This window comes from Streptomyces sp. NPDC054770, from assembly GCF_053611985.1.
In genome coordinates this window covers 58,488-116,158 of the sequence record NZ_JBSHBL010000001.1, presented here as the reverse complement: position 1 = coordinate 116,158, position 57,671 = coordinate 58,488, and the positions used below count along the sequence as shown (strand labels likewise).

At 72.7% G+C, this 57,671-nt stretch carries 49 protein-coding genes; 32 read left to right on the top strand and 17 right to left on the bottom strand.

Going from position 1 to position 57,671, the window contains the following annotated elements:
* Positions 1 to 432: 432 nt before the first annotated feature.
* Positions 433 to 1,203 (bottom strand): SLATT domain-containing protein, encoded by a 771-nt coding sequence (locus tag ACWGKQ_RS00485; protein WP_453289632.1) that lies wholly within the window; start codon positions 1,201 to 1,203, stop codon positions 433 to 435.
* Positions 1,204 to 1,509: 306 nt separating this feature from the next.
* Between ACWGKQ_RS00485 and ACWGKQ_RS00480 the strand changes: the two genes are divergently transcribed.
* From ACWGKQ_RS00480 to ACWGKQ_RS00470, 3 genes are all read left to right on the top strand, one after another.
* Positions 1,510 to 1,854, top strand: coding sequence for a YbaB/EbfC family nucleoid-associated protein (locus ACWGKQ_RS00480; protein WP_453289999.1), 345 nt, complete (start codon positions 1,510 to 1,512; stop codon positions 1,852 to 1,854).
* A gap of 93 nt (positions 1,855 to 1,947) precedes the next feature.
* A complete protein-coding gene (gene recR, locus ACWGKQ_RS00475; protein WP_453289631.1) occupies positions 1,948 to 2,547 on the top strand; it encodes a recombination mediator RecR in 600 nt (199 codons plus the stop codon).
* Positions 2,540 to 3,205 (top strand): DUF5063 domain-containing protein, encoded by a 666-nt coding sequence (locus ACWGKQ_RS00470; protein WP_453289630.1) that lies wholly within the window; start codon positions 2,540 to 2,542, stop codon positions 3,203 to 3,205. Before recR ends, ACWGKQ_RS00470 begins: the two co-directional genes overlap by 8 nt.
* A gap of 4 nt (positions 3,206 to 3,209) precedes the next feature.
* Here the strand turns inward: ACWGKQ_RS00470 and ACWGKQ_RS00465 are convergent, their stop codons facing one another.
* Positions 3,210 to 3,932, bottom strand: coding sequence for a sulfite exporter TauE/SafE family protein (locus tag ACWGKQ_RS00465; RefSeq protein WP_453289629.1), 723 nt, complete (start codon positions 3,930 to 3,932; stop codon positions 3,210 to 3,212).
* Between the two features lie 112 nt (positions 3,933 to 4,044).
* On the opposite strand from ACWGKQ_RS00465, the gene ACWGKQ_RS00460 reads away from it, so the two are divergent.
* The 5 genes from ACWGKQ_RS00460 to ACWGKQ_RS00440 all read left to right on the top strand — a co-directional run bounded on the left by ACWGKQ_RS00460 (position 4,045) and on the right by ACWGKQ_RS00440 (position 9,165).
* Positions 4,045 to 4,212, top strand: coding sequence for a hypothetical protein (locus tag ACWGKQ_RS00460; protein ID WP_351740448.1), 168 nt, complete (start codon positions 4,045 to 4,047; stop codon positions 4,210 to 4,212).
* A 177-nt stretch (positions 4,213 to 4,389) separates the two neighbouring features.
* Positions 4,390 to 5,661 carry an aspartate kinase gene (locus ACWGKQ_RS00455; RefSeq protein ID WP_453289628.1) on the top strand — a complete coding sequence of 424 codons (1,272 nt, stop codon included), beginning with the start codon at positions 4,390 to 4,392 and terminating at the stop codon, positions 5,659 to 5,661.
* Positions 5,658 to 6,737 (top strand): aspartate-semialdehyde dehydrogenase, encoded by a 1,080-nt coding sequence (locus ACWGKQ_RS00450; protein ID WP_453289627.1) that lies wholly within the window; start codon positions 5,658 to 5,660, stop codon positions 6,735 to 6,737. Before ACWGKQ_RS00455 ends, ACWGKQ_RS00450 begins: the two co-directional genes overlap by 4 nt.
* 497 nt (positions 6,738 to 7,234) lie before the next feature.
* Complete coding sequence (locus tag ACWGKQ_RS00445) at positions 7,235 to 7,912, top strand: SigE family RNA polymerase sigma factor (protein WP_453289626.1); 678 nt, start codon at positions 7,235 to 7,237, stop codon at positions 7,910 to 7,912.
* A gap of 116 nt (positions 7,913 to 8,028) precedes the next feature.
* Complete coding sequence (locus ACWGKQ_RS00440) at positions 8,029 to 9,165, top strand: hypothetical protein (RefSeq protein WP_453289625.1); 1,137 nt, start codon at positions 8,029 to 8,031, stop codon at positions 9,163 to 9,165.
* Positions 9,166 to 9,196: 31 nt separating this feature from the next.
* On the opposite strand, the gene ACWGKQ_RS00435 is transcribed toward ACWGKQ_RS00440, so the two are convergent.
* Positions 9,197 to 9,988 carry an SURF1 family protein gene (locus ACWGKQ_RS00435; protein WP_453289624.1) on the bottom strand — a complete coding sequence of 264 codons (792 nt, stop codon included), beginning with the start codon at positions 9,986 to 9,988 and terminating at the stop codon, positions 9,197 to 9,199.
* A gap of 160 nt (positions 9,989 to 10,148) precedes the next feature.
* Between ACWGKQ_RS00435 and ACWGKQ_RS00430 the strand changes: the two genes are divergently transcribed.
* Positions 10,149 to 11,969, top strand: coding sequence for a S9 family peptidase (locus ACWGKQ_RS00430; protein WP_453289623.1), 1,821 nt, complete (start codon positions 10,149 to 10,151; stop codon positions 11,967 to 11,969).
* A 345-nt stretch (positions 11,970 to 12,314) separates the two neighbouring features.
* On the opposite strand, the gene ACWGKQ_RS00425 is transcribed toward ACWGKQ_RS00430, so the two are convergent.
* Positions 12,315 to 14,252 carry an NAD-binding protein gene (locus tag ACWGKQ_RS00425; protein WP_453289998.1) on the bottom strand — a complete coding sequence of 646 codons (1,938 nt, stop codon included), beginning with the start codon at positions 14,250 to 14,252 and terminating at the stop codon, positions 12,315 to 12,317.
* A 172-nt stretch (positions 14,253 to 14,424) separates the two neighbouring features.
* On the opposite strand from ACWGKQ_RS00425, the gene ACWGKQ_RS00420 reads away from it, so the two are divergent.
* Genes ACWGKQ_RS00420 through ACWGKQ_RS00410 form a run of 3 tightly spaced genes read left to right on the top strand, consistent with a single transcriptional unit; the run spans position 14,425 to position 17,732 of the window.
* A complete protein-coding gene (locus tag ACWGKQ_RS00420; RefSeq protein WP_453289622.1) occupies positions 14,425 to 15,468 on the top strand; it encodes a permease in 1,044 nt (347 codons plus the stop codon).
* Complete coding sequence (locus tag ACWGKQ_RS00415) at positions 15,465 to 16,235, top strand: TIGR03943 family putative permease subunit (protein WP_453289621.1); 771 nt, start codon at positions 15,465 to 15,467, stop codon at positions 16,233 to 16,235. The genes ACWGKQ_RS00420 and ACWGKQ_RS00415 overlap by 4 nt, the downstream gene beginning before the upstream one ends.
* Positions 16,236 to 16,295: 60 nt before the next feature.
* Positions 16,296 to 17,732, top strand: coding sequence for a hypothetical protein (locus tag ACWGKQ_RS00410; RefSeq protein WP_453289620.1), 1,437 nt, complete (start codon positions 16,296 to 16,298; stop codon positions 17,730 to 17,732).
* 3 nt (positions 17,733 to 17,735) lie between these two features.
* Here ACWGKQ_RS00410 and ACWGKQ_RS00405 read toward each other — a convergent pair whose 3' ends face one another.
* Positions 17,736 to 18,641 carry an alpha/beta hydrolase gene (locus ACWGKQ_RS00405; protein WP_453289619.1) on the bottom strand — a complete coding sequence of 302 codons (906 nt, stop codon included), beginning with the start codon at positions 18,639 to 18,641 and terminating at the stop codon, positions 17,736 to 17,738.
* A 101-nt stretch (positions 18,642 to 18,742) separates the two neighbouring features.
* On the opposite strand from ACWGKQ_RS00405, the gene ACWGKQ_RS00400 reads away from it, so the two are divergent.
* From ACWGKQ_RS00400 to ACWGKQ_RS00370, 7 genes are all read left to right on the top strand, one after another.
* Entirely contained in the window at positions 18,743 to 19,606 is an 864-nt protein-coding gene (locus ACWGKQ_RS00400; RefSeq protein WP_453289618.1) for a helix-turn-helix transcriptional regulator, read from the top strand.
* 199 nt (positions 19,607 to 19,805) lie between these two features.
* A complete protein-coding gene (locus tag ACWGKQ_RS00395; RefSeq protein WP_453289617.1) occupies positions 19,806 to 20,510 on the top strand; it encodes a Crp/Fnr family transcriptional regulator in 705 nt (234 codons plus the stop codon).
* Positions 20,511 to 20,606: 96 nt separating this feature from the next.
* Positions 20,607 to 21,413 (top strand): hypothetical protein, encoded by an 807-nt coding sequence (locus tag ACWGKQ_RS00390; RefSeq protein WP_453289616.1) that lies wholly within the window; start codon positions 20,607 to 20,609, stop codon positions 21,411 to 21,413.
* Positions 21,406 to 23,697: a hypothetical protein gene (locus ACWGKQ_RS00385; RefSeq protein ID WP_453289615.1), complete on the top strand. Its 2,292-nt coding sequence runs from the start codon at positions 21,406 to 21,408 to the stop codon at positions 23,695 to 23,697. Before ACWGKQ_RS00390 ends, ACWGKQ_RS00385 begins: the two co-directional genes overlap by 8 nt.
* A complete protein-coding gene (locus ACWGKQ_RS00380; protein WP_453289614.1) occupies positions 23,694 to 24,767 on the top strand; it encodes a hypothetical protein in 1,074 nt (357 codons plus the stop codon). Before ACWGKQ_RS00385 ends, ACWGKQ_RS00380 begins: the two co-directional genes overlap by 4 nt.
* A complete protein-coding gene (locus ACWGKQ_RS00375; protein WP_453289613.1) occupies positions 24,760 to 26,055 on the top strand; it encodes a DUF4407 domain-containing protein in 1,296 nt (431 codons plus the stop codon). The genes ACWGKQ_RS00380 and ACWGKQ_RS00375 overlap by 8 nt, the downstream gene beginning before the upstream one ends.
* 100 nt (positions 26,056 to 26,155) lie before the next feature.
* Positions 26,156 to 26,698 (top strand): Pycsar system effector family protein, encoded by a 543-nt coding sequence (locus tag ACWGKQ_RS00370; protein WP_453289612.1) that lies wholly within the window; start codon positions 26,156 to 26,158, stop codon positions 26,696 to 26,698.
* Between the two features lie 123 nt (positions 26,699 to 26,821).
* On the opposite strand, the gene ACWGKQ_RS00365 is transcribed toward ACWGKQ_RS00370, so the two are convergent.
* The 4 genes from ACWGKQ_RS00365 to ACWGKQ_RS00350 all read right to left on the bottom strand — a co-directional run bounded on the left by ACWGKQ_RS00365 (position 26,822) and on the right by ACWGKQ_RS00350 (position 30,048).
* Positions 26,822 to 28,054, bottom strand: coding sequence for a cation:proton antiporter (locus ACWGKQ_RS00365; RefSeq protein WP_453289611.1), 1,233 nt, complete (start codon positions 28,052 to 28,054; stop codon positions 26,822 to 26,824).
* Positions 28,055 to 28,061: 7 nt separating this feature from the next.
* Complete coding sequence (locus tag ACWGKQ_RS00360; RefSeq protein WP_453289610.1) at positions 28,062 to 28,547, bottom strand: cation:proton antiporter regulatory subunit; 486 nt, start codon at positions 28,545 to 28,547, stop codon at positions 28,062 to 28,064.
* A gap of 112 nt (positions 28,548 to 28,659) precedes the next feature.
* Positions 28,660 to 29,028 (bottom strand): peptidoglycan-binding domain-containing protein, encoded by a 369-nt coding sequence (locus ACWGKQ_RS00355; protein WP_453289609.1) that lies wholly within the window; start codon positions 29,026 to 29,028, stop codon positions 28,660 to 28,662.
* Between the two features lie 96 nt (positions 29,029 to 29,124).
* The gene (locus ACWGKQ_RS00350; RefSeq protein ID WP_453289608.1) at positions 29,125 to 30,048 is read right to left on the bottom strand and encodes a sulfite exporter TauE/SafE family protein; all 924 of its coding nucleotides are present in this window, start codon (positions 30,046 to 30,048) and stop codon (positions 29,125 to 29,127) included.
* A gap of 133 nt (positions 30,049 to 30,181) precedes the next feature.
* Between ACWGKQ_RS00350 and ACWGKQ_RS00345 the strand changes: the two genes are divergently transcribed.
* Positions 30,182 to 31,180, top strand: a complete 999-nt coding sequence (locus tag ACWGKQ_RS00345) for an ATP-binding cassette domain-containing protein (RefSeq protein WP_453289607.1) — start codon at positions 30,182 to 30,184, stop codon at positions 31,178 to 31,180.
* Positions 31,177 to 31,971 carry an ABC transporter permease gene (locus ACWGKQ_RS00340; protein ID WP_453289606.1) on the top strand — a complete coding sequence of 265 codons (795 nt, stop codon included), beginning with the start codon at positions 31,177 to 31,179 and terminating at the stop codon, positions 31,969 to 31,971. The genes ACWGKQ_RS00345 and ACWGKQ_RS00340 overlap by 4 nt, the downstream gene beginning before the upstream one ends.
* Here ACWGKQ_RS00340 and ACWGKQ_RS00335 read toward each other — a convergent pair.
* The 6 genes from ACWGKQ_RS00335 to ACWGKQ_RS00310 all read right to left on the bottom strand — a co-directional run bounded on the left by ACWGKQ_RS00335 (position 31,949) and on the right by ACWGKQ_RS00310 (position 41,428).
* Entirely contained in the window at positions 31,949 to 35,140 is a 3,192-nt protein-coding gene (locus ACWGKQ_RS00335; protein ID WP_453289605.1) for an ATP-binding protein, read from the bottom strand. The genes ACWGKQ_RS00340 and ACWGKQ_RS00335 overlap by 23 nt on opposite strands.
* 130 nt (positions 35,141 to 35,270) lie before the next feature.
* On the bottom strand, positions 35,271 to 36,926 hold the full coding sequence (locus ACWGKQ_RS00330) for an adenosine deaminase family protein (protein WP_453289604.1): 1,656 nt from the start codon (positions 36,924 to 36,926) through the stop codon (positions 35,271 to 35,273).
* 137 nt (positions 36,927 to 37,063) lie between these two features.
* Entirely contained in the window at positions 37,064 to 37,897 is an 834-nt protein-coding gene (locus ACWGKQ_RS00325) for a class I SAM-dependent methyltransferase (protein ID WP_453289603.1), read from the bottom strand.
* A gap of 61 nt (positions 37,898 to 37,958) precedes the next feature.
* The gene (locus ACWGKQ_RS00320) at positions 37,959 to 39,158 is read right to left on the bottom strand and encodes a permease (protein ID WP_453289602.1); all 1,200 of its coding nucleotides are present in this window, start codon (positions 39,156 to 39,158) and stop codon (positions 37,959 to 37,961) included.
* A 95-nt stretch (positions 39,159 to 39,253) separates the two neighbouring features.
* Entirely contained in the window at positions 39,254 to 39,913 is a 660-nt protein-coding gene (locus ACWGKQ_RS00315) for a zinc ribbon domain-containing protein (RefSeq protein ID WP_453289601.1), read from the bottom strand.
* Between the two features lie 159 nt (positions 39,914 to 40,072).
* Positions 40,073 to 41,428 carry a beta-1,3-glucanase family protein gene (locus tag ACWGKQ_RS00310; protein WP_453289600.1) on the bottom strand — a complete coding sequence of 452 codons (1,356 nt, stop codon included), beginning with the start codon at positions 41,426 to 41,428 and terminating at the stop codon, positions 40,073 to 40,075.
* A gap of 335 nt (positions 41,429 to 41,763) precedes the next feature.
* Between ACWGKQ_RS00310 and ACWGKQ_RS00305 the strand changes: the two genes are divergently transcribed.
* Together ACWGKQ_RS00305 and ACWGKQ_RS00300 are read left to right on the top strand one after the other, a co-directional pair.
* A complete protein-coding gene (locus ACWGKQ_RS00305) occupies positions 41,764 to 43,014 on the top strand; it encodes an acyltransferase family protein (protein ID WP_453289599.1) in 1,251 nt (416 codons plus the stop codon).
* A gap of 113 nt (positions 43,015 to 43,127) precedes the next feature.
* Entirely contained in the window at positions 43,128 to 43,808 is a 681-nt protein-coding gene (locus ACWGKQ_RS00300; RefSeq protein ID WP_453289598.1) for a hypothetical protein, read from the top strand.
* 330 nt (positions 43,809 to 44,138) lie between these two features.
* Here the strand turns inward: ACWGKQ_RS00300 and ACWGKQ_RS00295 are convergent, their stop codons facing one another.
* Positions 44,139 to 44,405 carry a GlsB/YeaQ/YmgE family stress response membrane protein gene (locus ACWGKQ_RS00295; protein ID WP_453289597.1) on the bottom strand — a complete coding sequence of 89 codons (267 nt, stop codon included), beginning with the start codon at positions 44,403 to 44,405 and terminating at the stop codon, positions 44,139 to 44,141.
* Positions 44,406 to 44,648: 243 nt separating this feature from the next.
* On the opposite strand from ACWGKQ_RS00295, the gene ACWGKQ_RS00290 reads away from it, so the two are divergent.
* From ACWGKQ_RS00290 to tatA, 5 genes are all read left to right on the top strand, one after another.
* Complete coding sequence (locus ACWGKQ_RS00290) at positions 44,649 to 45,011, top strand: ArsR/SmtB family transcription factor (protein ID WP_453289596.1); 363 nt, start codon at positions 44,649 to 44,651, stop codon at positions 45,009 to 45,011.
* Positions 45,004 to 47,649: a magnesium-translocating P-type ATPase gene (gene mgtA / locus ACWGKQ_RS00285; protein WP_453289595.1), complete on the top strand. Its 2,646-nt coding sequence runs from the start codon at positions 45,004 to 45,006 to the stop codon at positions 47,647 to 47,649. The genes ACWGKQ_RS00290 and mgtA overlap by 8 nt, the downstream gene beginning before the upstream one ends.
* Positions 47,650 to 47,712: 63 nt before the next feature.
* Positions 47,713 to 48,015: a hypothetical protein gene (locus ACWGKQ_RS00280; RefSeq protein WP_453289594.1), complete on the top strand. Its 303-nt coding sequence runs from the start codon at positions 47,713 to 47,715 to the stop codon at positions 48,013 to 48,015.
* A gap of 204 nt (positions 48,016 to 48,219) precedes the next feature.
* Entirely contained in the window at positions 48,220 to 49,923 is a 1,704-nt protein-coding gene (locus ACWGKQ_RS00275; RefSeq protein ID WP_453289593.1) for an LCP family protein, read from the top strand.
* A gap of 151 nt (positions 49,924 to 50,074) precedes the next feature.
* Positions 50,075 to 50,353, top strand: coding sequence for a Sec-independent protein translocase subunit TatA (gene tatA, locus ACWGKQ_RS00270; protein WP_453289592.1), 279 nt, complete (start codon positions 50,075 to 50,077; stop codon positions 50,351 to 50,353).
* A 98-nt stretch (positions 50,354 to 50,451) separates the two neighbouring features.
* On the opposite strand, the gene ACWGKQ_RS00265 is transcribed toward tatA, so the two are convergent.
* Entirely contained in the window at positions 50,452 to 51,744 is a 1,293-nt protein-coding gene (locus ACWGKQ_RS00265; protein ID WP_453289997.1) for a serine/threonine-protein kinase, read from the bottom strand.
* Positions 51,745 to 52,057: 313 nt separating this feature from the next.
* On the opposite strand from ACWGKQ_RS00265, the gene ACWGKQ_RS00260 reads away from it, so the two are divergent.
* The 4 genes from ACWGKQ_RS00260 to ACWGKQ_RS00245 all read left to right on the top strand — a co-directional run.
* Positions 52,058 to 52,642, top strand: coding sequence for a TerD family protein (locus ACWGKQ_RS00260; protein ID WP_453289591.1), 585 nt, complete (start codon positions 52,058 to 52,060; stop codon positions 52,640 to 52,642).
* Between the two features lie 221 nt (positions 52,643 to 52,863).
* Positions 52,864 to 53,514, top strand: a complete 651-nt coding sequence (locus ACWGKQ_RS00255; protein ID WP_453289590.1) for a hypothetical protein — start codon at positions 52,864 to 52,866, stop codon at positions 53,512 to 53,514.
* A gap of 90 nt (positions 53,515 to 53,604) precedes the next feature.
* Positions 53,605 to 55,617, top strand: coding sequence for a flotillin family protein (locus ACWGKQ_RS00250; RefSeq protein WP_453289589.1), 2,013 nt, complete (start codon positions 53,605 to 53,607; stop codon positions 55,615 to 55,617).
* 95 nt (positions 55,618 to 55,712) lie between these two features.
* The coding region (locus tag ACWGKQ_RS00245; RefSeq protein ID WP_453289588.1) for a DNA repair ATPase at positions 55,713 to 57,671 on the top strand (1,959 nt) is incomplete at its 3' end.

Genomic DNA, 57,671 nt, shown 5'->3' with positions numbered 1-57,671 from the left:
TCTCCACACCGTTCCAGCGACTGCGCTGCTCACGATGGGGGCCCGCCCTATTGATGTCAAGACATTCGGGCGTCTGGACAATGCCGCGCGCACCGCCATCGTGGTCGCCCGCGCAGTTCCCCGCGCCCCTGGGTGGAGGGGGGTTCGCGCCGTGGGTCGGTGCGGCTGCGTGGGGGTTGCTCGCGCAGTTCCCCGCGCCCCTTACGGGGCTCATCGCGCGGTGGGGGTTGCTCGCGCCCTTTGGGGCGCCTCTGTGGCGCCGCCCGCTACAGCGCCCCGTCAGGGGCGCGGGGAACTGCGCGGGCGACCACGACGGTGCGGCACTGAACCACGGCGCGAACCCCCCTCCACCCAGGGGCGCGGGGAACTGCGCAAAAAGCCCCCACGGCGCCGCATCGACCCCACAGCGCGCACCCCCTCCCCCCGGCCCCCTCACCGAGGTTCCGGTGGGCGCTGCCTGGGCATGTTCGGCCGAGCCCCGTTAGGTCCCGGCGGCAGCGGAAACCTCCCGTTCAGATGCCCCGCATCCGCCCGCGGCCCCGCCGCCACCGTCGCCTGCATACCCAGCGGCGTAGGCCCCGTCCGGAACTCCACCATCCAGTCGGCCGTCTCCGTACGGACCAGCTCCGTCACGTCCTCCGAAAACCTCCGCAGCACCGCCAGACACCGCTCGGCCGCCTCGCTCGCCGTACCCTCCGCCGGCCCCAGCACCTCCCGCACGCTCTCCGACGCCCAGTCGAACTGGAGCACCTGCAACCGCCGCTGCACGGCCTGCGCCGTGGCCATGTCCCTTATCCACCCGGACGTCACCCCGAAGAACCGGTCGAGGCCGACGCAGGACACCCCCGTCAGCAGCGCGAGATACCCCCAGGGCGCCACCCCGCCGATCACCCCGGTGAGGTCGAGGAGCGGCAGCGCGGCCCCCAGTACCGCCCCCACCGCCGCCCCGCACCGCAGGGCCCGCGCGCCCCGCCGCTTCCACACCCGGTCCGCCAGATACCACGCGGCCGTCTCCAGCGCCCCGCGCTCCACCCACCGGTACAGCTCGTCGAGCCGCTCGGCCGGCTCACCCCAGTCCCCGAGCGGGAACGCCCGCCCGGTCAGATCACCCGGCCGCAGTCCGGCCGCGCCCTCGCCGCCCCGCCCGTCCTGACGCGGTCCGTCCTGACGCGGTCCCTCGGGCTGCATCTCCGGCTGACCCACCCGGCACTCCTTAACTGATCCCGAACCGACCCCGACCGGTCACATTCCGTGACATTGGACCTGATGTCGGACCTCGCGTCGGACCTGGCACTGGACCTGACAATGGATGCTGACGACGGGAACCCTTCCTACCGCCCAATGGGTGGCGAAGGCCCGGCTTTCGCCTATTTTCCGCCCGGAAGTGGGCCTTGATCAGGTATAGGACTCCCGGGAATCTCACTCGAAAGAGTGGCGGGGCGATGGCTGCGTCAACCACGTAGGCTCATGCACAACAGAGAAAATCCGGACCCGACCCAGGAGCTGATCGTGATCCCCGGTGGTGGCCAGCCCAACATGCAGCAGCTGCTCCAGCAGGCCCAGAAGATGCAGCAGGACCTGGCACGGGCCCAGGAGGAACTGGCGAACACGGAGGTCGACGGACAGGCGGGCGGCGGCCTGGTGCGGGCCACCGTGACCGGTTCCGGCGAGCTGCGCGCGCTGACGATCGACCCGAAGGCGGTGGACCCGGACGACACCGAGACCCTCGCCGACCTGGTCGTCGCGGCGGTCCAGGCGGCCAACGCGAACGCCCAGGCGCTCCAGCAGCAGAAGCTGGGCCCGCTGGCGCAGGGTCTGGGCGGCGGCAGCGGCATCCCCGGCCTGCCGTTCTGATGTTCGTCGCCCGCGCGACACCCGTACCGCCTTCCTAGGACAGGCGGCAGCCAACTACCGTACGTACCGAAAGACTCCAGGAAGGGCAGTCCGTTGTACGAAGGCGTGGTCCAGGACCTCATCGACGAGCTGGGGCGGCTTCCCGGCGTCGGTCCCAAGAGCGCGCAGCGGATCGCCTTCCACATCCTGCAAGCCGAGCCGACGGACGTACGTCGTCTCGCGCAGGCTCTCCTGGAGGTGAAGGCGAAGGTCCGCTTCTGCGCGACCTGCGGCAACGTGGCACAGGAGGAGCTGTGCAACATCTGCCGCGACACCCGCCGCGATACGACGGTCATCTGCGTGGTGGAGGAGCCGAAGGACGTGGTGGCCATCGAGCGCACCCGCGAGTTCCGCGGCCGTTACCACGTGCTCGGCGGCGCGATCAGCCCGATCGAGGGCGTCGGCCCCGACGACCTCCGGATAAGGGAACTGCTCGCCCGCCTCGCGGACGGCACGGTCACCGAGCTGATCCTCGCCACGGACCCGAACCTGGAGGGCGAGGCGACTGCCACCTACCTCGCCCGCATGATCAAACCCATGGGCCTGAAGGTCACCCGCCTGGCCAGCGGCCTCCCGGTGGGTGGCGACCTGGAATACGCGGACGAGGTCACCCTCGGCCGCGCCTTCGAGGGGAGACGACTCCTAGATGTCTGACGCCACGCTGCACGCGACCGCGCAGAACCCGGACGACTTCGCGGTCCAGATCGCGGACCAGGTGGAGAGCTTCCTGGTGGCCGTGACGGAGGTGTCGAAGGGCGACGAGCCGGACTCGGCGGTCCCCTTCCTCCTCCTGGAGGTCTCCCAGCTCCTGCTGGCCGGCGGCCGCCTCGGCGCGCACGAGGACATGGTTCCCGACGAGCGCTACGAGCCGGACCTGGGCCCGGAGCCGGACGTCGACCAGCTCCGCGAGAACTTCGCGCGCCTGCTGGACCCCATCGACGTGTACTCCGAGGTCTTCGACCCCTACGCGCCCCGCAAGGCCCCCGTCCCGGCCCGTATCTCGGACGACCTGGCCGACATCATCACCGACCTCCGCCACGGCATGGCCCACTACCGCGCGGGCCGCGTCACGGAGGCCATGTGGTGGTGGCAGTTCTCCTACTTCTCCAACTGGGGCCCCACGGCGTCCGCGGTCCTGCGCGCCCTCCAGTCCGTCCTGATCCACGTCCGCCTGAACCAGCCCCTGGAGGAACTGGACGGCCTGGACACGGACCAGGACACGATCGGCGACGAGACCCTGGAGTTCGAGGCGGGCCAGGTCATGGAACAGGAGATCGGCGGATCCCTGGGCCTGCGCTCCACGGCCAAGTAGGGCGCTACAGAGTCCACACCCCCTTCGCCACCGCCGTCACCCCGCCCGTCAACGCCAGGGCGAGGACCAGGCGGCGGGCCTGGTGTTCGGGGAGGCGGTCGTCTATCGCTCTGCCGAGCAGCCCGCCCGTCAGCATCGCGGCGCCCGCCGCCGCCCATTCCGGGCCGGTCAGGGCCGGTATCCCGTTCGCCGTCACCGAGAACGCGTTGACGACCACGCCGTAGAACTGGGCGTTCGGGACGAACTCCCGTACGGTCCAGCCCGCGTTGAGGGCGTAGAGGGAGATCGGTGGGCCGCCCACGCCCGCCGCCGAGTTCATGAAGCCGCCCACCGCGCCGGCCGTGAGCGCGCCGCCCCGGCCGCGGAGGGCGGGCAGGCGGGCGCCGCGCATCACCAGGAGGACGGCCGCCGTCACCAGGGCACCCATGGTCAGGAGGAGGTACGGCGGCGGGAGTCGGTGGGTCAGCCAGGTGCCCGCGGGCACGGTGCAGGCCGCCGCCGCGCACAGCGGGATCATCGCCGCCGGACGGACCCAGCGCCAGCCGCCCGCCAGGCCCACGACGCTGATCGCGCCCGCCGCGCAGTTGGCGAGCGCGACACCCTCGGCGGGCCCGAGGAGCAGGATCAGGGCCGGTACGGCGACCAGCGCGAAGCCCATGCCGGTCAGCCACTGCACGCTCGCGCCCAGCAGCACGATGCCGGAGAGCGGGAGCAACGTCGTCGTCATGGTGTAACTGGCTACACCAATGGTTCGGGAGTGCGCGTCCTCGTTTCGGTGTCCGGCGGACGGAATCGTTGATCTCGCCAGGTCAGCCAACCCGAGACACAAGGATCCCGCCGTGAAGCCGCTGCTCTCCTCCCGTCCCGTCCTGTGGTTCCTCTTCCTCTTCAACCTCGTCGTCGCCGCCGTCGCGCCCTTCGCCGTCGACGGCACGCAGGGCGTGCTGACCGCCGTCGGGATGGGGGTCGTCTCGCTCGGCGCCGGGGTGAGTCTGCTCAGGGGCTGAGATGTGCGCGGGCCGCATTGTGAGGCAGGGCACTTTCCCGCGTGGCGTCGCGTTGTCTGGGCAGGTTCCGGTCGCGAGCGCGGAGGTCCGGCCGGTCTCACCATGCGGGAGCAGGCCGGTGGATTTCGGACGCTCGTTAAAATGAGCCGACACAGACGAACCGAGCGAGGAGCGCACGTGGGCCTTGTCGTGCAGAAGTACGGAGGCTCCTCCGTAGCCGATGCCGAGGGCATCAAGCGCGTCGCCAAGCGGATCGTGGAAGCGAAGAAGAACGGCAACCAGGTGGTTGTCGTCGTTTCCGCGATGGGCGACACGACGGACGAGCTGATCGATCTCGCCGAGCAGGTATCCCCGATGCCTGCCGGGCGTGAGTTCGACATGCTGCTGACCGCCGGAGAGCGGATCTCCATGGCCCTGCTGGCGATGGCGATCAAAAACCTGGGCCACGAGGCCCAGTCGTTCACCGGCAGCCAGGCAGGCGTCATCACCGACTCGGTCCACAACAAAGCCCGGATCATCGACGTCACGCCGGGGCGGATCCGGACGGCCCTGGACGAGGGCAACATCGCGATCGTCGCCGGGTTCCAGGGCGTCAGCGCGGACAAGAAGGACATCACCACGCTGGGGCGCGGCGGGTCCGACACCACGGCCGTGGCGCTCGCCGCCGCGCTCGACGCCGAGGTCTGCGAGATCTACACCGACGTCGACGGTGTGTTCACCGCCGACCCGCGCGTGGTGAAGAAGGCGCGGAAGATCGACTGGATCTCCTTCGAGGACATGCTGGAGCTCGCCGCCTCCGGTTCCAAGGTGCTGCTCCACCGCTGTGTGGAGTACGCCCGCCGCTACAACATCCCGATCCACGTCCGGTCCAGCTTCAGCGGACTTCAGGGCACGTGGGTCAGCAGCAAGCCGATTGGGGACAAGAAGGTGGAGCAGGCCATCATCTCCGGTGTCGCACACGACACCTCCGAGGCCAAGATCACGGTCGTCGGTGTACCGGACAAGCCGGGCGAGGCCGCCGCCATCTTCCGGACCATCGCCGACGCCCAGATCAACATCGACATGGTCGTGCAGAACGTGTCCGCCGCCGCCACCGGCCTGACGGACATCTCCTTCACGCTCCCGAAGACCGAGGGCCGCAAGGCCATCGACGCGCTGGAGCGCAACCGGTCGGGCATCGGCTTCGACTCGCTGCGCTACGACGACCAGATCGGCAAGATCTCCCTGGTCGGCGCGGGCATGAAGACCAACCCCGGAGTCACGGCCTCGTTCTTCGAGGCGCTCAGCGACGCCGGGGTGAACATCGAGCTGATCTCGACCTCCGAGATCCGCATCTCGGTCGTCACCCGGGCCGACGACGTGCCGGAGGCCGTGCGCGCCGTGCACACCGCGTTCGGGCTCGACTCCGACTCCGACGAGGCCGTGGTCTACGGAGGCACCGGCCGATGACGGGCAAGCCGACGCTCGCGGTCGTGGGGGCGACCGGGGCCGTCGGCACGGTCATGCTCCAGATCCTGTCCCAGCGGGCGGACGTCTGGGGCGAGATCCGCCTGATCGCGTCCCCGCGCTCGGCCGGCCGCAAGCTGACCGTGCGCGGCGAGGAGGTCGAGGTGGCGGCCCTCGCGGAGGAGGCCTTCGACGGGGTCGACGTCGCGATGTTCGACGTACCCGACGAGGTGTCCGCGCGCTGGGCGCCCGTCGCCGCGGCCAAGGGCGTCGTCGTGGTGGACAACTCCGGGGCCTTCCGGATGGACCCCGAGGTGCCGCTGGTCGTCCCCGAGGTCAATCCGCACTGCGCCCGCAACCGGCCGCGCGGGATCATCGCCAACCCCAACTGCACCACCCTGTCGATGATCGTCGCCCTGGGCGCGCTGCACGCCGAGTTCGGGCTGCGCGAGCTGGTGGTGTCGTCGTACCAGGCGGTGAGCGGGGCCGGGCGGGCCGGCGTGGAGACGCTGCGGGCCCAGCTGTCGATGGTCGCCGGTACGGAGCTGGGCACCAAGCCGGGTGACGTACGGCGGGCGGTCGGGGAGCGCACCGGGCCGTTCCCGGAGCCGGTCGCGCTCAACGTCGTACCGTGGGCGGGGTCGCTGCGGGAGGACGGCTGGTCGTCGGAGGAGATGAAGGTACGGGACGAGTCCCGCAAGATCCTCGGACTGCCGAAGCTGCCGGTCGCGGTGACATGCGTACGAGTCCCGGTGGTCACCACCCACTCGCTGACGGTGCACGCCCGCTTCCAGGGCCCGGTCACGGTCGACGGGGCCCGGGAGATCCTGGACACGGCCCCGGGCGTCGTCCTCTTCGACAACCCGGCCGCCGGCGAGTTCCCGACCCCCGCCGACGTGGTGGGCACCGATCCGACCTGGGTCGGGCGGGTACGGCGGGCGCTCGACGACCCGACCGCGCTGGAACTCTTCGTGTGCGGGGACAATCTTCGTAAAGGGGCCGCGTTGAACACCGCGCAGATCGCCGAGCTGGTGGCGGCGGAGCTGACCGGCCGTTCAGGAGCGGCGGAGTTCGTATGAACAGCCGGTGACCACGGCAAATGGCATGGTGACGCTCCGCATGGGAGCGCGCCCACAGGTAGGATCCGCGTAAGAAATGTGTCCGGGAGCATGGTCCAAACCTCTTGAACCCCGACCCCCCGGCGTTCGAAGATTTTCCTCCCCGTCCTCCGCAACCATGCGGGCGGCGGGGAGCGTCTTTGCGGTCGCCCACTTACCGGGCGCTTACGCAACCGGGCCTCCGGGTCGTGGGGGCGCATGATCCTGGCGTGGGGACGCCGTGATCAGGGCGTGGGGACGCCCGTTCATATGGGACATAAAGGAAGAGCGGGACGCATGACGGCAATTGAGGCACCGTCGGGTGTGCTGCCGGACGCGCACGGAACGGTACCGGCGGTACTGGCGGTGCCGACCGAGCGGCCGTCCGGCGGGCTCGGCGTGCGCCCGTCCGGCATGCCCGGCGTAAAAGTGATGCCCGGCACGTACAACCCCATCGGGGGTAGACGTGTCCAACTGGCGTGGCAGAGGTTCTCGAACTCAGTGCGCCCCTCGGCGCGACGGCCCTGCGGCCGCCCCGCGCCGGCCAGCGCCCCCGCATGCCCGGCGCGGCCGGCGGCATGCCGGTGATCGCCCCCATGCCCGCAGCGCGGCCCACCCGCATACCCAGCCAGCGCGACGGCTCGGAGGAGACGGCGACGGCGGCCGGTACCACCGTCGACCACCTCACCGAGACCTACCGGGCGCACTACCGCTCGCTCCTCGGCCTCGCCGCGCTCCTCCTCGACGACACCGCCTCCTGCGAGGACGTCGTCCAGGAGGCCTTCATCCGCGTCCACTCCGCCCGCAAACGCGTCCGGGACCCGGAGAAGACCCTGGCCTACCTGCGCCAGACGGTCGTCAACCTCTCCCGCTCCGCGCTGCGCCGCCGCATCCTCGGACTCAAGCTCCTCTCCAAGCCGATGCCGGACGCGGCCAGCGCCGAGGAAGGCGCCTACGACCAGCTGGAGCGCCGCGACCTGATCAAGGCGATGAAGGGCCTCCAGCGCCGCCAGCGCGAGGTCCTCGTCCTGCGCTACTTCGCCGACATGACCGAGGCCCAGGTCGCCGAGACGCTCGGCATCTCGCTGGGCTCGGTGAAGGCGTACGGTTCACGCGGGATCGCGGCCCTGCGGGTGGCGATGGAGGCTGCGGCATGACCGACAGCCCCGAGGGAGGCGACTCACATGATCGCCACGAGCCCTACGCCTGGCACGAGCCGACGCCAGAACAGCACGAGCAAGAGCACACGCAATCGCACGCTGGGAACGGAACTGTGAACCACGGCCCCGACGAAAAGGGCCCCGAGGGCCTGGGACAGGGCCCTGAAGGGCTCCGGAGCGGACTCGGCGCCGGCTTCGGTCCCGGTGCCGACGTCCCCGCAACCCTGGACGGGCTCGACGCGGACGAGCTGGCCCTGCGCCGGCTGCTGCACTCCGCGGTCGACGACGTCGCGCCGCGCGACGGCGCCCTCGACCACCTGCGCCGCGCGGTGCCCGCCCGCCGGGCCCGCAAGCGCCAGGCCGCCGTCGGCATGGCGGCCGCGGCCCTGTTCATCGGCACCGCGGTCCCCGCCCTCGTGCACGTGTCCAACTCCGGCGGCACCGACCCCAACACCTCCATGGCCGGCCAGGCCTCCCAGGCGCAGGGCGGCGCCACCGGCGGCAAGAACCCGGACGGCGGCGCCAGCACCGAGGGCGGCACCAGCGGCCAGGCCACCGGCCAGAGCCCCGGCGGCGCCAAGGACGGCGGCAAGAGCGAGAGCACCGGGGCCGTCACCGGCACCAAGGTCGTCCCCACCGCCAGTGCCGCCAGCAGCGCCCCCGTCTGCACCTCCGAGCAGCTCGGCACCCCCACGGCCGGCGTCGACGCCGCCGACTCCACGGGCGTCGTCTACGGCACCTTCCGCATCGTCAACGTCTCGGCGACGAGCTGTACCGTCGGCGGCCCCGGCAGCGTGGCCCTGCTCGCACAGGGCGCGGCCGACAGCACCAAGATCAACGCCGCCCGGCACGCCTCCGGCGACCCGGCGGCCGGGCTGCCCGACCCCACCACCGAACTCACCGGCCTGATCCTGGCGCCCCGCGCGGCCTACGAGGAGAAGTTCGCCTTCGTGCCCTCGGAGACCTGCCCGACCAGCGGCTCCAGCACCGGCGGCTCCACCGACACCGGCGGCACCGACGGCGGTACGCCCTCCCCGAGCCCCTCCGAGGGCGCCAGCAGCAGCGCGGGGACGACCACGTCCGGGTCGGACGGCACCACCACCCAGCTGCTCACCGAGGACGGCGTCCCGGCCGACGGGAGCATCGCGGTCTCGTACACCCCGCAGGCCGGATCGCCGACCGGCTCGGCGACGGTGACGAACGCGTGCGCCGGGACGGTCTACTGGACCGGGGTCCTGCCGGCGGTGTGACGGCCGGGCGCCGGGCCCGGCCTCCGGCCGGTCAGACGACGGCGGTCGGCTGCTGGGCTTCCTCGTCCGGGACCAGGCCGAGCGCCGCGTCCCGGGCGAACTCCACCTCGCGGCGCAGCAGCCGGAACCACATGAACACCACGAACCCCGCGAACACGAACCACTCACCGGTGTAACCGAGGTTCTGGAACGCCTTCAGGTCGAGCCCTGAGTTGTCCGGCGCGGTCGCCGGTACGGCCGTCATCCCCGAGTCGGCCTTGTCCAGGGTGATCCACGCGTCGTACACCGAGTAGGGCACCAGGTTCACCAGGGAGGCCGCGCTGATCGCCGCCGTCTGCCCCGACGGCAGCCCGCCCTGGTTGCTGATGCCGTCGTCCCCCGGCGTCTCGGAGGCCTGCAGCGCACCGGTGACGGTGACCTCGCCGGCGGGCGGGGCGGGCGCCTCGGCGGCGTCGGCCTTGCCGGGCAGCCAGCCGCGTACGACGGGCAGGGCCTTGCCGGAGTCGGTGCGCAGCAGGGTCAGGACGTAGAAGCCGTTCTTCCCGTCGATCTGGCGGTCGGGCACGAGCAGCTGCTTGGCGTACCGGCCGGTGACGGTGGCCCGCTGGCCGGAGGTCGACTGGTCGACGGGGAGCAGGTCGGCCAGCGGCCGGGCGGCCTCCGTCTTCGCCGTCTCGACCTGCTTGTCGGCGCTGCGATGCGCCTCGACCCGCGCCTCGAAGCGGCTCAGCTGCCACGACCCCATGAAGATGCAGAACGGGATGGCGAGCAGCACGAAGACGTTGATGCCCCACCAGCGGGGTGTAAGCAGGAAGCGGTACACGCCGTCCACGGTACGGGGCGGTTCATGACGGTTTACGGGCGGGGTGGGCGCGTCCCGGGGGGCTTGGCGTCCCGGACGTCTACCTGGAGGTTCGCAAAGTTATCCACAGGCCGCGGACGCTCCTCGACGCATTGTGGGCGGGGACGGGCACTATGGGGCCATGACTGCGGCCATGAGTGAGAGCGACATGCCGGACTGGGAGAAGCGCTTCCGCGCCCCTCGGGTCTCCCTGCCGGACTGGGCGGAGGACGCCCCCGACCGTTCCCTGTTCGTGTCGAACGCGACGGGGACGTACGAGCTGTACGCCTGGGACCGCGCGAGCGGCGAGCAGCGCCAGGTGACGAACCGGCCGAACGGCACGACGGACGGGCTGCTCTCCCCGGACGGCGCGTGGATCTGGTGGTTCGACGACAAGGACGGCGACGAGTTCGGCGTCTGGCGCCGCCAGCCCTTCGGCGGCGGCGCGGACGAGGAGGCGACACCGGGCCTGGACCCGTCCTACCCCTCCGGCCTGGCGCTCGGCCGGGACGGCCGTACGGCGGTCGTGGGCCGCTCCACGGACGACGAGGGTACGACGATCTACCTGACCAGAACGAGTGAGGAGCCGCTGGAGATCTACCGGCACGCCGAGTCGGCGGGCGTCGGCGACCTCTCCCACGACGGCGCGCTGATCGCGATCGAGCACACCGAGCACGGCGACGCGATGCACTCGGCGCTGCGCGTGGTCCGTCCGGACGGCACGACGGTCGCCGAGCTCGACGACACCGACGGCGGCACCGAGGAACTGGGCCTGGAGGTACTGGGCTTCGCCCCGGTCGACGGCGACCCGCGGCTGCTGATCGGCCACCAGCGGCGCGGCCGCTGGGAACCCCTGGTCTGGAACGTCGCCTCCGGCGAGCAGACGGACCTGACCCTCGACCTGCCGGGCGACGTGAGCGCGGAGTGGTACCCGGACGGCAGCGCGCTGCTCGTCGCGCACAGCCACAAGGCCCGCAGCGACCTGTTCCGCTACGACCTGGCCACGCACCAGCTGGAGCGCATCCCGACCCCGCCGGGCTCCGTCTCGGGGGCCACGGCCCGCCCCGACGGCACCGTCGAGTACCTCTGGTCGTCGGCCGCCGAGCCGCCGGCGGTCCGCTCGACGACCGGCGGGGTGGTCCTGGACCCGCCTGGCATGAAGTGCCCCCCGTCGGTCCCGGTCTCGGACGCGTGGGTCGAGGGCCCCGGCGGCCTGATCCACGCCCTGATCCAGAAGCCGGCCGGAGCGACGGGCCCCCTGCCCACCGTCTTCGACCTGCACGGCGGCCCGACCTGGCACGACAGCGACAGCTTCGCGGCGGGCCCGGCGGCCTGGGTGGACCACGGGTACGCGGTGGTCCGCATCAACTATCGCGGCTCCACGGGCTACGGCCGGGCCTGGACGGACGCGCTGAAGCACCGGGTGGGCCTGATCGAGCTGGAGGACGTGGCGGCGGTCCGGGACTGGGCGATCGAGTCCGGCCTCGCCGACCCCGACCGCCTCATCCTGACCGGCGGCTCCTGGGGCGGCTACCTCACGCTGCTGGGCCTGGGCACCCAGCCCGGGGCCTGGACGGTGGGCATCGCCGTCGTCCCCGTCGCCGACTACGTCACCGCGTACCACGACGAGATGGAGTCCCTCAAGGCGATGGACCGCACGCTGCTGGGCGGCACCCCGGAAGAGGTCCCCGACCGCTTCGCCGCGTCCTCGCCGTTGACTTACGTCGACGACGTCAAGGCCCCCGTCTACATCTCGGCCGGTCTCAACGACCCCCGCTGCCCGATCCGCCAGATCGACAACTACGTCAACCGCCTGGCGGCCCGCTCGGCCCCGCACGAGGTCTACCGCTACGACGCGGGCCACGGCTCCCTCGTTGTCGACGAACGCATCAAGCAACTCCGCCTGGAAATGGACTTCGCAGAACGCCACCTCACGCCTACGGCGACAGCACCGACAGACTGACCCCCTTTCCCACCCACCCACCCGACTCGGTCAGCGAAGAGGCGAGGCCCTCACCCATGCTGGGCCAAGACTGGAGAAGCACCGCTCACTGCTGAGAAGCCGCGACTCAGGCGCCCCGTCAGGGAGCACCGCTCATGTTGAGAAGCCGCGGCTCAGGCGCCCCGTCAGGGGCGCGGGGCTGTATCTGATATGCGGCTCCGCCGCGTGGGCGCGAGCAGCCACCACGGCGCGGCACCGAGCCACGGCGCGGGGCTGCATTCGATATGCGGCTTCGTCGCGTGGGCGTGCTCAGCCCCCACTCGGCCGCATGCCCGCCCGCCACCGCAACCCACCCACCCCCACCCCTCAACCGAGCGAGTCGGGTGGGTGGGTGGGCGAGGCTCGGCGGCCGGACAACTCCGCCAGCCCCCTCCGCGTGGCGACCACCACCACCCGATCCCCACCCCGCAACACATACCCCCCGTCCGCAACCCCCGGCCTCCCCTCAAGCCCCAGCACCCGCCACGCCCCCGCCCGAAACGCCCCCGCCACGGTCCGCCCTTCCAACTGCGGATGCCCGCCCACCTCCACCACCGCCACCAGCAACACCTTCCGCTCCACCGGAATCGCCCCGAGGATCTGCCGCCCCAGCATCGCCCCCGCGAAGGACGGCGCCGCCAGGTACGACACACTCCGGCTCCGGGTGACCGCGTGCGGATGCGCCGCCCGCAGCGTCCGGTACACCGCCGTCGCGAAGTCGTCGTCGTACAGCCGCAGCACCGCCGTCAGATCGGGCCGCACGGACCGCGCGTACAGCACGGCCTCCAGATTCGTCGTGTCCGCACTGGTCACCGCGAGCAGCGCCTGCGCCCGATGGATCTTCGCGGCCTCCAGGACCCCTTCCTGGGTCACGTCCCCGAGCACCACCGGCACCCGCAGCCGCCGCGCCACCGCCAGCCCGCGCGCCTCGGGATCCGACTCGACGCACACCACGGGAACGTGCAGCTCCCGCAACCGCGTCAGCACGCGCGTACCGATCTTCCCCAGCCCGAGGAGCACCACATGCCCACTCAGCCCCCGAGGCGGCTTGCGCAGCGCGGAAGCGGTCCGGAAGGTGCCGAGCGCCTCCAGGACCGCCGCCAGCAGCACCGGCAGCAGCAGCAACCCGACCAGCCCGGTCAGCAACTGCAGGATCTGCCGGCCGAGCGACGCCCCGATCGCGGGATCGTCGATGGCGAACAGGTCGAGGAGCGTGTAGTAGAAGGCCCGTACCGGATGCATGCCCGTCACCACCGACAACGCGATCGCGAGCGCGACCACGCACGCCACGCTCCCGGCCAGCGACCACCTCAGCCGCCGCGAGAACAGCGAGGCGAGCGGCGGTACGACCCCGACCCCGCGCCCGGCCGGCTCCGCCGCCCCCGCGGACGACGACACATGCTCCAGCGCCATCACGCCGCGCTCGTCCGCGGCCCGTACCTGCTCCCCGTCCGGCAGCAGCAGCGGCCACCGCTCCCGGCCGCCGCCCTCGGCCGGCTCGGGCCCGGTGCCGTTCGGCGAGAGCAGCGCCAGCGGGAACAGCCCCTGCCCGTCGGCGCCCTGCCGGCCACCGGCACCCGGCGGCAGTTCCACCGCCCGCAGCACCAGGCCCTTCGTGTGGATGACCCGGCCCCGCCCGGCGAGCGCGGTGGCGGCGAGCGCGGGCGCGGCGGTGTCGGCGTCGGACAGCACGATCGTGGAGGCGTCCCCCACCGCACCGGCCCCGCCGCCGTCCGCGTCCTCGATCGCCAACGCGGCCGCCTGGTCGAGGAGTTCCTCGATGTGCTGGCCCAACCGCCGGTTGTAAAGCCGCAGTACGAGCCGCAGCCGTGGATTCAGCCGGCGGGCGGTGAGGGCGGCCCGGATGTTGGTCTCGTCGTCGTCGTACACGAGCGCCAGCGCGGCGGCCCGCTCCACACCCGCCTCGGCGAGCACCGCCTCGCTCGCCTCGACGGCCTCCAGCACCCGCTCCCCACGCGGCCCTTCACCGCCACCGCCACCGCCACCGCCACCGGATCCGGCACCGGCGTCCGAACCGGAACCACCGTTCCCGCCGCCGTTGCCACCGTTGCCGCCCGTCCGCCCCACGGCCGCACTGACCACCCGGTCGAACAGCGCGGCCGACGCGGCCCGGGCGCGCCCGACGACCGGCGGCCGGGCGATGCGCACGTTCGGCGGTACGACAAGGGTGACCTGCTCGCCGTAGACCGTGCGCAACTCGGCGGCCAGCCGGTGCGCGAGCCCGTCGTCCCCGCAGACCACCATCTGCGCCGGACCGCCACCACCTTGATACGGAACGCTAGCCACAAGGGAAAAGACTGCCTCAACGGGACGCATGGTTCCAGCAACGAAGTGAACAGCCGCCCCTGACCGCCCGTAGGGAAAGGGAAGGGAGCATAATCCCCGATCTGACCGAAGTGCCGGAGGTATCCGACCCGTGGCCATCACCGAGAAAGCCGCCCCGCCCGGCGCCGCGCCCGAGGACGGGACGCCTGGCGGCGACGGCACCCGTACCCCGCCCGGCCAGGAGGGCTGGCACCTCAACTCGCCCATGGCCCTGACCCTGCTCCTCCTCGTGGTCGTGGTGTTCCAGGGCCCGGTGCGCGGCGCGCTGTCGAAGCCGGTGATGCAGAGCTGGATGACGGTGTTCGTGGCGGTGGTCGTCCAGGCGCTCCCGTTCCTCGTCCTCGGCGTGCTCCTGTCCGCGGCGATCGCGGTCTTCGTCCCGCCCTCCTTCTTCGCCCGCGCCCTGCCGGGCCACCCCGCCCTGGCGGTACCGGTCGCGGGTCTGGCCGGGGTGGTCCTCCCGGGCTGCGAGTGCGCGTCGGTCCCGGTGGCCGGCGCCCTGGTCCGCCGGGGCGTCACCCCGGCCGCGGCGATCGCCTTCCTCCTCTCCGCCCCCGCGATCAACCCGATCGTGCTGACGGCGACGGCGGTGGCGTTCCCGCGCAACCCCGAGATGGTGGTGGGCCGGTTCGCCGGCAGTCTGCTGGTGGCCTGCGTGATGGGCTGGCTGTGGCAGCGGCTCGGCCGTACCGACTGGCTGCGGCTGCCGGCGCACGCGCACCACGAGGGCGAGACCAAGGGGGAGGCGTTCTGGTCCTCGGTCCGCCACGACACCATGCACGCGGGCGGCTTCCTGGTCCTCGGCGCGATGGCGGCGGCGACCCTGAAGGCGGTGGCCCCGGCGGAGTGGCTGCGTACGGCGGCCGCCAACCCGGTGGTCGCGATCCTCGCCCTGGCGATCCTGGCCGTACTCCTGTCCATCTGCTCGGAGGCGGACGCGTTCGTGGCGGCTTCCCTGACCCAGTTCTCGCTCACCGCGAAGCTGGCCTTCCTGATCGTGGGCCCGATGATCGACCTGAAACTCTTCGCGATGCAGGCGGGCACCTTCGGCCGCGGCTTCGCCCTGCGCTTCGCCCCGGCCACCTTCGTGGCGGCGATCGCGGGCGCGGTCCTGACCGGGGCGGTGCTGCTGTGAACCGGCAGGCACAGGCTGCGGTGATGTTCCTGGTGGGCGCGGCCCTGCTGCACGCGGGCGGGACCAACCTCTACCTGCGCTACGTCAAGGCGGGCCTGCAGCCGCTGGTGCTGGCCGCGGGCGCCGTCCTGATCGTCTCGGCGCTGGCCACGGCGTGGTACGAGTGGAAGCGCGCCCGCGCCCGGAAGACGGCCGTGCCCGAGGCACACCCCGAGACCCAGACACACGGGACCGAGGCACACCCCGAGGCGCATGCCCACCCCGAACCCCGCATCTCCTGGCTGCTGGTCCTCCCCCTCCTCGCCCTGATCCTCGTCGCCCCGCCCGCGCTCGGCTCCTACAGCGCGCTGCGCACCGGCACGGCCCTGCAACAGCCGTACGGCTACCTGAAGTTGCCCAAGTCCGACCCGATACCGCTCAACCTGGTCGACTACGCGGGTCGCGCGGTGTACGACCACGGCCGTTCGCTGGCCGGCCACCAGGTCCGGATCGCCGGCTTCGTGGCCGTGGACGGCAACGGCACCCCGTATCTCGTCCGCATGGCCCTCAACTGCTGCGCGGCGGACGCCCAGCCGGTGAAGGTGGGCCTGACCGGCAAGATCCCCCCGGTCCTGCAACCGGACGCCTGGCTCCAGGTGACGGGCACCTACACCAGCAAGCAGACCCGTGACCCGGTGAACAACGGCCCGATCCCGTTCCTCCAGGTCACCGCGGCCAAGCCGATCCCGACCCCGGCCGACCCGTACGACGAGACCTGGAACACCTGACCCCGTGTTACGCTCCGCCTGCTCTGCGGCCGGGGACCGCAGTCAGGGGGAGGAACACACGTGAACAGGCGTAGGAACGGGTTTGTCCTGCTGCTCGCGGGCGCGTTGGTGACGGCGTTGCCGGCAGTCGCGGCCGCCGACGGGACTCCGGTCGACCCGGCCCTGCCGACGCCCACCGTGCCGGCCGGCCAGAGCTGCGGCAGCGCGGACAGCCCGGTCTGGAGCACCGTCTCCACCCCGCCGCCCGCGGGGTTCTCCGCGCAGATCGGGATTCCGCGGCCGACGGTGAACGGGGTGAAGTACCAGGGCGTGGTGCACGCCTGGGACGCGGACGGCACCCAGGCGGCGGACGGCTCCGCCGACGGCCTGCCGGTGACCTCCCAGTCCGTTTACGTTCCGCTGCCCCTGACGGACGGTCACACCTACGGCTGGCACGCGTCGACGTACGACGGCACGTCCTATTCCGCCCCGACCGACCCCTGCTACTTCCGCGTGGACGGCAGCGGGCCGGTCACCCCGGCCGTGACCAACCCGGACTTCCCGCCGGCGGGGACCCCGAAGAAGGCGGCCGGCCAGCCCACCACGTTCAGCCTCTCCTCCGCCGAGTCCCTGCCCGCGGGCTGCGCGGCGGCGGGCGGCCCGGACTGCGCGGCCAGCGGCCTGGACCACTTCGTCTACGGCCTGGACCAGCAGCCCGGCAGCGGCGCCGCAGCACTGCCGGCCGACGCGGCGGGCACGGCCGACCTGACGGTCGCGCTGCCCTGGGGCGTCCACACCCTGTACGTCGAAGCGGTGGACGCGGCGGGCAACCGTTCCTCCGCGGCCGCGTACCAGCTGACCGTCCCGTCCCAGCTCCCGCCCGCGGCCACCGACCTGACCCTCGCCACCAACGCGTCGTCGTACGACTACGGCGCGACGGCGAAGCTCACCGCCCACCTCGGCCAGACCGACGGCAGCCGTACCGTCGCCCTCTACGCCCAGCCGTACGACGGGAAGAAGGTACTGGTCACGACGGGGCAGGCGGATGCCGACGGCGATCTGACGGCGACGTACAAGGTCACCCGCAGGACCGCGTTCACCGCGGAGTTCGCGGGCGACGACCGCCACGCCCCCGCCACGGCGGCCCGGACGGTGACCGCGCGGGCCCGGGTGGCGGAGTCCCTGACGGGCTCCTACACCACGACCCACTACGGCAGCACCCTGTACCGGGTCTACCACCACACCGCCGAGGCGAAGCAGACCGCCACGGTCGCCCCGGCCAAGCCGGGCCAGTGCGTCCGCTTCCAGATCCAGCGCTACGCCTCCGGCACCTGGCACACCGAGAGCACCTCCGCGTGCCGTGCGCTGACGTCCCGGAGCACCGCCGCCACGAGCGTGACGCTGACCAGGTCGGCGGGGCAGCGGTTCCGAATCCGCGCCGAGTACGTCCCGACCAGCAAGGACACCGGAAACCTCAGCACCTGGGGCGCCTGGCAGTACTACGCCGTACGCCGCTGATCCCTACCGCTCCCCGAAGAACGCGGCCAGTTTCGCGACCGCCGGGGTGACGTACTCGTCCCGGTCGTAGAGGCCGACGTGGGTCGCGCCGTCGATCCAGTGCAGTTCCTTGGGGCCGGTGGCCCGCTGGAACGCGGCCACGCTCATCCAGGAGGTCACCGCCTCCCGGCCGGCGATCAGCAACAGGGGCCGCGGGGCGAGCAGTCCGAGGGCGTGGAAGGCGTCGAAGGCGGCGATGCGGTCGACGCTGTGCCAGGTGAACTCCTCCGCGGCGCGGGGGTGCCGGGCCCGGGGGGTGCGGTAGTACTCCCAGCCCTCGTGGGCGTGCGGGCCGCCGGCGCGTGCCTCGTCCTCGGTCGCGGGGAAGAGCGGGAAGGCCGGGACGCCTTCGCCGTGCGCCTCCGCGGTGCGCGCCGCCGCGGCCGCGGCCAGCATGCCCTGGAGGACGGCGGGGTCCTGACCGCCGTCGGCGCCGTGCCGGAACTGGCGGCCGATGTCGACGGCGCTGACGGTGGCGACGGCTCTGATCCGCCGGTCGGTCGCGGCGGCGGCGAGGGCGTACCCGCCGGAGGCGCAGATCCCGAGCGCCGAGATCCGGTCGGGGTCCGCCTCCGCCCGGGTGGTGAGGAAGGAGACGGCGGCCCTGAGGTCCTCGACCCGCTGGGCCGGGTCCTCGAGCCCCCGGGGCTCGCCCTCGCTCTCCCCCTGGTGGGCGGCGTCGAAGGCGAGGGTGACGAACCCGTGCTCGGCGAGGCGCCGCGCGTACAGCCCGGCGGCCTGCTCCTTCACCCCGGAGCCGGGGTGCCCGACGACGACGGCGGGACGCGGTCCGGCGGAGTCGCCGTCGGGTGTGTACAGATGGCCGGCGATCTTCAGTCCGGCGCTGGGGAAGGTGACGTGGGTCTTCATGCCCCTCACCGTCGCGCCGCCCGCACCCGGGTGCCAGGGAGGGTCCTGCCTGTGCAGACCAGTACCAGGCACCGGGAGCCGCGGGGACGGACACTGGACCCATGACCCCCGACGCTCCGGCACCCGGCAACGAACTGGGCGAGTTCCTGCGCGCCCGTCGCGCCGCCCTGTCCCCGCGGCAGGCAGGTCTGCCGGACGACGGCCGCCTGCGCCGGGTACCGGGTCTGCGCCGCGAGGAACTGGCCCAGCTGGCGCACATGAGCATCGACTACGTGGTCCGCCTGGAGCAGGGTCGCACCCGCAGGGTCTCCCGCCCGGTCCTGGACGCCCTGGCCGACGCCCTCCAACTCGCCCCGGACGAACGGGACCACCTCCTCACCCTGGCCGACGTCGCCCCCGCCGCCGCACCGCGCCGCCCGGGCCGTCCCGAGCCGGCCCCCGGCCTGCGCCAGCTGCTGGCGACGATGCCCGACGTCCCGGCGATGATCCTGAACCGCCGGATGGACGTACTGGCCTGGAACGCCGGGGCGGCCGCCCTTCTCACCGACTTCGCGGCGCTGCCGCCGTCCGCACGCAACCTCATCCGGCTCACGTTCCTGGACGAGAACGTCCGCGCCCTGTACGCGGACTGGCCGCGGGCGGCCCGCGAATGCGTGGCGGTCCTGCGCATGGAGGCGGGCCGCGCCCCCGACGACCCCGCCCTGACCGCCCTCGTCGCCGAACTGACCGACCGCGACCGGGACTTCCGTACCTGGTGGGCCACCCACCAGGTGCGCGGTCCCCGACAGCTCGCCAAGACCTACCACCATCCCCTGGCCGGCCCCCTCACCCTCGACGTCCACCAGTTCTCGGTCGACACCCACCCCGACCAGCAGCTCATCGCCTACACCCCACCCCCCGGCTCCCCGTCCCAGGAGGCCCTGCGCTTCCTGCTCCAGTGGTCGGGCACGGCGCGTACGCGATGACCAGGACGGGTTGTCGTGAAAGATCGAAATGGCATTGATTCTTTCTTTAAAGAACTCCCATTAGGTCAATTCCGGCTGCGAAGCGAGAAAAACAGGCCACATGCTGTCATGCCTGTCAGCCGCAACACCCCTCGGCGGCAGCATGGTCGGGCGCTGGAACGGCGCGTCGCGTCACGGAACGGGATCGTCGGGGGTACTGGTGAATCAGGCGTGGGCGCCGTCCACTTTTCTGGGCCGGTTACGGAACACGACACGTGAGGAACTGCTCGGTCAGGGGACCCTGATCAGCTATCCGACGCATCGCACCCTGCTGCAGCAGGGGGACGAGAGCAGGCACGTCCTGTTGATCACGAGCGGTGTCGTGAAGATCGTCGCCAGCGCGGAGAGCGGCTACGACATGCTGCTCGCCGTCCGCATAGCGGGTGACCTGGTCGGTGAGATGGCGGCCTTCGAGGAGCGCCCCCGGTCCGGCACGGTGGTCGCGTGCAGCGACGGGACCGCCCTGATCGTCCAGGTGCGCACGCTGGAGGCCTTCCTCACCCGGCATCCGGACGCCATGCGGGCCATCCTCCACATGCTCTGCGCCCGGCTGCGCTGGGCCAACCGGCGCCGGATCGACTTCCAGGCCTACGACTCGCTGACCCGGCTGGCCCGGGTCCTCGCCGAGTTGAGCCGGTCCTACGCCCAGCCCGTGCCGGACGGCGACGGAAAGCGCTGCGTCCTCGGGGTGACGCTCACCCAGAAGGAGCTCGCGTCGCTGGCGGGCCTCGCTCTCAACACGGCCGAAAAGAATCTGGCAACTCTGACGGCCATGGGACTGGTGGAGCGCAGTTACCGCAACATAACCATCTGTGACGTTCCGAAACTGCTTGAATTCGCCAAAGTCGTTACCGACAACCCGTAGTGGTACGGGATCACTCCAGCCACTCTCTCCTAGCCTCTCGGGCAGTACTTCGTGGGCGGTGTCCGCCCATGTCCTGCCCAGAGAGGAAATGATCGGGTGGCCGAGTGGTCCGGGTTCCGTACCTGCACCTGTATAGCCGTGGACGCACAGGCCTACGGCAGCAAGAACGATCGCAATCAGTCCGAATTCCAGCATGACCTGCCACGGCTCCTCGACCGCGCCGCGAAGCGCGCGGGCCTGGACCGCTCCGAGTGGCAGATCCAGCGCACCGGCGACGAGCAGCTCGCAGTGCGCCCGCTGGACGGCAGCGAGCCGCGGCTGGTCGACGACTACGTCCGCCATCTCGTCGCCGAGCTGCGCCACCACAACGCCCAGCGGGTGCCCGAGGCCCGGATCCGGCTGCGGGCCGCGATCCACCAGGGGCTGGTGGAGCTGGCCGAAAACGGCTTCGCGGGTTCGGCCGTGGTGGCCACGGCGCGTCTGCTGACCGCGCGCCCGCTCTACGACGCCCTGGCCGCGCACCCGGACGCCGACCTGGCGCTGCTGCTGTCCGACGACGTCTACCGGTCCGTGGTGGCGGGCGGTCACACCACCCTGAGCACGGAGGACTTCACCCACGTCACCGTCCAGGTGAAGGAGTACGAGGCCTCGGCCTGGCTGCGCGTGCCCACGCTCGGCGCTGCGGCCACCGCCTCGCACGAGCCCGGAAGCGCGGGAACGGGGAGGCCCGCGTCTCCGGTGTCGGGGGAGCCCGCGGCGGACCGGTACGGACCGGCCGCCGCGGGCGGGACCGCCGGCGCGATCACCAACGAGTACCGGGCCCACCAGGTCAACGTCACCAACGTGGCCGGCTCCGTGGACGCCCGAGGCGCCGTCTTCGGCTTCGGGAGTGCCGGTGGCTGAGGCTTCGGACCCGGACGACGGTCCGGCCGTACCGGCTGTGGACGAGGACGTCGTGCCGCCCGTGCCGCCCATGCCGGACGGCTCGGACGGCTCGGGCGGCGACCGGCCGGAGGACGTCCTCGGCCCGGACCCCGTGAGGGACGCGGCCGCCGAGCAGCGCAAGGAGGACGAGCGGCGCAGGGAGAACGAGCGGGAGGAGGACGACCGGGGCTACGACGATCTGCGCCGGGTCCAGCAGCTCGTCAACAACAACTTCTACGGTGTCGTCGACGCTTCAGGAGCCGCGTTCGGTTTCGGCACCGCCTCGTCCCCCGGCCTGGCGCCGGGCATCGTCGAACCCGAGGAGGCGGACGAGGCCCTGCGGTTCTACGTCCCGCCGCAACCGTGTTTCGACGAGGCGCTCGGCAGGCTCCGCGAGGCCGCCCTCGTGGTCCTGACCGGCCAGGACAACTGCGGCCGGGGCGCGGGCTCCCTCGCCCTGCTCCGGCGGATCCTCGGCGAGGGGGCCGGGCTGCGCAGCCTGTCACCCGCGGGCGCCCTCGCCGAACTGGCCGCTTCGCAGGACCTCAAGGAGGGACAGGGGTACGTCATCCTCGACTACGTCGGCGAACTGCGCCCCGACTCCGTGCAGGCGTACGAGATCGGGCGGCTGAGCGCGGAACTCGCCCGCAAGGGGTCGTACCTGGTGATCACGGCGCCCGACACGGCCCGTCGGCGGCTCGCGCTGCGGGATCACTGCGTGCCGTGGCAGGCCCCGGACCCCGAGGCGCTGTTCGAGTACTGCAGGGACAGGCTGCCGCACGCCGGTCTGGAGCCGGACACCGAGAAGGAACTGCTGGAACGGGTCGCCGAGCAGCGGCGGCCGGCGGACGTCGTCGAAGCGGCCGTGGCCCTGTCCCAGCGGGGTGCCGAGGCGGCGCTGGAAACCCTGCGGGACCGGCACCGGGAGCTGGTCGAGGGGTGGTTCCGCAAGCAGCCGGCCGCCGACGACCTGCTGCCGCTCGCCGCCCTGGCCTTCCTGGAGGGCATCCCGGAGCGGACGTTCGAGAAGGAGTGCGCCGCGCTCGCCGCCCATGTGCGCAACTGGGAGCAGAGCGGGGAGACCCCGGTCGGAGAGCCCGACGGCTCGACCGGGGTGCCGCTGAGCGGTGCGGTGGCCGGGCAGTCCCGGGCCCGTTGGCGGGAACGGGCGGTGGGGCTCGTGACCACCGAGCACCGGCTCGGCCCGGGCCGGCACGCCGGGCGCACCGAACGGTGCCTGGTCTTCACCTCGCCGCGCATCCGCGAGCTCGTCATCGCGGAGCTCTACGACCTGTACGGCTACGAACTCTGGTATCCGCTGCGCCAGTGGCTGGGCGAACTGGCCCTGCGGGGCGACCTGGACACCCGGACCGAGGTGGCCCGGGGCGTCGCGCTCCTGGCCCGGTACGCGCTGGTCGACATCGACGAGAACCTCCTGACGGTGTGGTCCGACGGCATCACCAGCCAGCGGGTGACCGCCGCACTGACGCTCCAGTTCATGTGCGACGTCGAACATCTCGCCCCGCAGGCCCTGAACACCGTCCAGCGCTGGGCCGACAACAGCGGTGCCGGGCGCGCGGTGACGGCGGCCATGGCACTGACGGGCCGGCTGGGCTCGCTCTACCGCCTGGACGCGCTCAACTGGCTGTGGTTCCTGGCGAACCGCGGCGAGCGGGTCGCGTTCTCGGCCCGCCGGTCCCTGGTCCTGCTGTTGCAGACCGCCGAACACGACCCCGAACGCGCCCTGTTGATCCTCCGCTACGTGCGGACCGTCATCGCGAAGGCGGCGCCCGGATCCCGGGAGCGGTCGATCGCACTGCGCACCGCCGTCCAACTCCTGGAGGCCACCCGGCTGGAGGCCGCCGAGCCGGTCACCGCGGCGCTGCTGCGCACCGTCCCGGACAGCGTCCGCCATCTCGGCTCGCTGTGGGCGGACGTCCTGCACAGCTCCCACCGGAGCCGCGCCGTGAGCGCGCTGTGCCGGACGCTCGTGCAACTGCGCGACGACCCGTCCGTCACCGGCGCCGTACGCGAACTCGGCGAGGCCATGCGGACCGCCATGACCCCGCGGCAGTGGACCGCGCTGCACCACCACCTGTCCATCGCTCTCAGGCATCCCGACCACGCGATCCCGGGCGCCGGCCAACTGGCCCAGGTGCTCCTCGGATCACTGCGCGGCCGGGCTCCGGGAGCCTCCCGGCGCACCGCCGCCATCGTGCCCACCGCTCATTTCCCTTCCGCACAAGGAGGCAGAAGCAAGTGAACTACCCGGTCATAGCCGAACACATCCTGGCCACGGTCCAGGGCACCTGGTTGTCTCGGCGCCGCCGCCGCGAGGACGTGCCGCCGCTGCCGCCCGGCGCGGTCTACGTCTTCAGGGTCGGCGGGAACTACCGCACCTTCCCCGAGGGCATGGTGTTCGACCCGTCCCACCCCGACGTGCTCGACGCCTCCTCCGTCAGCCTGGTCGACACCCGGGCCCGCCTGGTCGACGTGGAGCGCCCGCTGCCGTCGGTGAGCGAGGCGGACAACTTCACCATGCGGGCGTCCTTCACCTGCCAGGTGACCGACCCGGTCGTCGTCGCCCGGCAGGGCATCATCGACGTCACCGTTCCCCTGCGCGCCTATCTGATGGGAGACAGCGACCTGCCGAGGGTGAGCGCCGGGCACCGGGTGGAGGAGATCAACGCGGTACGCACCGAGGCCGGCCACCGGATGACCGCCTACAGCGCGATCGTGCCGCCGCGGGTCGCGGGCATGAACGTCGAGTTCGTCAGCGCCGAGGTGTACGCCTCGGACGACCTGCGGAACTGGGAGCAGAAGCTCCGCGACGAGCGGCGTTCCTGGGAACTCCGCAAGGGACAGCGCGACTTCGAGACCCAGGACGCACGCCGGATCGCGGAACTGCTCTCCCAGGGATCCGACCACGTGGACGCCTTCGGCATCGCCCGTCAGGAGATCGACGTCACCGACGTGGCGGCGCGTGTCCACCGGATCACCGAGGAGCAGTCGGCCCGTCGGCACCAGGCGGAGACGGAGGAGCGGACGCACGCGCGGCTGCTGGAGACGGCGGACGCGCAACTCCGCCGCGAGACGCTGCTGACCCTGCTGCGGCAGGCCGCCGGCAGCGAGTACGTCGACTACCACCAGATGCTGGACCAGGTACTGCGGGAGATGGGCGGCCAGGCCGCCCCCGGCGTAGGAGCCGCAGCCGACACCGCCCGCATGGTCGAGTCGGGCCGGCCGAGCCCCGGCCGCACGGCGGCGGGCAGGGACGGCTCGCGCGACCCGCAGGGGGGCTTCGTCAAGGACGAGGACGATCTCGTTGACTGACTTCCCGACGAACCGCATCGGTCTCCAGGCCGCCCGGGGGCTGCGGACCCTGACCGGCGTGGACGAGGACCTGCTGTCCAGGGTCCGGTACGAGCGGAGCAAGTACACGGCGCTGGGCGGGGTGGTGCTCGGCACCTCCGTCATCGCGGCGTTCTCCATGTGGAACTTCGCGACCGAGGCGCTCGGCAGGGTCTCCCTGGCGGCCTTGGTCCCGACGGTCATCTGGATGCTGTTCGTGCTCAACCTGGACCGCTGGCTGGTCACACCGCAGCCGAACGCACGGCACAGGCTCGGCCCGCTCCTCACCCGTCTGCTGGTCGCCCTGATGCTCGGCGTGGTGATCGCCGAGCCGCTGGTGCTGCGCATCTTCCAGACGGCCGTCGTGGAGCGCGTCCAGGACGAACGCACCGACACCGTCGACCGGTTGCGCACGAACCTGGTTCGCTGCAACCCCGTGCCGTCCAGCACCCGGACGGTCGCGCCCAAGGACTGCGACACGACGTACGTCCTCTCCTTCCGTGCGACGCCCGGCGACCGGGTCGACGAACTGACCGCCCTGCGCTCGGACGCCGCCACCCTGCAGAAGCGGGTGGACCAGGACACCGGCAGGCTGGAGGCCATCGACTCCGAAGTGCGGGACGAGTGCCGCCGGCTGATCCGTATCGCCGCGACCGGCCTGTACCAGCGGACGTCCGAATGCCTGCGGCTGCGCGCCAAGGCACAGGACTACCGGACCACCCACCGCACCGCCCAGAACGAGCAGCGGCTCGCCGGCATGAACACCCGCATCTCGAAGATCGAGGGCGAACTGACCTCGTCACGCGGCGCGTTCCTCAAGGCACGGGCCGACGGCATCGCGCAGCGGCTGGACGAGGAACGCGCCAAGCAGCAGGAGATCGGTGTCCTCGAACGCATCCGTGCGCTGGACGAACTCGCGAGCGGGAACCCGGTGCTGTTCGTGGGCATCTGGCTGGTCCGCCTGCTGTTCGTGCTCCTCGACATGCTTCCCGTGCTGGTGAAGTACCTGACCGGGGAGACCGCGTACGACCGGATGCTCACCGGCGAGAGCAACAGCGCGGTCAAGATCCACGGTGAACAGGTGCGGCTCGCCGAACGCCGGGCGCTCGCGGACCTGGAGATCGCCCAGGACGCCATCGAGCAGGAGGTCCGGCGCCACCGTGCCGAGTCGGAGGCGGCCTTCCGGGAGCACACCGCGGCGATGAACATCCGGGTCCGCCAGGCGGTGAACGCGCTGGAGGACGAGATCCGCCGCTCGTCGACGGTCTGACGCACGCGCATCGGGTACCCGGCACCACGGCCGCCGCCTACGACGGGGCGGCCGTGGTGCCGGCGCAACGGAACGGCACCGACGTGACAGGAGGGGGAGCATGACCACATCCCGAGACGGCACCGGCCCGGCCCCGGACACCGGCACCGCGACCGCCGACCGCGGGGCCCAACTCGCCCGGGTCCTGCTGTCCGAGGCACGTGAGGAACTCGTACGGGCCGACAACAAGGCAGGCCTGCTCCTGGCCTCACTCGGCGCGGCCCTGACCGCCCTGCTGGGCGCGATCGGCAGCGGCGTCATCGCCCCACGCCACTACCCGGTCGTCCCCCAGCTCCTCATCTGGGCGGGCTCCGCCGCCTGCGTACCGGCACTCGTGCTGCTGGGCATGGCGGTGGCGCCACGGCTGGGAACCCCCCGCCGCTCCCGCACCCACTACTTCGGTGACGTGCGGCTGGCGAGGTCGGCGGCACACCTGAAGCGCACCGTCCGCCGCACCGACCCCCTCTCCCGGGACCTGACCCAACTGGCGGCCCTGTCCCGGATCACCTGGACCAAATACCGCTGCATACGCCAGGCGCTGGCCTGGGGCACGGCCTTCTTCACGCTCACGCTGCTGGGGATAGTGACCGGGGCGTCGACCTGAGCGCTCCGCTGGAAGTGCCGCGATCTGCCGTCTGCCGACTGCGGCGCCGTCGTGGCTGGTCGCGCGGTTCCCCGCGCCCCTTCGGGGGCGCTGCCGCAGGGGCGGGCAACCGCATGCCCCCGGTCACGTCCGGCCCACCGTGTCCTGGTCGTCGACCGGGGCGGCCGGGGCCGGCACGGGGAGGGGGCGTGCGGTGCTCGTGCGGCCGGTGAGGCGGCGGGCCACCGGCTCGGTGTAGCGGGCGGTGAGGGGGCCGACGATGACGAGGATCAGGACGTAGGCCGTGGCCAGGGGGCCCAGGGAGGGTTCGATGCCGGCGGTGACGGCGAGGCCGGCGATGACGATGGAGAACTCGCCGCGGGCGACCAGCGTGCCGCCGGCCCGCCAGCGGCCCTTGGCCGAGATCCCGGCGCGCTTCGCGGCCCAGTAGCCGGTGGCGACCTTCGTCACCGTGGTGACGGCCGCCAGGGCGAGCGCGGGCAGCAGTACCGGAGGGATGCTCGACGGGTCGGTGTGCAGGCCGAAGAAGACGAAGAAGACCGCGGCGAACAGGTCGCGGAGCGGAGCGAGGAGGTGGTGGGCGCCCTCGGCCACCTCGCCGGAGAGCGCTATGCCGACGAGGAACGCGCCCACCGCGGCGGAGACCTGGAGTTTCTGCGCGATGCCCGCGACCAGCAGGGTCAGGCCCAGCACCACAAGGAGCAGCTTCTCCGAGTCGTCGCTGGAGACGAACCGCGAGATGTGCCTGCCGTAGCGGACCGCGATCAGCAGGACCAGTCCGGCGACCCCGAGGGCCACGGCCAGCGTGAGACTGCCCGCCGCCAGGCCCACGCCGGCCAGCAGCGCGGTGATGATCGGCAGGTAGACGGCCATGGAGAGGTCCTCCAGGACCAGGATGCTCAGTATCACCGGGGTCTCCCGGTTGCCGAGCCGCCCCAGGTCCCCGAGGACCTTGGCTATGACACCGGACGACGAGATCCAGGTGACGCCGGCCAGCACCACGGCCGCCACCGGGCCCCAGCCCAGCAGCAGGGCCATCGCGGCACCGGGCAGCGCGTTCAGCGCGGCGTCGACCAGGCCCGCCGGATACTGCGTCTTGAGGTTGGAGACGAGATCACTGGCCGTGTACTCCAGGCCGAGCATGAGCAGCAGGAGTACGACGCCGATCTCGGCGCCGATCGCGACGAACTCCTCGCTGGTGCCGAGCGGGTAGAGGCCGCCCTCGCCGAAGGCGAGCCCGGCCAGCAGGTAGAGGGGGATGGGCGAGAAGCGGAGGCGTCCGGCGAGCCGGCCGAGCAGGCCGAGGCCGAGGATGATCGCACCGAACTCGATCAGGAACACGGAGGAGTCGTGCACGGCGGACTCACTCCCGCCCGAGTATCGCGGCGGCCGCGTCGACGCCCTCGCGGGTGCCGATCACGATGAGCGTGTCCCCGCCGGCGAGCCGGAAGCCGGGCGTGGGGGAGGGGACCGCCTCGGCGCGGCGCAGCACGGCGACGATGGACACCCCCGTCTCGGTCCGCATCCGCGTCTCGCCGAGGAGCCGGCCGTTCCAGTACGAGGTGGCGGAGAGCTCGGTCCGCTCGGCCACCAGCCCCAGGCCGGTGGTGGACAGCAGGTTCGGGCTGTGGTGCGTCGGCATCAGCGCGTCGATGAGCGCCGCCGTCTCGCCCGCCGACAGCCGCAGGGACAGGGCGCAGGCGTCGGGGTCGTCCTGGTGGTAGGCGCTCAGGATCCGTGAACCGTCCCGGTGCGCGACCACGGACACCCGGCCCTGCTCCCGCGTGGCGAGGTCGTAGCGGACCCCGATTCCCGGCAACGGCGTCCTGCTCAGGCGTGGAGCCCCCAAGGCTGTCTCCCCTGTCTCGTCGTGTCGTCGCGCAGGTTCTTTGCGCTTTCTTTAACAACACCCTAACGGCGAGCCGGGGAGAGCCGGGGAGGGACGGGCCGACGGGGGCGGCCTAGGACGGGTACGGGACGTAGCAGTCCAGCGCCGGGTGGTACAGCACGTGCCAGGTGCGGCCCTCGACGACACCGCTGGCCGGCAGGCCGTGGCAGGTCTGGATCCACTCGATCTTCTTCTGCATGACCGTGCCGTACACCCCGTCGGGTGCGACCTTGGGCGGCTGCCCGCCCCACGCGTTGCTGAGGCACTGCGCCTGTCTGACCGCAGCTCCGGTGGCGCCGTACGTCAGCGTCGGCTGGTAGCCCGATGCCACGTAGGAGCAGCTCTGACCGGAGGCGGCCGCAGCGGTGTGCGGCACCGCCGGGCCCAGGGCGACGGCCGCGCCCAGTACCGCGGCCGAGGTGAGCAGTCGGTTCCGTCTCATGCCCACTCCTTCTGGGGCGACTCGACTTCTGCCCATGGTCGCGCGGGAGCGGTGACGCCCGCGAGTCGGGAGCCCGCGGTCACCCGGAGGCCGCGGTCACCCGGAGCCGGGGACGCCCGCCGGCTCCGGTGCCTCCGCCGCTTCGGGGACCGCGGCACGGCGCCGGTCGCGTACGGCGGTGAGCGCGCCGAGCAGCGCCATGCCCAGGCAGCCGAGCAGGATCACGGTGGACGACGCCTTCAGCATCGCCAGCCCGGACCCGGTGAGCAGCACGACCAGGGCCCAGCGCACCGCGGACCCGGCGACCCGGCTGGAGACGAGGGAGCCGAGCAGCACCCCTGGGATCGCCCCGATCAGGAGCGTCCCCGCGAGGCCCAGGTCGGCGTCGCCGACGAGCAGGTGGCCCAGGGCGGCCGCGGCCACCATGGGGATGGCCTGCACCAGGTCGGTACCGACGAGGTGGTTGGCCTTGAGGCGCGGGTGGGCCAGCATCAGCATCACGATGATCAGGGAGCCCGAGCCGACCGAGGTCATCCCGACGATCACCCCGCCCACCAGCCCGATGAGCAGCGTGGCCACCGGCCGTACCGGAACCCGGGCGTCCTCGTCGCCGGTACCGTCCGCGGCGGCGCGGCGGCGGTCCAGCCACATGCGGGCGAGCATGCCCACGACCGCGAGCATCAGCGCCGTACCGACGACGTACTTGACGCGCTGCTGCAGGTCGTCGCCGTCGCCGAGGGCGCGGAGCAGGAACACCCCGCCGAAGGCGGCCGGGACGGCGGTCGGCAGCAGCCACCGCACGATGTCCCAGCGCACGGTGCCCGCCCGCTGGTGGACCAGCGCGCCGAACGGCTTCATGAACACGGACGCGGCCAGGTCGCTGCCGATGGCCGCCGTCGGATCCACCCCGAACACCATCACCATGATCGGCGTCATGAGCGCTCCGCCGCCCATACCGGTGAGCCCTACGGCGAAGCCGACCAGGGCTCCCGCGACGATGATCGGAACGGTGGCATGCATGGTGGGGGACCTTAGCCACCATTCCTATGGGAAATGTATGGAACGCCGCCGGTTTCAGTGCTCCGAGGCCGTCCCGCCCGGCTGAAACCGGGCTGAAGCCCGGCTGAACCGCTTCGGCCGCACGCTCTGCGGCATGACGACGAACGAACACGAGACGACGGACAAACACGAACCCGAACTCGCGATCGCGGCCACCGGGCTGCGCAAGGCCTACGGGGACAAGACCGTCCTCGACGGCATCGACATCCGGGTGCCCGCCGGCACGGTCTTCTCGCTCCTCGGGCCGAACGGCGCCGGCAAGACCACCGCGGTCAACATCCTGTCCACCCTGATCTCCGCCGACGGCGGCACGGCCCGGATCGCCGGGCACGACCTCACCGCCGAGGCCCAGGCGGTACGGGCCGCCATCGGGGTCACCGGCCAGTTCTCCGCGGTGGACGGACTGATCACCGGCGAGGAGAACATGCTCCTCATGGCCGACCTGCACCACCTCTCGAAGCAGCGGGGACGGCAGGTCACCGCGGAGCTGCTGGAGCGGTTCGACCTCACGGAGGCCGCGAAGAAGCCCGCCTCCACCTACTCCGGCGGCATGAAGCGCCGGCTCGACATCGCCATGACCCTGGTCGGCAGCCCGCGGATCATCTTCCTCGACGAGCCGACCACCGGCCTCGACCCGCGCTCCCGCCACACCATGTGGCAGATCATCCGCGAGCTGGTCTCCGGCGGCACCACCGTCTTCCTCACCACCCAGTACCTGGACGAGGCCGACCAGCTCGCCGACCGCATCGCGGTCCTCAACGGCGGCCGGCTCGTCGCCGAGGGCAGCGCCGAGGAACTCAAGCGGCTGGTGCCCGGCGGTCACGTACGGCTGCGGTTCTCCGACCCGGCGGTGTACGAGCAGGCGGCGACCGCGCTGCGCGAGACCACCCGCGACGACGAGGCACTCGCCCTGCAGATCCCCAGCGGCGGCAGCCAGCGGGAGCTGCGCGCCATCCTCGACTGGCTGGACGCCGCCGGCATCGAGGCCGAGGAGATGTCCGTGCACACCCCCGACCTGGACGACGTGTTCTTCGCCCTGACGGGCAGCACCGACGACACCACCAGCACTGCCGACAAGGAGACCGTCCGATGAGCACCGCTTCCTACGCCCTCCGCGACAACCTGACCATGCTGCGGCGCAACCTCCTGCACGCCCGCCGCTACCCCTCCCTCACCCTGAACCTCCTGCTCACCCCGGTCATCCTGCTGCTCCTGTTCGTCTACGTCTTCGGCAACGTGATGAGCGCCGGCCTCACCGGCGGCCACGCCGACCGGTCCGCGTACGTCGCCTACCTGGTCCCCGGCATCCTCTTCCTGACCGCGGCGATGACCTCGCTCGGCACCGCGGTGGCCGTGGCCACCGACATGACCGAGGGCATCATGGCCCGGTTCCGCACCATGGCGATCTCCCGCGCCTCCGTGCTGATCGGCCATGTCATCGGCAGCGTGATCCAGACGATGATGGCCCTGGTCCTCGTCCTGGGCATCGGACTGGCCATCGGGTTCCGGCCCGACGCCTCGCCGGTCGAGTGGCTCGCGGCGGCCGGGCTGATGGCCCTGGTCAGCCTCGCGCTCACCTGGCTCGCCGTCGGCATCGGTCTGATCAGCCCCAACGCCGAGGGCGCCAGCAACATCGGGACGCCGCTGGTGATGCTGCCGTTCCTGTCCAGCGCGTTCGTGCCGGTGGACGCCATGCCGGGCTGGTTCCGCTGGTTCGCCGAGTACCAGCCGTTCTCGCCCTTCATCGAGACCCTGCGCGGGCTGCTGCTGGGCAGCGAGATCGGCACGAAGAACGCGGTGCTGGCCCTCGGCTGGGGCCTGGGGCTGACCGTGCTCGGCTACTTCTGGTCCAAGGCGCGGTTCAGCCGTGAGCCCCGGCAGTGAGCCCGTGCAGGGCCTGCCGGGCCGCTGTCCGCAACTGATCCGGCCCCAGGGCCGCGTACCCCGACCTCGCGTCGGCGTACGCGGCCCCGCCCGCGTTCTCGGCCGCCTGCCGGGACCGGGCCGAGGAGAGGGTGGGGAGGTCCCGCATCACCGGCAGCCGCTCCGCCAGCGCCAGCAGCCGTACCGCCGCCGGGTCGCCACCGGCCAGCCCGGCGTAGCCGAGGGCCAGCAACACCGAGCCGTAGACCGGGAGTTCCAGCAGGTCCCCGGCACCGGGAGCGCCGGACAGCATGCCGAGCAGCCGTTCTTGCAGGTGCCCGGCCAGTTCGGCGACCGGCTCCAGCCGGCCGTGCTGCGCGTGCGCGGCCAGCGCGGCCGCCTGCACCTGGAGGGACCACGAGTCCAGGAAGGGGTCGTCCGCGGCCTGCGCACCGGCCTCCCGGATCCCGGCCGCCGCCTGCCGCCAGAGGCCGAGGCCGACCTCGGTCAGCCCCCGGGCCAGGGCGATCTCGGCCCGGGCCTGGAGCAGTTCGGGGGTGAAGGCCCGGTCGGCCTCCGGCTGCCGGTCCGGGGCGGCCCGGCCCAGCCAGTACTCCGCCTCCTCGATCTCCCCGCGCTGGAGGCAGGCGGACACCAGCCCGTAGCGGACACCGATCGCGTCCGACCAGGTACCGGCCTCGCCGAGCGCGTCCGCGGCCCGCAGATGGTCGTACGCCTCCGCGCCGCGCTCCGTCTTCAGGCACAGCTCGCCGATCCGCCCGTGGCTGAGCAGCATCAGGATCGGGTTGCCGAGCGGCGCCACCGAGGCCAGCATCCGGCGCGCGTACCGCAGCGCGCGCTCCGTCTCGTACGCGGACTCCCACAGGTAGCTGGCGACGCCCGACGCGATGCCGGCCAGCACGGGTTCGCGGGCGTCGCACAGCTCCTGCAACCGCGCGAACCGCGGCGGACGTATCTCCGGGATCGCGCACAGCACGGCGGCCAGGGCCCGCGGCACGGTGTCGGCAGGGGCGGGCGGCAGGCGGCGCAGCGTGACGAGCTGGCGTACGGCGTGCGGGCCGTAGCCCATGAAGAGGCCGGCCGCGCACACCGCCGCCGCGCTCCGGGCCGTCTCCACGTCCTCGGGGTGCTCCGGTCCCGGGCGGAAGTGGGACAGCGGCCCGCCGGTCTCGGCGGCGAGGGTGACAAACCGGGTGTAGCTGTTGCCGACGGACCACAGCGAGGCCAGTACGGCGGTGACGGCGGCGGTGGCCGGCCCGTCGGCGCGGGCCAGGGCGTGCCGCAGCGCGAGGACGAGGTTGTCCTGCTCGGCACGGACGCGGTCGAAGGCGGCCAGTGCGCCGGTGCTGTAGACACCGGCGTGGTGGGCCCGCCCGAAGTCCCGGGCCCAGGCGAGGAACCGGCCCGTCACGGCCTCGTCCTCACCCGCCTCCGCCCGCCGGGCGGCACCGAACTCCCGCAGCGTCTCCAGCATGTGGAAACGCACCCCGGCAGCGCTCTCACCCACCTTGACCAGCGACTGACCGGCCAGCTGCTCCAGCAGGTCCATCGCGTCCCCGCCGCCTGCGCCTGCGCCTTCGGCCTCGCCCTCGCCGAGCACGTACTCCGCCGCGGCCGCGTCGAAGCCCCCGGGGAACACCGACAGCGCGCGGAGCGCCGCCCGCCCCTCGGGCTCCAGCAGGTTCCAGCTCCACTCGACCACGGCCCGCAGCGTGCGGTGCCGTTCGGGTGCGTCCCGGGCGCCGCCGCGCAGCAGCGCGAAACGGTCCCGCAGCCGGAGGGCGATGTCGGCCACGGAGAGCACCCGCACCCGGGCCGCGGCCAGCTCCACGGCCAGCGGCAGTCCGTCCAGATGACGGCAGATCTCGGTGACCCGGTCGGCCGGCAGGTCCACGCCGGGCCGGGCGGCCCGCGCCCGCTGTTCGAAGAGTTCCACGGAGGTCGCCAGGGACAGCTCCGGCAGGGCGTACACGGACTCCGAGGTCAGGCCGAGCGGGGCCCGGCTGGTGGCCAGCACGCGCAGCTCCTTCGACCGCGACACCAGCGCCTGTACGAGCGCGGACGCGCCGGCGATCACGTGCTCGCAGTTGTCGAGGACCAGCAGCGCCGGCCGGGGACCCAGCGCGGCGACGATCCCGCTCACCGTGTCCTTGCCGCCGCCCGGGAGCTGGCGGCCCTCCCCGCCGCCGACGGCCGAGGCGACCTCGTCCGCCACGTCGTCGTCGGTGACACCGGCCAGGGTGACGAAGTGCACGACGGGCTGTTCGGCCGCCCGGCTCACCGCGTGCGAGAGCCGGGTCTTGCCGAGCCCGCCGGGACCCACCAGCGTGACCACGCGGGCGGCCCGCAGCAGCCCGGCCACGGCGGCGATGTCGGCGTCCCGGCCCAGCAGCGGGTTCGGGTCGTGCGGCACCCCGTGCCGCACGGGTGCCGCGTCCGTGCTCAGCAACTCCTGGTGCACGGCCCGGAGTTGCGGTCCCGGATCGCTGCCCAGCTCGTCCCGGAGCCGGCGCCGGTAGCCGTCGTACCGGGTCAGCGCCGCGGCCCGGCCCGCGCCGGCGGCCTCGCAGCGCAGCAGCTCCGCCAGCACCTCCTCGTCCCGCGGCAGCTCCCGGTTCAGCGCGGCCAGCGGCGCGGTGGCCTCCGCCCGCCGCCCCAGCCGGGCGAGCGCGAGGGCGTGCGAGCGCACCAGCGCCCGGTGCGCCCGCACCCGCTCGGCCCGCAGTGCCGCCACCGGGTCGTGCAGCTCCTCGTCCGCGCCGGCGGCCGTGCTTCCGTCCCAGAGCGCCAGCCCGGCCTCGGCCCGCGCCAGGGACCCTTCGTGATCCCCGGCCCGCGCCCGCTCGGCGCTCGCCGCCTCGTGCACAAGGAGCGCGGAACTGTCGACGCCCATCTCGTCCAGCCCCAGCCGGTACCCCGTCGGCGTGCTCACGATCAGCTCGGCGCCCAGCTGCGACCTGAGCCGGGACACCAGGATCTGCACCGCCTTGCCCGGCCGCTCCGGCAGCTCGTCCGGCCACAGCCCCTCCACCAGCCGCCCGGTGCTGCACCCGGTGCGCAGGTCCGCCGCGAGCAGCGCCAGCAGCCCGCGCAGCCGGGGCGCGGTGACCTCCCGCCCCCGGCAGGCGACTCGGGGCAGCAGGGTCAACTCGGTACGATCGGTGGTCACCCGTGAAGACTAGGCGGGTCCGGCAACGCCCTGAAGGGGCGCGGGGCTGTATCAATATGCGGCTCCGCCGCGTGGGCGCGACCAGCCACGACGGCGCCGCACCCGACACACGGCCTGACGTACCCGGAGCTCAAGGCCGTGGCGCGGACCGGGCAAAGGTCCGCTCGAAGGCCGCCGAGGCCGCTTCCTCGCGCCACTGGACCGCGGCCTTCGGGCTCGCGCCGAGCAGTCGCCGGCACTCCGGACCCGGCGGACGGCCGCTGCCGGGCAGCTGCCCGGCGCAGGCGGCGACCGGACGGTAGCCGTCGCGGGTGGGGTTGCCCCGCCAGAGGCCGCGGCCGGGCAGGAAGGCGTACTCCAGGGAGGCCCGGGCCAAATCCTTGAGCTCCGGGTACGTCAGGTCGTAGGTCTCGGCGGCGTACTGGTACTCGTGGCTGATGTCGGTGCGGGAGACGCCGGGGTCGTCGGTGGCCAGGACGACCGGGACGCCGTACGAGCGGTAGGTGTCGAAGGGGTGGGCGGCGCCGCGCACGCCGAGGATCTGGGCGTTGCTGGTGAAGGGCACCTCGACGGCGATCCGCCGGGCGGCCATCGTGCGGGCCGTGCGCTGCCAGTCGTCCTCGTGGCGGAGGTCGACGCCGTGGCCGACGCGCTCGGCGCCGGCGATGTCCACGGCTTCCCGGATGTGGAACCGCAGGTCCCCGGGCGGCACCAGGCCGGGCCGCAACTCGCCCGCGTGCAGGGTGACATGGGCCCTCGGGTAGACCGTGCGCAGGTACCGCACCATGCGCATCTGAAGGGTGTAGTCGGCGAGCGCGACGGGCCCGTCCTCGGGCTGGACGAGGTTGACCGCGAGGAAGCGGGGGTCGGCCTCGGCGAGCCGCATGCCGAGGGCCAGTTCGGTGAAGACGCGTTCGCGGGACTCGCCGCGGAAGGCCTGGTAGACGTAGCGCACGGTGAGCCGGCAGCCGGGGCGGGGGCGGTCGGTGCCGCAGCGGGCGGCGGCCCGGAACCCGGCGTCGGAGTCGTCCGTCGCCCGGCGCGCCTCGGCGACCACCTCGTCCAGCCGGCCGCCCTCGACGAGCCTGGCGTGCAGGGCGGCCAGGTCGGGATCCCAGCCGACCTCGTCGGCGAGCTGCTCGGCGCGGTCGGAGGCCGGGTTGACCATGGTCTCCAGATAGAACTGGTGCTGTGCCGCGACCGAGTCGGCGACCTCGGCGAGCACCTTGCCCGGGTGGCGCGCGGGCACCAGCCCGAACTTGTCGAACGTGGCGAAGAAGTGGTCGTGGCCGCTCTGGTCCGGCGGGAAGCCGTACATGGACCAGGCCCGGAGGATCGCCTCGCGGAAGCCGGGGTCGGTACGGGCGTCGGCGGCCGGCCGGGTGCCGGTGCCGGGGCCGCAGGGCGGTACGACGGCGGTCAGCGTCGCCGTGTCGACGCACAGCCCGTCCTCGGCGGCGAGCTCGATCAGGTACTCGGTCCTGACCGCACCGAAGAGGTGGTTGTGCAGGTCGCCGCCCTTGGGCAGCTTCAGGAAGAACCTGCGCAGCGCCCGGGAGCCCGGGGCCGCCGTCCGCAACGACGTCAGCTGGGCGTCCGTGCGGGCCTCGGCGTCCGTCAGCGGGCGTGGTGCCGTCCGTCGGGCCTCGGCCGGTGCGGCTGCGGGCGCCGCGGGCCCTGCGGCCGCAGTCGAGGTCGGCAGGCACCAGCAGAGCAGGGTCAGGGCGGCGGCGAGGACGCGCGCGAGGGGGCGGCCGGGGGTGCGGGTGCCGTCGTAGGTCGTCACGGACCGATGATCATCAAGTCGGCCCGGCCGTGACCGGACAGCCACGCGGCACGCACCGGGGAGCCACCCGAGCGGGCGCAGCGGCGCTCGCCGAAGGGCCGGCCGGCGGGCGGGCCGGGCGCCGGCCGCCGCGCGGGTCAGGCGGCGGCCGGCGGGCGGGCCGCCGTGACGACGTAGTAGTCCAGCAGGCCGTCGCGGTAGGCCGGCAGGAAGTTGCGCGGCCACTGCACGGGCATCTCGATGCCGGCCAGGAAGTGGTCCAGGCCCGGCCAGACCTGGTCGCCGATCGACTCGGCCCGTACGTCGGTCAGCCCGCCGGCGTCGAGGGCGTCGAGCAGGGACACCAGCGGGTGGGCCACGTCCAGGCCGGACGCGAAGCTCTCCAGCCGCGCGGCCAGTTCCCCGCCCGCGTCCTCGGCGCCGGCCGGCAGGAAGAAACTGGTGACGGCCAGCCGGCCGCCGGGCCGCAGCACGCGGGCGGCCTCGCGGGCGAACGCGGTCAGGTCGCGGAAGTGCTGGGCGGCCTCCACCGAGTACAGCCGGTCGAACCTGCCGTCCTCGAACGGCAGCCGCTCCGCCGCCCCGTGCGCGAAGCCGAGCCGCTCCGGGGCCCGGGCGAGCAGGCCCGCGTTGGCCCGGCGGGCGCGCTCCAGCTGCTCGGGGTGGATGTCCACACCGGTCACGGCGGCGAACCCGAACTCCTCCAGCGCCAGCGCGGCACCGATCCCCAGGCCGCAGCCGACCTCGACCGCGCGGGCGTCCGCCCCGTCGAGGGTGCCGAGCACATGGCGGTAGAGGTTGCGCTGGCTGTGCACCCGGTCCTCGGCGGTCAGCCGGCGGTCGAGCGGGATCCCGGCCCAGTGGCCGAAGTTGATGAACCCGCCCGCGAACGCCGGTGCGGAGCTGAGGTCCTGGGGCCCGTAGACGGCACGCACGGCGGGCGCGACGGCGAGGTCGCGGATGCGGTCCACCTGATCTCCTTCTGCACGGCGAATGTGCCCGACCCGGACGTTCTCCCCCGGTCCGCGTCGGCTAAGTCCCGGACTGGTGCTCGCCATGCATGTGTTCGTGTCCGTGCCCCGCCTGCTGCTCATGGCCGTCGTCCGGCGCGCCTCCCATCATCCGCAGCATCGCCGGGCCGCCGGTCCGCAGGAACCGTACGACCAGAGAGGCGGCCAGCAGCAGGAAGACGATGTTGAGGTACGTCGTGTAGTTCCAGCTGATCCCCTCGTCGGGGATCTTCGCGTCGGCCTGGTCGGGGACCAGCCCCAGGCCGCCGAAGACGAACTCCACGACGTAGCCGGCCACCACCATCGAGACGTAGAAGGTGCCCAGCAGGAACGCGGCCGTCCGGGCGCCGTAGTACTTCCGGTAGATGTTGAGGATCGGCAGGATCAGCAGGTCGGCGTAGATGAAGGCGATGACGCCGCCGAAGCTGATGCCGCCCTTCCAGAGCACCACGGCCAGCGGCACGTTGCCGATGGAGCAGACGAACGAGGCGATCGCCACCAGCGGCCCGATCAGCGGCCCGGTCAGCTTGGCCGCGAGCGGATGGCCGGCCAGGAAGAAGCTCCGCCAGAAGTCGTCCGGCACCCAGGCGGCGATCGCCCCGGCGATCAGCAGCCCCGCCACCAGGTCGCGCAGGATCGCCGCCCACTCCATGACGAAGATGTGGGAGACGGACGTGAACCCGTCCCGGGAGAGCAGCCGGCGCACGAAGCCGCCCTCGCCGCCCACGGACATGTCCATCGCCGCGTGCCCCTCCATGGAGCCCGCGAGCCCCCGGTCCGCCTGCTCCCGGGCCTGCCGCAGCAGCCGCTCCCGCAGCAGGACGCGGAAGAGCACGGCGAGGACGACGATCATGACCGGGCCGCCCACGAACTCCGCGGCGGTGAACTGCCACCCCATCAACAGGGCAAGGATCACGCCCAGTTCGATCACCAGGTTGGTGGAGGCGATCTCGAAGGCCATGGCCGCGGTGAAGTCGGCGCCCTTGCGGAACAGCGACCGGGCGAGGGCGACGGCGGCGTACGAACAGGACGAGGAAGCCGCGCCGAACCCCGCGGACAGCGCGAGCGTACGCGGCCGGTCGTCCCCGAGCAGCCGTACGACCGTCTCCCGGCGCACCACCGCCTGCACGACCGCGGAGAGCGTGAAGCCGAGGATCAGCGCCCAGGTGATCTCCCAGGTCATCGACCCGGCGATGGAGAGCGCGTGCCCGACCGCGTGCATGGTGTCCGCCCTTCGCAGCCGACCGCGACCACCCGTTTATATACCCCTGGAGGGTATGAAACCAGTGGCGCGGCCCGCTGTCCCGGCGCCGCCCGTCACCTGCGTGATCCGCACCCCGGGCAGAAGGCCGACCCTTCCGGTACGACCGCGGAGCAGGAGGAGCACTGTTGGGACTGGGCCAGTTGATGGCCGCAGCCCGGGCAGAAGGCGGCCCCGTGGGTCTCGGTACGGCAGTGCGGGCAGACCAACTGGCGGGGCGTGCTGGGGTCGTAGCCCTGCCCGGCCTGCTGGCCCGCGGCGTAGGCGCGTTGCGAGGCCATGTCGTTGAGGCCGCGCTGCTGGGCCGCCATGGCCTCGGCCGCCGTGTCCGGGGCGCAGCGCAGACACAGGCCCTGGGCCGCGTTCCAGCAGCGGCCGCACACGTAGTCGGTGCAGCGCGCGCAGCGGTTGAAGTGCCCCTGCGCGTTGCCGATCGCCCGCTGGAACGCGTCGTCGCGGGCGCGTCCGTAGCCGGCGCCCGCGAGCCCGTCGGCCGCGGACGTCAGCCCGGTACCGGTGCGGCCGAGCAGCCCCCAGGCCACGTCGACCCCCTTCCGCAGCCAGGTGGCGGCCCGCTCGCCGGCGTACGGCTCGAACGGTGAGCGCCAGGTGTCGTAACAGCGCGAGCAGGAGAACTCGAACTGGAAGCCGGCACCGGTCCCGTTTCGCTCGCACAGATCCCGGTAGTTGTTGCTGAAGTAGATCTCGGCGCTCATGTGGTCCCCCCACAGGTCAGGCCATCGGCACACATGCCGTACGACGCTGGGGGAAACGGTACTGGTTCTGGCCAAAGGTGCCGAGTTCAGGCCATGGCCTGAGACCGTGACCGTGATCTCAGGCCATGGCCCTTGCGCGGTCCTTGTGCGGCCCTTCGGCTACCAGCCGACCGCGACCAGGAGCCACTGCGGGTCGGCGTGGGAGATGAAGGAGGACTGGCCCGCCACGTCGTCGTAGGGGAAGCCGTAGGCGAGGTGGTTGATGGCGTTGTCGTGCCAGAACTTGGCGTAGTAATTGCCCGGCGCCGCCGTGTAGAACTGGGCCGGGTCGGACTGCTGGGAGGCCGGCAGGGTGGCGACGTGGCGGTTGAGGGCGGCGCACATGTTCGGGTCGGCCGCCAGGGAGGCCGCGCAGCCGAAGATGTCCGAGGTGGCCGCGGTGACACCCACCGACTGGGCGTACGACGTGAAGTAGTTCGCGTTGGCGCCGCCCGCGCGGAAGCTCGGGTCGCTGCCGGGCGCGATGATCCGGTACGGGGCCTGGGTCTGGGCCAGCACCTTGAACTGGCTGGGAACGGCGTCGGTGAAGCGCTGGAAGGTGGTGGCGCGGTCCTCGGCGAAGGTCTGCCGGTTCTCGCCCACCTCGGTGTCGTAACCGTCCTTGGCGTGCAGGCGCATGGCCAGCTTCAGGCCGAAGGCGTCGACCCGGGTGGTGTTGCCGTTGAAGACGTTGTTGCCGACCGTGAACTCGATGAAGTCGTAGTACGAGCTGGTGGGCGAGCCCAGGTAGAAGTACATGCGGCCCGCGGAGTTGGCCGGCATGTCGAGGTAGGGCTGCTCGGCGATGGAGTGCGTCTGGCCGTTGAAGCTCCAGTACACCTGGCTGTCGGGGTACTTGCCGTTGGTGCGGTTGAGGATCTTCACCTCGACGGCGTTGTTCGCCGCGGGTATGTCGCTGGTGCTGCCCCAGAAGTCGTCCGGCGGGGTGGTGGATCCGGGGCCGTAGACCTGGAACTCCCAGAGGGAGTAGCCGTACGGGGTGCCCCGCGCGGTGCCGTAGAGACGGACGTAGCGGCCGCTGCCGGTGATGGTCAGGTTCTGGGTTCCGCCGGTGGCGGTCGTGGTGGAGTAGACGGTGGTCCAGGTGGCGGCGTCGGTGGAGGTCTGGATCTGGAAGGCCTTCGCGTAGGCGGCCTCCCAGTTCAGGGTGACGCTGCTGAGCTGTTGCACGGACCCGAGGTCGACCTGGAGCCACTGCGGGTCGGCGAAGGCCGAGGACCAGCGGGTGCCGGTGTTGCCGTCGACCGCCGCGCTCGCGGGGAAGGACGCGTTCTCGGTCGAGGAGGCGGTGGCCGGCCGTCCCTGGGACAGCAGTTGGTCGGCGGCGTGCGCGGGCGACGGAGCGAGGGCCGCGAAGAAGGCGGCGATCAGGACGACGACCAGGCCGAGGGCCAGGCGTGGGCGCGCGCCGTCGGCCGGTGGTCTGCGGGTGGGTGCGCCGGCGGAACTCTGCATGCGAAGTCTCCTCAAGCCGGTTCGGCGTGCGTGGGGATGGAGCAACGGCAGGTGCGAGAGCGCTCCCTCGGGTTGTAGTCCCGCCGATGTCCGCCGTCAACAACTGAAGCCGAAATCAATCGGGTTGAGGGCCTGTCGGCGACACGGTGCTGATCCGGGCGTCGGCGCCGCGCTCGCCGCGCCCGCCGCATTCGGGTTCCGACCGTTCGGACGGTCCGGGCCGCCCTGTTTTTACAACCCTTGATGCAACCGGTACGGACCTTTCCGCGCCGCCGGTCCGCAGCGGAACCCGCGGAGGTGCGTGATTCCGCCGGGCCGGGGCAGACGCCCCCGTCATGAGCACCCTCTATCGGAGCGCGGTGGGCGAGGCCACCGAACGGAGATCGCCGGCGGAACCGGCGGAACGGGGCAGCGGCGGTGGGCGCGGCTTCTCGTCGGCGCTGCGCGGTGGTGGCGGGCGGGTGGCGGGGCTGGACGGGCTGCGCACGGTCGCCGTGGTGCTGGTGATCGTGTACCACGTGCAGTCGGACCTGGTGCCCGGCGGCTCGGTGGGCGTGGACGTGTTCTTCACGATCAGCGGCTTCGTCATCACCCGGCTGCTGGTCGCCGAGTACGCCCGCACCGGCCGGATCGGGCTGTGGTCGTTCTACCGGCGGCGGTGGCTGCGGCTGGTACCCGCCCTGCTGGTGATGTGCGCGGTCACCGTCCTGCTGTCCGTGGCGCTCCCGCTGCCGCTGTTCCGCGGGGCGGGGCCGGCGGCGCTGCTGGCCGCGGGTTCGGTGGTCAACCTCGTACGGGCCGCGGACCCCGGGACGTACGCGGATCTCACCGCGCCGCTCGGCCACACCTGGTCGCTGGGGGTGGAGGAGCAGTTCTACCTGGCCTGGCCGCTGCTCCTGCTGGTGCTGCTGCGGCGCGCGTCGGCGCGGGCGGTACTGGGCTGGGCCGCGGCGCTGTGCGTCCTGCCGGTGCTGTGGCGGACGGTCCTCTGGGATCCCGCGGCGGTGCACCGCATCTACAACGGCCCCGACACCCGCGCCGACCAGCTCCTCGTCGGCGCTCTGCTGGCCCTCGTGCTGGCCCGGCTCCGCGCCGACGACCCCCGCCTCGCCCTGCTGCGCCGCTGGGCCGGACGGCTCTGCCTGCCCGCGCTCGCGCTGCTGGGACTGGTCGCCTGGCGGATTCCGATCACCGGGACGAGCGGGTGGAGCCCGGTCTGGTACACGGCCGGATTCCTGGCCGCCGCCGTTCTGTCGGCCTGTGTGATCGCCGCGCTGGACCTGTGCCCGCGGTCGTGGCCCGCCCGCGTGCTGTCGCTGTCGGCGCCCGCATGGGTCGGGCGCAACCTCAGCTACGGGATGTACCTGTGGCACTACCCCGTCATCCGGCTGCTCCACGACCTCGGTGTGCGCGGCGACCGGCTGCTCGCCGCCGGCCTCGCGGCGACGCTCGCCGCGGCCCTCGCCTCGTACGCCCTCGTCGAACGACCCCTGCTGCGCCGCAGCCGGGCAGGCGCGCGTCGCCCGCGTGCGGCGGCGGCCCGGCTTCCGCAGGCCGCCGGTGCGGTCACCGGAACGGGTGACTAGCGAGTCTTCATCGGTTGCGCAATTTGGTAACTATAGACTCGCCACACTTCAGTGCCCGGCCGCCCGCCCGTAGACCGTGGGCCGGTGGGGCGTGTTCGTTCATCGGGGGACACATGAAGCTTTCCGGGCTGTCCGAGGCCGAGATCGGTGCCGTGTTCGAGCGCGTGCTCGACCAGGCGCTGGCCTCCGGGCAGGTCGACGAGGTGCTCGGTCACGGCACCGGCGGTTTCGACCGCGAGCGGCTGCGCAGCAGGGCACTCCGCCAACGTGACGTCATCCTCGCCACGGTGGCCGTCGAGTACCGGGAGTACCTCGCGGCGGGGACCCGGAGCGGGAACGAGGACGTGAACGGGAACGGCGGGCCGGTCGGCCGGGTGGCGGGCGCCGGTGGTCCCGCGGCGGCCCGGCCCCGGGCCGTCCGCGGAGTGCTGTCGGCGCTCGCGCTGCTCGTGCCCGGCCTCGCCGCCGCGGCGGCCGGCGCCTGCCTGCTGGTTGGGTACTGCCTGCGGGCCGTCGAGGGCCGTCCCTACCTCGGCGACGGCCTGGTCACGGCAGGGCTGATCGCCGGTGCGGTGGCCGTCGGCGCGGCGGTCGGCGACCTGCTCTGGCTGCTGTCGGCGCCGCGCGACGCTCCCGCCGGGCCGGGCCACGGCCCGCCGGGTGCCGGCGCCGAGCTGGCGCGGACCCGGCACGAGTGGGAACTCGCCCTGCTGGAGCGGGGGATGGTGCCGTTCCTGCTCGGCCGCATCGAAGAGGCCCGGCTGGGAGAACGGCGCGATCGCGCGGTGCGCTGAGCGCTCTGCCGGAGTGGCGCGATGTGCCGTCTGCCGTCTGCGGCAGCGTCGTGGCTGGTCGCGCCCACGCGGCGGAGCCGCATGTCGATACAGCCCCGCGCCCCTGCGGGGCGCTGCCGAACGGCAGCGGAATTCGCCGGCCCCGCTCAGGAGGCGGTCCGGCCGAGCGTGCCGCAGACGACTGGCCTGCCACGCCCGCCTGCGGCGTTGTCGTCACCGGCCGACGTCCCCCGGTCTTCGACCCGGAGGTGTCCGCGAACCACGCTGCCCGCTGCGACGGCGGTATCCCCATGACCCCGCTCACCCCGACCGGCGTCGCCGGTGCCCCCGTCAGTCGCGGGAGTTGCCGAACAGTACGCGGTAGCCGATCAGCAGGACCAGGGAGCCGGCGATCGCGGAGCCCCAGGTGTAGAGGTCGAAGAAATGATTCTGCACCGGGCGGTCGAGGAAGCGGGCGGAGAGCCAGCCGCCCACGAAGGCGCCCGCGACGCCGATGATGGTGGTGCCTATCAGACCGCCCGGGTCGCGGCCGGGCAGCAGGATCTTGGCGATTCCTCCGGCGAACAGGCCGAGGATGATCCAGGCGACGATGCCCACGGTGTAGTCCTCCAGAAGTGCGGATTGATCGTCCGCCCAGCGTATGGACGCTCCCGGCGCCGTGACGAGGGCCGATGGGCGGTTGCCGCACGGTCGTCGAGGTTCTGTTGCTTGATTAAGACATTGCGCAACTCTGGAAGCGGAGGGGTGCCGTTCCGTCAGCGTCCGGGTCTCTGCCCCGGCCCCTAGACTGGGTCGGCGCGGGCGCGGGTGCTGTGAGCGTGGGCGGGACGGGAGAGGACTGTGGCGGAGAACGCCGGTGGCTTGGAGGATCCCTCCGTCGAGGTGCTGACGGAGGCGGCTGCCGTGTTCGGGCTGCTCGCGTCGTCGGCGCGGCTGCATCTGATGTGGGCGCTGGCGCAGGGCGAGAGCGATGTCACGCATCTCGCGGACCGGGTGGGTGGTGCGCTGCCCGCGGTGAGCCAGCATCTGACCAAGCTCAAGCTCGCGGGGCTGGTGCGTTCCCGGCGGGAGGGGCGCAGGCATGTCTACTTCGTCGACGATCCCGACATCGTGACGGTGGTGCGGGTGATGGTGGGGCAGCTGACCGCGCGTTCGCACCAGGCCGGCGCGTCGGTGCACCGGCTGCACGGGACCGGTGGCTGAGACCACCGCGGCCTCGGGACCGGATGCCGGGACGCCCGATCCCACGGCCGGGAGACCCGGGGCGAGCCGCTCCGCACCCACCGTGCTGGAAGTGCTGCGCTCCCTGGACAGCGGCCCGCGCGGACTGACGGAGGCCGAGGCCGGGCAGCGGCTGGCCCGCTGGGGCGGGAACACGCTTCCGCAGCGGCGCGAACCTTCCTGGCCCCGCCTGTTCGTCCGCAGTCTGCGCGACCCGTTCACGGCGGTGCTCGCCTGCCTCGGCCTGGTGTCGGCGGCCGTGTTCGCCTGGGGCACCGCCACCGTGATCCTGCTCCTGGTCGTGGTCAGCTGCGTGCTGCGGGCGTCCGGGGAGCACCGGGCCGACCGCTCCACGGCTGCCCTGCGCGAGCTGGTCGCCACCACCGCCACCGTGCTGCGGCGCGCCGACGAGGACGCGGCGCCGACGGCGCGCGAGATCCCGGTGGACGAACTGGTCCCCGGCGACGTGCTGCGCCTGGGGCCGGGCGACCTGGTCCCGGCCGACGTACGGCTGCTGCGGTCGAGCGGCCTGACCGTGCACCAGTCCGCGCTGACCGGGGAGTCCGCCCCGGTCCCCAAGCGCGCCGAGGACGACCGCGTGCCGGGAACCGGCGGGTCCGGGCAGCCGCAGTCCTGCTTCCAGGGCAGCAGCGTCGCCTCCGGCAGCGCCACCGCGGTCGTCACCGCGACCGGTGCCCGGACCCTGCTGGCCGCCGGCCACGGGCGCGGCGCGGACCGGCCCCGGGACAGCGCCTTCGACCGTTCCGTGCACGGCGTCTCCTGGATCCTGATCCGGTTCATGCTGCTCACCCCGCCGCTGGTGCTGATGAGCAACGCCGCGCTGCGCGGCCGCGGCCTGGAGACGCTGCCGTTCGCCGTCGCGGTGGCGGTCGGGCTGACCCCGGAGACGCTGCCGGTCCTCGTCACCACCTGCCTGGCCCGCGGCGCCGCCCTGCTGGCCCGCACCCACGGGGTGATCGTCAAGCGGCTGCCCGCGCTGCACGACATCGGGGCCGTGGACCTGCTGTGCGTGGACAAGACCGGCACCCTCACCCAGGACCGGCCGCTCGTCGCCGGCGCCCTCGGCCCGGACGGCCGGGACGACCCCGAGGTCCTGCACTGGGCCGCCGTCAACGCCTGGTGGACCCTGCAACTCGCCGAACTGCCGGAACCCGACGCCCTCGACGAGGCGCTCCTCGACGCGGCCGACGAGGACGCGCTGACGGCGTACGACGGGACGGCGGTCGTTCCCTTCGACCCGGTACGCCGGCTGGCCACCGCGGTGGTCCGCACCCCGGGCCGGCTCGGCAGCCACACCCTGGTCGTGAAGGGGGACGTCGAAGCCGTCCTCGACCGCTGCCGGCTCGACGGGGACGAGGGCGCGGGCGAGCGCGAGCGGCTGCGCGGGCTCGCCGCCGGGGCCGCCGCCGACGGCCTGCGGGTCCTGGCGGTCGCCACCGCCGAACGCCCGGCACGCGCCCGGGAGTACACCCCGGCCGACGAACGCGGCCTCACCTTCCGCGGCCTGGTCACCCTCCGGGACGCCCTCGCGCCCACCGCCGCCGACGCGCTCGCCGTCCTGGCCGGCCAGGGGGTCACCGTCAAGATCCTCACCGGTGACCACCCGGGCACCGCCGCCCGCGCCTGCCGCGACCTGGGCCTTCCCGTCGGCGCGAACGGACTGCTCACCGCCGACCGCATCGACGGCGTGAGCGACGCCGAACTGCCCGCACTCGTCCGCCGTACGACCGTCTTCGCCCGCTGCACCCCGGATCACAAGGCCAGGATCACCGAGGCACTGCGCGGCGCCGGGCACACCGTCGGCTTCCTCGGGGACGGCGTCAACGACCTGCCCGCGGTGCGCGCCGCCGACGTCGGGATCGCCCCGCGGGGCGCCGCCGACGTGACCCGTGAGGCCGCCGACGTGGTACTCGCCGAGAAGGACCTCACCGCCGTCGCCCACGCCATCGCGGCCGGCCGGTACGCCGGCGGCAACATCGCCACCTACCTGCGCATCACGCTCTCCTCCAACCTCGGCAACGTGATCGCCATGCTCTCCGCGGGCCTGCTCCTGCCCTTCCTGCCGATGCTCCCGGCGCAGGTCCTGATCCAGAACCTGTGCTTCGACGCGGCCCAGCTGGCCTACGTCCACGACCGCCCGCACCCCTCCGTGCTGGTCCGCCCGACCGTGCTGAGGCCCCGCGAACTGCTCCGCTTCATCACCGGCTTCGGACTGCTCAACGCGGTCGCCGACCTCGCCACCTTCGGCGTCCTCGCCCTCGCCCTGCACGGCCCCGGCACCGGGGACGACGAGGCCATCTTCCATTCGGGCTGGTTCACCGAGAACCTGCTCACCCAGGCCCTGGTGATGCTGCTGCTGCGCGAGGGCCGCCTGTGGGCGCGAGGGCGCAGACCCGGTTCCGTCGCCTGGGCCGCGGCCGCGCTGGCCGCCGTGGGACTGCTGCTGCCGCCCTCGCCGCTGGGGCCGCCGCTCGGCCTGACGACCCTCTCCCCGGCGTACTACCTGCTGCTCACCGCCGTCCTCGCGCTCTACGCCGCCGCGGTCATCGCCGCCAGAGCCCGCTACGAACGACGGCGGTCCGCGCGGGCCGACGGCTGAATTCACTTGCCGCATTGCGCAATAATGGAAGCGCCGGGAACGGTCCCGGCTCGGGGAGGGCGAATGGCCATGCCAGGCGGGGGCGGTCGGGCCGGGCGGGACACGAATCTGCGGATCGGGGCCGCGCTGGCCGAGGTCGAGGGGCTCTACTCGGCGTTGCTGCGGGCGGGCACCGCGGACAGCCGCCGGCGATTACAGGCGGAGCTGGCCCGGGCCGCACGCAGGCTCGCCGCTCTGGCGGACGCACCGGCGCAGGCGCCGTCCCCTGCCACCGGCGTACGGCGCTCGCGTCGCGGTCGGCGGCGGGCGCTGGCCGAGCACGGTGCCGCCTGGATCATCGCCCGGTACGGGCGGTCCGGGGGCTGAGGCCGTGAGATGTGTCCTGAGGCCGAGGCTGCGAGATGTGTCCTGTGGCTGAGGCCGTGAGATGTGTCCTGGGGCTGAGGCCGCGGGGTGTGGCGGATCTCCGGCTGTGAATTGCATGAGGATCTGTGCTGCATGGGCCATGGCTTTGTTAGATTTCGCAGCCACGCATCCCGGCGCCCGAACGTTTCTTCGTGGGAGTGCAAGATGAGCGACCCCTGGGGCGGCCCGGCCGGGCAGGCCACGCGCAGCCGTACCGACCGGGTGCCCGGGCAGCGTAGGGCCGCGGCCGACGAGATGCGCCCGGCGGGCGGCCGGGCCGCCGCCCGGCAGGCGGCCAGGACCCGGGGTAGCAGGGGCTCCCGGCGGGCCAGACCGGCGGGCCGCGGCAAGCGGGTCATGAAGATCCTCGGCCTGTGCACGGCCGTCCTGGTCCTGGTCACGGCCGGCGCCGGCTGGTGGTTCTACCAGCACCTCAACGGCAACATCAACAGCGTCGCCCTGGACGGCAAGGGCGGCACGGAGAAGGCCGACGCCTTCGGCCGGACGCCGATCAACATCCTGGTGATGGGCTCGGACGCGCGGACCAGCAAGACCGACTGCAAGCTCGGCGGCGGCTGTTCCCAGACCGGGGTGCAGAGCGGGTACGGCAACGCGGACGTGGAGATGGTCGTCCACATATCCGCCGACCGCTCCAACGCGACGGTCATGAGCATCCCCCGCGACACCATGGTCGACGTCCCCGCCTGCAAGAACACCGAGGACAACACCGCCACGTCCGGCTACTACGGCCAGGTCAACAGCGCCCTCCAGTACGGGCCGGCCTGCCAGGTCGCCACCGTGCACCAGCTCACCGGCATCCCCATCGATCACTTCGTCAAGCTGGACTTCTCCGGTGTGGTCAAGATGTCCGACGCGGTCGGCGGTGTCTCGGTGTGCGTGAGCTCCAACGTGTACGACACCTACTCGCACCTGAAGCTGTCCAAGGGCAGCCACACCCTCAAGGGGCAGGCCGCGCTGGAGTTCGTCCGCTCCCGGCACGGCTTCGGCGACGGCAGCGACCTCGGCCGTACCGTCTCCCAGCACATCTTCCTCAGCGCGATGATCCGCAAGTTCAAGAGTGCGGGCACCCTCACCGACCCCGCCGCGGTCTACAGCCTCGCGGACGCCGCCACCAAGGCGCTGACCGTGGACGACGGCCTCGGCACCGTCAAGAAGCTGATCTCGCTGGCGGCCGACGTGAACAAGGTCCCCACCAAGCGGATGACCTTCACGACCATGCAGACCGCGCCCGACCCGCAGAACAGCAACCGCGTGGTGGTGGGCGAGGGCGCCAAGGACCTGTTCGCCACCATCGCCGACGACCAGTCGCTGACCACCGGCACGGGCAAGAAGTCGTCGGCGGCCTCGGCGACGGCCAGTGCGAAACCGACGCCCACCGCGACCGTCCCCGCGTCCCAGATCGCCGTGACCGTCGAGAACGGCACCACCGTCACGGGCCGCGCCTCCGCCATCGCGACGGCGCTCGTCAACCACGGCTTCAGCTCCGGTACGACCACGGGCAACGCCCCGAGCTCCGCGACCACGACCACCCTGACCTACGGCAGCGGCGAGAAGGCCGAGGCGCAGACCGTCGCCAAGGCCCTCGACCTGCCCAGCTCGCATCTCAAGTCGGGCAGCGGCACCGGCGTGACCCTGGTGATCGGCGGCGACTGGACGAGCGGCACCTCCTACCCGGCCAGCTCGGGCGACACCAAGGCCGCCACCACCAACGCCAACGCCTCCACCGCCGACGACTCCAAGACCTGCGCCAAGGTCAGCCCCTACAAGACGGTCAGCCTCAACGGGGTCGCGATGACGCCGGCCCAGGCCTACGCGGCGGCGACCAGCAAGCCCGACTCCGACGAGTGAGGCGGGCACCGGGCCACCGCGGTGGAATCCGGTGGAGGGGGCTGGCGGCCGGCGGCTCGGGTTGTACAGTTGCGCAATGTAGCAATCATGGCAGCAGGTGCGGGCGCGGTCCGCGGGTGCCGCTGCCCGGCGTGTGGAAAGGGTGGGCGGGATGCTCCGCAACGGACTGGAACCGTGGCACCTGCTGCTGGTCGCGATCGTCATCATTCTGCTGTTCGGGTCGAAGAAGCTGCCGGAGGCCGCTCGTGGCCTCGGCAAGTCGATGCGGATCCTCAAGAGCGAGGCCAAGGCGATGAAGGACGACGGCTCCCCGCAGCCCGCCGCCGACGCCGAGACCGCCGCCGAGCAGCCGGCCGCACGGGTCATCCAGCCCACCCCGGCCGACGCCACCTCGACCCGCACGGTCTCCGAGGAGAACACCGCCCACTGAGGCGGCCGGGGGGCTCGCCGGGTCGAACAATCCGCCGCCTGCCGGGACTCCGGCGGGTGCTGTCACGCGGACTCGGTGGACTCGGTCCTTCTTGGGGCTCAGTCCTTCTTGTCGCCGCCGCGCTTGTTCTTCCCCTTCGGGGTGCCCTGTTGCCTGCCCGGGCCGTCGTCCTTGCCGATCCGGGGCTCCGCGCCACCGGTCGACGGCGGGTTCACGGCGGAGGACGAGGCCGGGGCCGGGCTCGTGCTGTGCTGCTGGTCCGTCGGCGGGGTGTCGGCCGAGCTGTGGTCGGGGGAGAACCACGCGATGCCGAGCAGCAGCGCCCCGAGGAAGATCACCACTGCGGCGACCGCGCTCACCGTCCGCGAGCGGCGGGCGGAGACGGTGCGGCCGCCCGGACGCTGACGGCGCCGGTTCCGGTGGGCCGGAGCGCTGCCGGCGGCGGCGGACGGGAAGGCGTACGTGGTCACGGAGCCGGCGGGCACGTTCGTACCGGACCGTGTCCCCGCCGGTCCCCCCGGGACGGCCGCACGCGGCTCCGGGCCGGGGCGCGGTGCGGCCGCCGGGAGCGGCTCGGGGCGCCCCCGCCAGGCGCCCGCGGCGAACCACTCGGCCGTCTGACGTGCCGTGGGGCGGTCCTCGGGCCGCTTGGCGAGGAGGCCGAGCAGGTAGTTCTCGAAGGCGGGCGGCAGCTGGACGCCCAGCTGCCGCGGCGGCACGGGGGGCGTGTCGAGGTGGTGGTGGAGGACGGCGATGGGGCTGTCGGCGTTGAACGGCGTGCGTCCGGTGAGCAGCTGGTAGAGCACACAGCCGAGCGAGTAGACGTCGGACGGCGGTCCGGCGGGCTTGCCGAGGGCTCGCTCGGGAGCGATGTACAGGCTGGTCCCGACGATCTGGCCGGTCGCGGTGAGCGCGCCGCCCGGGTCGTCCATGAAGCGCGCGATACCGAAGTCACCGATCTTCACCGAACCGACGGCGTCGAGGAGAAGGTTGCCGGGCTTGATGTCCCGGTGCACGATGCCCTGTTCGTGGGCGACGGCGAGCCCGGCGGCCGCCTGGGCGGCGATGAGGGCGACCTCCTCGGCCGGCAGGGACCCCGCCTGGGCGAGCACCCGGTGCAGACTGTCGCCCTCGACCAGCTCCATCACCAGGAACAGCCGGCCCTCCTGCTCGCCGAAGTCGACGACGCCGACCACATGGGGGTGGCGCAGCCGGCCCGCGGTCTGGGCCTCCAGACGGAAGCGGGCGGCGGCGGTGGGGTCGGCGTTCTGGGCGAGCAGCAGCTTGACCGCCACGGGTCTGCCGAGCATCTCGTCGTACGCCCGCCAGACCTCTCCCATCGCGCCTCGCCCGATGGCGGTCATCAGCCGGTACCGGCCCGCTATCAGCACCTGTTGCTTCATCCTCACGCAGTAAGACGATTCGACCGCTGTCGGCCATGTCCCCCTGAGTGAAGGGATGTTGATGGCGATGCCGCAGCTTCCCCAGCCTACTGGCGGGACGCCGGCGGCCGGCCATGAAGGACCGACTGACCCGGCCCGGATATCGCTCCGTGGGACCCGTCTCGTGGAACCGCGAGGCGGCCAGGCACACTCTGCCTGTGGTGTTCTCCCACGTGATTCCCCACATGCTCCCTCACGTGGTCCCTCACCTGTTCCCTCACCTGTTCCCGACTGTGTTCCCTGACGAGAGGCCGGCCCACACATGATCACGCTCACCAAGGAAGACGGTCCGGCGGACCTGGACGGAGTGACCCACCTGTCCATCGGGGTGTCCTGGGACCCCACCGCCGGCAGCAGCGGCGGGGTGATGGGCGTGCTCCGCCGCAAGTCCGGCACCGACCTCGACCTGATCGCCATCGCCATGCAGGGCGGGGACCCGGTACGCCTCGCGGGCCTCGACTCCCTCGACCCGATGGGGAACGGCTCCCTGGTCCACAGCGGCGACAACCAGTCCGGGCGCGGGGACGGTGACGACGAGACGGTGACCGTCGAGTTCGCCCGGGTCCCGTCCAACATCACGTCGATCGTGTTCGTCGCCGCCGCCTACAAGAAGGGCAGCTCCTTCCAGAAGGCACGCAACATCAGCTTCAAGGTCTACGACGCCACCGGCGGCAGCTCCCAGCAGGTCGCCGACATATGGCCGAGCCTGCTCACCCAGGACAACGGCTGCGCCGTGGCCAAGGCACTGCGGGTCGGCGGCAGCTGGAAGCTGGAGGTGATCAACGTGACGGGAAAGATCAAGCAGGGCGACGAGCACGCCCTGATGCGCTTCGCCGCCAGCATGTAGGACGTCTCCCCGCCTCCCCGTCTTCCGGCCCTCCCCGCCTCCCCGTCTTCCCGCCGTCTCCCGGGCTCACGTCATCAGGATCTGTGAGCTGATCCGGGACATGAATGGGCCGCCGAGACTTCCGGGATCATGCACTGCGCGGTCGTTACCGCGGTGTCACCCTTGCGCATGCGGCACACGAAGCGTGGCCGCCGGGGGATCTGCAGAGGCGGGCGAGTTCGGTGGGGGACTTTCTGGGGGCGGTCACGGCGTTTCCGACCGTGGTCTTCACCTTCGCGCTGGTCGTGGTGGCGGTCTACTGGCTGCTGGTGCTCCTGGGGGGCGCCCACTTCCACGGGGCGCGCGGAGGACACCACGGGCACGGCCACGGCCACGGACATGGGCACGGCGGGGGACGCCATGGCCACGGGGGGCTGCAGAGGGTGCTGGGTCTCGGCGGGGTGCCGATCACCGTGGCGGTGTCGCTGGTGGTCGCCTTCGCCTGGTTCAGCGCGCTGAGCGGCCGGGTCGTGTTCGGCGGCGGCCACGGGGGAGTCCTGCTGCCGGCCGCCCTGGTCGGCGGCTGGGCGGGAGCGCGGGTGCTGGCATGGCCGCTGCGGCGGCTGATGCCGGCCCCGGCCCCGCCGCCGTCCCGCCGGGACTTCGTCGGCCTCGGCTGCGTGATCCGCACCGGCCGGGTCGGCCCCGACTTCGGACAGGCCGAGGTCCGTGCGGCCGACGGCTCCTCCGCGGTCGTACAGGTCCGGCAGAGCCTCGACGACGCGGCCGGTCCTGGCGGCCTGCTCCGCGCCGGGGCGTCGGCACTCATCTACGACTACGACGACGCGGGCGAGTACTTCTGGGTCATGCCCGCCGTGCCGGCTACCGGCTGACGCGACACCACCCCCTCGTCGTCCGTCCGGCGTTCCGCACGCCCCGCGTTCACTCATCCATTCACGGCAAGGTCGTCCAAGGGAACAGCCATGTCTGTCGTCACCATCGGAATCGGCGTACTCGTCGCCGTCCTGCTGCTCATCGGTCTGGGCACGCTGCTGCTCTTCGGCCGGCTGTTCCGCAAGGTCGTCCAGGGCGAGGCGCTGATCGTCTCCCGGCCCAAGAGCGTCGACGTCACCTTCACCGGTGCCCTGGTGCTGCCGATGCTGCACCGGGCGGAGGTCATGGACATCTCGGTGAAGACCATCGAGATCATCCGCACCGGGCGGGAGGGCATGATCTGCAAGGACAACATCCGCGCCGACATTCAGATCACGTTCTTCGTCCGGGTCAACAAGACGGTGGAGGACGTCGTCAAGGTCGCCCAGGCGATCGGCACCGAGCGGGCCAGCCACCAGGAGACCCTCCAGAACCTGTTCAGCGCGAAGTTCGCCGAGGCGCTGCGGACGGTGGGCAAGCAGCTCGACTTCGCCGACCTCTACACCAAGCGCGAGGAGTTCAGGGACCGCATCGTCGCCGCCATCGGTACCGACCTGAACGGCTACCACCTGGAGGACGCCGCGATCGACCACCTCGAACAGACCCCGCTGGAGCAGCTCGACGCGTCCAACATCCTGGACGCCCAGGGCATCCGGAAGATCACCGAACTGACGGCGCTGGAGCACATCCGCACCAACGACTTCCAGCGCAACGAGGAGATGGAGATCACCCGCCAGGACGTGGACGCGCGCGAGGCCGTCCTGGAGCTGGAACGGCGGCGCGCGGAGGCGGAGATCCGGCAGCGCAAGGGGATCGAGACCCTGCGCGCGCAGGAGGAGGCCGCCACCGCGCAGGTCCAGGAGGAGGAGCGGCTCAAGGCGCACAGCGCGCTGCTGCGGACCGAGGAACTGCTCGGCGTGCAGCGGGAGAACCAGGTGCGGGAGATCGCGGTCGCCGAGAAGAACCGGGAGCGGGTGCTCGCGGTGGAGAGCGAGCGCATCGAGAAGGACCGGCTGCTGGAGGTCGTCAACCGGGAGCGGGAGGTGGAGCTCGCCAGGGCGGAGAAGGAGAAGCAGGTCGAGGTGGAGCGCCGGAGCGTGGCCGACGTGGTGCGCGAGCGCATCGCGGTGGACCGCACGGTCGCGGAACAGGAAGAGGAGATCAAGCGGGTCCGGGTGGTCCAGGAGGCCGAGCGCACCCGGCAGACCGTGATCATCGCCGCCGAGGCGGAGGCGCAGGAGCAGCTGGTCAAGGACATCAAGGCGGCCGAGGCCGCCGAGCAGGCCGCGCACCTGCGGGCCAAGGAGCAGCTGGTGCTGGCCGAGGCCGGGCAGAAGCGCGCGGAGCTGGAGGCCGCCGCCAACGTGCGCCGGGCGGAGGGCGAGCGCGCCCTGGCCGGGGCGGCCGGGCTGGCCCAGGCCGAGGTGGCGGAGCGGCAGGCCATGGCCGAGGCGGCCGGTGTGCGGGCCCGGCTTGAGGGCGAGGCCGCGGGCCTGAAGGAGAAGGCGGAGGCCGTCGAGAAGGTCGGGCTCGCCGAGGCCGCGGTCGCTCAGAGCAAGGCGAACGCGGAGGCGGCGGGCATCCGGGAGCGGCTGCTCGGCGAGGCCGCCGGTCTCAAGGAGAAGGCGGCGGCGATGGCCGCGCTGGACGAGGTGTCCCGGGCCCACGAGGAGTTCCGGCTGCGGCTGGCCGCGGACAAGGAGGTCCGGATGGCCGCGCTGGAGGTCCAGAGCAAGGTGGCCGAGGCCCAGGCGGCGGTACTGGCCGCCGGACTGGAGAGCGCGGACATCGACATCGTCGGCGGCGACAGCGTGTTCCTGGAGCGGCTGGTCGGCGCGGTGTCCTTCGGCAAGGCCATCGACGGCGCGGTGCAGGGCTCGGAGACGGTGCAGGCGCTCGGGGCGGAGTGGCTGAACGGCGAGAAGAGCTTCAGCGGCGACGCGACGGAGGTACTGCGCTCACTGGCGGCAGGCGGCCCGTGGAACCTGGCCCTGCTGATGAAGCTGCTGGGCGGCCAGGAGAGTGCGGACCCCGTACGGCTCGCCAACGGTACGACGAAGTAGCGCCCCCGAAGGGGCGCGGGGAACTGCGCGACCAGCCACGACGGCGCAGCAGACGACCGACGGCGCAACGCGGCCAGGAGGAACGGAAAGCAACCATGGGCGTCGAGGACGGCACCTACCAGATCCTGCGGCAACGGCTCGCCGACCGCGCCGCGGAACTCGGCCGACGAGCCGCCGAGCTCAACGCTCGTCGGCAGGACGCCTTCGGCTCCCGCCCGCTGGAGCTCGCGGGCTCGGCCCGCCCCCGCACCGACGGCGCGGCCACCGCATGCGGCGTGGTCGCCGTACGGCCCGACGTCCTCCTGCTCGGGACCTCCGCACCCGACCTCGGCGCCGGCCTGCTGTCGCTGCACACCCTGGACGGCTCGCCCCTGGGACCCGAGAAGGTCCCCGGCCTGCTCGACGACGAGCGGTTCCACCGCGACCTGGCCGAACTGCTGCGCTACTACCGGGACGCCCGCCTCACCGACCTGCGGAGTACGGCGTCGGGGCGGCTGCTCGCCGTGTTCCGCACCGGCGGGAACGAGGGCGATCTGCGGGTCCTGAGCTGGCAGTTGGCGGCGGACCGGGTCGAGTACCTGGGCAACCACGGTGAACGCGACCTGCCACAGCCGCCCGTCTCCGAGCTGCCGTGGACGACGACCGGACGCGAGCACCACGCGGACGGCGGGATCCTGATCGAAGGCGGCGCGGGCGCGGTCTCGGTCGCCACCACCGGCGGCAGCCTCACGGTCCGGGCGCACCCCGGCGACCGGCTGCTGTTCCGGGAAGCGGTCGACGAGCCGCTGCAGAGTCTCGCCGACGCCACCGTCGCCTACGCGGCGACCGGCCCCCTGCTGCTCCTGCGGATCCGCCCCTACAACGAACCGGCGGACCGCTATCTGGTCGTCAACACCCGCACCGGTTCGGTGCGTCGCCAGGACACCCTCGGCCACGGTGCCAGGCTGCTGCCCGCCGAACAGGGCCTGATCTTTCCCGGCGGCTACGAACTGGCGGACGGCAGCCATCGGGCCTTCCGCATCGGCAGCGGCATCGGCAGCGGCGCGGGCGGCGCGTCCGGTGCGGGTGGCGCGTCCGGCGCGTCCGGTACGGCCGGCGCGGGCGCCGGTTCCGTGGCCGACCGGTCCGCCGCGGACGAGCTGCGCTTCGACGCGGTGCTTCCCTCGCCCAACGGCGAGGACCTGCTCTACGTCCTGAGCCGGCCGGGCCGTGCCGAGGTCCTGCTGCTGCCGTGGAACACCGTCCGCCGCGAGGCCGCGAGCGCCCTGCACGGCGCGGCCTACGCCCTGCTGCCGGACGGCACTCTCGTCCTCCTCAAACCGGACCACGAGCCCGTGCGCACGCACGAACTCCAGCTGTGGCAGACCCCTTTCCAGTCCGCCGACCACGCCGCCGCCCAGCCGGTCGGGGACGGCCCGCTGGCGCGGATCGGCAACGCCGACCTGGTCGCGGGCATCGCCGACTGCCTGGACGTGGTCCGCGGCGCGACCGCCGCCGTACCGGAGAACGGAACGGCGGCCTCCCCGGAGCTGATCCTCGACGCCTGCGCCAGGGCGACGGACCGCCACTACTGGCTCGCCGACACCGGCCTGCTCGAACCACTCACCGAACTGCGGTCCGCCGCAGAGCAGTTGGTCGCCGAGCAGGCCAGGATCCGGCAACTCGCCGGGCGCGCCGCACAGGCGCTGGACCAGGCGGCCGCGGAGGCCGCCGCGCTGCTCCGCCGCTCCCACGGCGAACCGCCCGCCGACGCGGACGCCTGGACGGCACTCCTCACCGAACTGCGCCGGGCCCAGGGCCGTACCCGCACCCTGCGCGAACTGCCCCAGCTCGACCTGGCCGCACTGGACCGGGTCGAGGCGGACCTGGCCGCCGAGCTCACGGCGGCGACCGAGCGTGCCTTCGCCTTCTTCGCCGGTCCCGACGCCTTCGCCGCCCCCCTCGCCGCGGCCCGGGGGGCCCCCCCCGGGACCGGCGCGCAGGGCCCCCCCCCCCCCGGCCCCGCGCGCGCCGCCCCCCCCACCCCCCCCGGCGCCGCCCCCGCCCCCCGCCCC

Coding starts and splice junctions, on each gene's coding strand:
- ACWGKQ_RS00470 (WP_453289630.1), top strand. CDS start 2,540: ATGTCTGACGCCACGCTGCACGCGACCGCGCAGAACCCGGACGACTTC.
- ACWGKQ_RS00465 (WP_453289629.1), bottom strand. CDS start 3,932: ATGACGACGACGTTGCTCCCGCTCTCCGGCATCGTGCTGCTGGGCGCG.
- ACWGKQ_RS00450 (WP_453289627.1), top strand. CDS start 5,658: ATGACGGGCAAGCCGACGCTCGCGGTCGTGGGGGCGACCGGGGCCGTC.
- ACWGKQ_RS00430 (WP_453289623.1), top strand. CDS start 10,149: ATGACTGCGGCCATGAGTGAGAGCGACATGCCGGACTGGGAGAAGCGC.
- ACWGKQ_RS00425 (WP_453289998.1), bottom strand. CDS start 14,252: ATGGTGGTCTGCGGGGACGACGGGCTCGCGCACCGGCTGGCCGCCGAG.
- ACWGKQ_RS00405 (WP_453289619.1), bottom strand. CDS start 18,641: ATGAAGACCCACGTCACCTTCCCCAGCGCCGGACTGAAGATCGCCGGC.
- ACWGKQ_RS00400 (WP_453289618.1), top strand. CDS start 18,743: ATGACCCCCGACGCTCCGGCACCCGGCAACGAACTGGGCGAGTTCCTG.
- ACWGKQ_RS00370 (WP_453289612.1), top strand. CDS start 26,156: ATGACCACATCCCGAGACGGCACCGGCCCGGCCCCGGACACCGGCACC.
- ACWGKQ_RS00355 (WP_453289609.1), bottom strand. CDS start 29,028: ATGAGACGGAACCGACTGCTCACCTCGGCCGCGGTACTGGGCGCGGCC.
- ACWGKQ_RS00350 (WP_453289608.1), bottom strand. CDS start 30,048: ATGCATGCCACCGTTCCGATCATCGTCGCGGGAGCCCTGGTCGGCTTC.
- ACWGKQ_RS00345 (WP_453289607.1), top strand. CDS start 30,182: ATGACGACGAACGAACACGAGACGACGGACAAACACGAACCCGAACTC.
- ACWGKQ_RS00340 (WP_453289606.1), top strand. CDS start 31,177: ATGAGCACCGCTTCCTACGCCCTCCGCGACAACCTGACCATGCTGCGG.
- ACWGKQ_RS00320 (WP_453289602.1), bottom strand. CDS start 39,158: ATGCACGCGGTCGGGCACGCGCTCTCCATCGCCGGGTCGATGACCTGG.
- ACWGKQ_RS00315 (WP_453289601.1), bottom strand. CDS start 39,913: ATGAGCGCCGAGATCTACTTCAGCAACAACTACCGGGATCTGTGCGAG.
- ACWGKQ_RS00310 (WP_453289600.1), bottom strand. CDS start 41,428: ATGCAGAGTTCCGCCGGCGCACCCACCCGCAGACCACCGGCCGACGGC.
- ACWGKQ_RS00305 (WP_453289599.1), top strand. CDS start 41,764: ATGAGCACCCTCTATCGGAGCGCGGTGGGCGAGGCCACCGAACGGAGA.
- ACWGKQ_RS00300 (WP_453289598.1), top strand. CDS start 43,128: ATGAAGCTTTCCGGGCTGTCCGAGGCCGAGATCGGTGCCGTGTTCGAG.
- ACWGKQ_RS00280 (WP_453289594.1), top strand. CDS start 47,713: ATGGCCATGCCAGGCGGGGGCGGTCGGGCCGGGCGGGACACGAATCTG.
- ACWGKQ_RS00275 (WP_453289593.1), top strand. CDS start 48,220: ATGAGCGACCCCTGGGGCGGCCCGGCCGGGCAGGCCACGCGCAGCCGT.
- tatA (WP_453289592.1), top strand. CDS start 50,075: ATGCTCCGCAACGGACTGGAACCGTGGCACCTGCTGCTGGTCGCGATC.
- ACWGKQ_RS00260 (WP_453289591.1), top strand. CDS start 52,058: ATGATCACGCTCACCAAGGAAGACGGTCCGGCGGACCTGGACGGAGTG.
- ACWGKQ_RS00250 (WP_453289589.1), top strand. CDS start 53,605: ATGTCTGTCGTCACCATCGGAATCGGCGTACTCGTCGCCGTCCTGCTG.